The organism is Marinomonas spartinae, assembly GCF_016461715.1.
GTDB classification, from domain to species: Bacteria; Pseudomonadota; Gammaproteobacteria; order Pseudomonadales; family Marinomonadaceae; genus Marinomonas; species Marinomonas spartinae_A.
The window spans coordinates 57,672-114,072 of sequence record NZ_JAEMUI010000013.1 but is presented as its reverse complement, the minus strand read 5'-3'; the positions used below and the strand labels follow the sequence as shown (position 1 = coordinate 114,072).

65 protein-coding genes and 5 tRNA genes (2 of these 70 only partly in view) are annotated in these 56,401 nt (G+C 43.5%); 25 read left to right on the top strand and 45 right to left on the bottom strand.

Going from position 1 to position 56,401, the window contains the following annotated elements:
• From JHD45_RS13225 to JHD45_RS13185, 9 genes are all read left to right on the top strand, one after another.
• Positions 1-266 carry the end of a 50S ribosomal protein L25/general stress protein Ctc gene (locus JHD45_RS13225; RefSeq protein WP_199476982.1) on the top strand. The gene continues 313 nt to the left of window position 1, outside the view, so 266 of the gene's 579 nt are visible here — the last part of the coding sequence; the start codon falls outside the window, past its left edge; its stop codon occupies positions 264-266.
• A gap of 18 nt (positions 267-284) precedes the next feature.
• The gene (gene pth, locus JHD45_RS13220) at positions 285-869 is read left to right on the top strand and encodes an aminoacyl-tRNA hydrolase (protein ID WP_199476981.1); all 585 of its coding nucleotides are present in this window, start codon (positions 285-287) and stop codon (positions 867-869) included.
• 26 nt (positions 870-895) lie between these two features.
• Positions 896-1,987, top strand: a complete 1,092-nt coding sequence (ychF, locus tag JHD45_RS13215; RefSeq protein WP_199476980.1) for a redox-regulated ATPase YchF — start codon at positions 896-898, stop codon at positions 1,985-1,987.
• A 112-nt stretch (positions 1,988-2,099) separates the two neighbouring features.
• Positions 2,100-2,174, top strand: a tRNA-Gln gene (locus tag JHD45_RS13210).
• A gap of 10 nt (positions 2,175-2,184) precedes the next feature.
• Positions 2,185-2,261, top strand: a tRNA-Met gene (locus tag JHD45_RS13205).
• A gap of 13 nt (positions 2,262-2,274) precedes the next feature.
• A tRNA-Gln gene (locus JHD45_RS13200) sits at positions 2,275-2,349 on the top strand.
• A gap of 10 nt (positions 2,350-2,359) precedes the next feature.
• Positions 2,360-2,436: transfer RNA gene (locus tag JHD45_RS13195), tRNA-Met, on the top strand.
• A gap of 11 nt (positions 2,437-2,447) precedes the next feature.
• Positions 2,448-2,522, top strand: a tRNA-Gln gene (locus JHD45_RS13190).
• Between the two features lie 150 nt (positions 2,523-2,672).
• Entirely contained in the window at positions 2,673-3,347 is a 675-nt protein-coding gene (locus JHD45_RS13185; protein WP_199476979.1) for a TIGR04219 family outer membrane beta-barrel protein, read from the top strand.
• A gap of 78 nt (positions 3,348-3,425) precedes the next feature.
• On the opposite strand, the gene clpB is transcribed toward JHD45_RS13185, so the two are convergent.
• From clpB to rluD, 3 genes are all read right to left on the bottom strand, one after another.
• Positions 3,426-6,020: an ATP-dependent chaperone ClpB gene (gene clpB, locus JHD45_RS13180; protein ID WP_199476978.1), complete on the bottom strand. Its 2,595-nt coding sequence runs from the start codon at positions 6,018-6,020 to the stop codon at positions 3,426-3,428.
• A 119-nt stretch (positions 6,021-6,139) separates the two neighbouring features.
• The gene (gene pgeF / locus JHD45_RS13175) at positions 6,140-6,904 is read right to left on the bottom strand and encodes a peptidoglycan editing factor PgeF (RefSeq protein ID WP_325097295.1); all 765 of its coding nucleotides are present in this window, start codon (positions 6,902-6,904) and stop codon (positions 6,140-6,142) included.
• 103 nt (positions 6,905-7,007) lie between these two features.
• Positions 7,008-7,991, bottom strand: a complete 984-nt coding sequence (gene rluD / locus JHD45_RS13170) for a 23S rRNA pseudouridine(1911/1915/1917) synthase RluD (RefSeq protein ID WP_199476976.1) — start codon at positions 7,989-7,991, stop codon at positions 7,008-7,010.
• Between the two features lie 159 nt (positions 7,992-8,150).
• On the opposite strand from rluD, the gene JHD45_RS13165 reads away from it, so the two are divergent.
• Positions 8,151-8,999, top strand: coding sequence for an outer membrane protein assembly factor BamD (locus tag JHD45_RS13165; RefSeq protein WP_199476975.1), 849 nt, complete (start codon positions 8,151-8,153; stop codon positions 8,997-8,999).
• A 74-nt stretch (positions 9,000-9,073) separates the two neighbouring features.
• On the opposite strand, the gene JHD45_RS13160 is transcribed toward JHD45_RS13165, so the two are convergent.
• Both JHD45_RS13160 and JHD45_RS13155 read right to left on the bottom strand, forming a co-directional pair.
• Entirely contained in the window at positions 9,074-9,745 is a 672-nt protein-coding gene (locus JHD45_RS13160) for a glutathione S-transferase (RefSeq protein ID WP_199476974.1), read from the bottom strand.
• Between the two features lie 175 nt (positions 9,746-9,920).
• Complete coding sequence (locus JHD45_RS13155; RefSeq protein WP_067017047.1) at positions 9,921-10,133, bottom strand: cold-shock protein; 213 nt, start codon at positions 10,131-10,133, stop codon at positions 9,921-9,923.
• Between the two features lie 300 nt (positions 10,134-10,433).
• Between JHD45_RS13155 and JHD45_RS13150 the strand changes: the two genes are divergently transcribed.
• Positions 10,434-10,886, top strand: a complete 453-nt coding sequence (locus JHD45_RS13150; RefSeq protein WP_199476973.1) for a DTW domain-containing protein — start codon at positions 10,434-10,436, stop codon at positions 10,884-10,886.
• A gap of 105 nt (positions 10,887-10,991) precedes the next feature.
• Here the strand turns inward: JHD45_RS13150 and JHD45_RS13145 are convergent, their stop codons facing one another.
• Positions 10,992-11,705, bottom strand: a complete 714-nt coding sequence (locus JHD45_RS13145; RefSeq protein WP_199476972.1) for a fumarylacetoacetate hydrolase family protein — start codon at positions 11,703-11,705, stop codon at positions 10,992-10,994.
• 42 nt (positions 11,706-11,747) lie between these two features.
• The gene (locus tag JHD45_RS13140) at positions 11,748-12,386 is read right to left on the bottom strand and encodes a cupin domain-containing protein (RefSeq protein WP_199476971.1); all 639 of its coding nucleotides are present in this window, start codon (positions 12,384-12,386) and stop codon (positions 11,748-11,750) included.
• A gap of 235 nt (positions 12,387-12,621) precedes the next feature.
• Between JHD45_RS13140 and JHD45_RS13135 the strand changes: the two genes are divergently transcribed.
• Positions 12,622-13,053 carry a hypothetical protein gene (locus tag JHD45_RS13135; RefSeq protein ID WP_199476970.1) on the top strand — a complete coding sequence of 144 codons (432 nt, stop codon included), beginning with the start codon at positions 12,622-12,624 and terminating at the stop codon, positions 13,051-13,053.
• A 223-nt stretch (positions 13,054-13,276) separates the two neighbouring features.
• Here the strand turns inward: JHD45_RS13135 and JHD45_RS13130 are convergent, their stop codons facing one another.
• The 3 genes from JHD45_RS13130 to JHD45_RS13120 form a co-directional block, all read right to left on the bottom strand.
• Positions 13,277-14,302 (bottom strand): porin, encoded by a 1,026-nt coding sequence (locus JHD45_RS13130; protein WP_199476969.1) that lies wholly within the window; start codon positions 14,300-14,302, stop codon positions 13,277-13,279.
• Positions 14,303-14,720: 418 nt separating this feature from the next.
• Positions 14,721-15,269: a DUF2058 domain-containing protein gene (locus JHD45_RS13125; protein WP_199476968.1), complete on the bottom strand. Its 549-nt coding sequence runs from the start codon at positions 15,267-15,269 to the stop codon at positions 14,721-14,723.
• 179 nt (positions 15,270-15,448) lie between these two features.
• Positions 15,449-15,658 (bottom strand): cold-shock protein, encoded by a 210-nt coding sequence (locus tag JHD45_RS13120; RefSeq protein ID WP_024024079.1) that lies wholly within the window; start codon positions 15,656-15,658, stop codon positions 15,449-15,451.
• Between the two features lie 402 nt (positions 15,659-16,060).
• Here JHD45_RS13120 and JHD45_RS13115 point away from each other — a divergent pair, with 402 nt between their 5' ends.
• Together JHD45_RS13115 and JHD45_RS13110 are read left to right on the top strand one after the other, a co-directional pair.
• Positions 16,061-17,056: a 2-hydroxyacid dehydrogenase gene (locus tag JHD45_RS13115; protein ID WP_199476967.1), complete on the top strand. Its 996-nt coding sequence runs from the start codon at positions 16,061-16,063 to the stop codon at positions 17,054-17,056.
• A 151-nt stretch (positions 17,057-17,207) separates the two neighbouring features.
• The gene (locus JHD45_RS13110; protein ID WP_199476966.1) at positions 17,208-18,086 is read left to right on the top strand and encodes a LysR substrate-binding domain-containing protein; all 879 of its coding nucleotides are present in this window, start codon (positions 17,208-17,210) and stop codon (positions 18,084-18,086) included.
• Between the two features lie 80 nt (positions 18,087-18,166).
• On the opposite strand, the gene JHD45_RS13105 is transcribed toward JHD45_RS13110, so the two are convergent.
• Positions 18,167-18,559, bottom strand: coding sequence for a GFA family protein (locus JHD45_RS13105; protein WP_199476965.1), 393 nt, complete (start codon positions 18,557-18,559; stop codon positions 18,167-18,169).
• A 215-nt stretch (positions 18,560-18,774) separates the two neighbouring features.
• On the opposite strand from JHD45_RS13105, the gene JHD45_RS13100 reads away from it, so the two are divergent.
• Entirely contained in the window at positions 18,775-19,746 is a 972-nt protein-coding gene (locus JHD45_RS13100; RefSeq protein WP_199476964.1) for a LysR family transcriptional regulator, read from the top strand.
• A gap of 45 nt (positions 19,747-19,791) precedes the next feature.
• On the top strand, positions 19,792-20,181 hold the full coding sequence (locus tag JHD45_RS13095) for a VOC family protein (RefSeq protein WP_199476963.1): 390 nt from the start codon (positions 19,792-19,794) through the stop codon (positions 20,179-20,181).
• A gap of 129 nt (positions 20,182-20,310) precedes the next feature.
• Here JHD45_RS13095 and JHD45_RS13090 read toward each other — a convergent pair whose 3' ends face one another.
• Together JHD45_RS13090 and grxD are read right to left on the bottom strand one after the other, a co-directional pair.
• Positions 20,311-20,934, bottom strand: coding sequence for a peroxiredoxin (locus JHD45_RS13090; RefSeq protein ID WP_199476962.1), 624 nt, complete (start codon positions 20,932-20,934; stop codon positions 20,311-20,313).
• A 75-nt stretch (positions 20,935-21,009) separates the two neighbouring features.
• On the bottom strand, positions 21,010-21,351 hold the full coding sequence (gene grxD, locus JHD45_RS13085; RefSeq protein ID WP_199476961.1) for a Grx4 family monothiol glutaredoxin: 342 nt from the start codon (positions 21,349-21,351) through the stop codon (positions 21,010-21,012).
• Positions 21,352-21,574: 223 nt separating this feature from the next.
• Here grxD and argF point away from each other — a divergent pair, with 223 nt between their 5' ends.
• Complete coding sequence (gene argF / locus JHD45_RS13080) at positions 21,575-22,480, top strand: ornithine carbamoyltransferase (protein ID WP_199476960.1); 906 nt, start codon at positions 21,575-21,577, stop codon at positions 22,478-22,480.
• 93 nt (positions 22,481-22,573) lie between these two features.
• Positions 22,574-23,494: a LysR family transcriptional regulator gene (locus JHD45_RS13075; protein WP_199477019.1), complete on the top strand. Its 921-nt coding sequence runs from the start codon at positions 22,574-22,576 to the stop codon at positions 23,492-23,494.
• Between the two features lie 41 nt (positions 23,495-23,535).
• Here JHD45_RS13075 and JHD45_RS13070 read toward each other — a convergent pair whose 3' ends face one another.
• From JHD45_RS13070 to JHD45_RS13045, 6 genes are all read right to left on the bottom strand, one after another.
• Positions 23,536-25,056, bottom strand: coding sequence for an ATP-binding protein (locus JHD45_RS13070; protein WP_199476959.1), 1,521 nt, complete (start codon positions 25,054-25,056; stop codon positions 23,536-23,538).
• A 7-nt stretch (positions 25,057-25,063) separates the two neighbouring features.
• On the bottom strand, positions 25,064-25,786 hold the full coding sequence (locus tag JHD45_RS13065) for a response regulator (RefSeq protein WP_199476958.1): 723 nt from the start codon (positions 25,784-25,786) through the stop codon (positions 25,064-25,066).
• Positions 25,787-25,830: 44 nt separating this feature from the next.
• Positions 25,831-26,289, bottom strand: a complete 459-nt coding sequence (locus JHD45_RS13060) for a DUF1499 domain-containing protein (RefSeq protein ID WP_199476957.1) — start codon at positions 26,287-26,289, stop codon at positions 25,831-25,833.
• 77 nt (positions 26,290-26,366) lie between these two features.
• Entirely contained in the window at positions 26,367-27,260 is an 894-nt protein-coding gene (gene rluB / locus JHD45_RS13055; protein WP_199476956.1) for a 23S rRNA pseudouridine(2605) synthase RluB, read from the bottom strand.
• A 117-nt stretch (positions 27,261-27,377) separates the two neighbouring features.
• On the bottom strand, positions 27,378-27,998 hold the full coding sequence (locus JHD45_RS13050; RefSeq protein ID WP_199476955.1) for an L-threonylcarbamoyladenylate synthase: 621 nt from the start codon (positions 27,996-27,998) through the stop codon (positions 27,378-27,380).
• A gap of 169 nt (positions 27,999-28,167) precedes the next feature.
• Positions 28,168-29,016 (bottom strand): PHP domain-containing protein, encoded by an 849-nt coding sequence (locus JHD45_RS13045; protein WP_199476954.1) that lies wholly within the window; start codon positions 29,014-29,016, stop codon positions 28,168-28,170.
• Positions 29,017-29,082: 66 nt separating this feature from the next.
• Here JHD45_RS13045 and JHD45_RS13040 point away from each other — a divergent pair, with 66 nt between their 5' ends.
• Both JHD45_RS13040 and JHD45_RS13035 read left to right on the top strand, forming a co-directional pair.
• Complete coding sequence (locus JHD45_RS13040) at positions 29,083-29,619, top strand: septation protein A (protein ID WP_199476953.1); 537 nt, start codon at positions 29,083-29,085, stop codon at positions 29,617-29,619.
• A gap of 2 nt (positions 29,620-29,621) precedes the next feature.
• Positions 29,622-29,924 carry a YciI family protein gene (locus JHD45_RS13035; RefSeq protein ID WP_199476952.1) on the top strand — a complete coding sequence of 101 codons (303 nt, stop codon included), beginning with the start codon at positions 29,622-29,624 and terminating at the stop codon, positions 29,922-29,924.
• Positions 29,925-30,029: 105 nt separating this feature from the next.
• Here the strand turns inward: JHD45_RS13035 and JHD45_RS13030 are convergent, their stop codons facing one another.
• Entirely contained in the window at positions 30,030-30,317 is a 288-nt protein-coding gene (locus JHD45_RS13030; RefSeq protein WP_199476951.1) for a SelT/SelW/SelH family protein, read from the bottom strand.
• A 116-nt stretch (positions 30,318-30,433) separates the two neighbouring features.
• Here JHD45_RS13030 and JHD45_RS13025 point away from each other — a divergent pair, with 116 nt between their 5' ends.
• Positions 30,434-30,988, top strand: coding sequence for a peptidylprolyl isomerase (locus tag JHD45_RS13025; RefSeq protein ID WP_199476950.1), 555 nt, complete (start codon positions 30,434-30,436; stop codon positions 30,986-30,988).
• A complete protein-coding gene (mnmC, locus tag JHD45_RS13020) occupies positions 30,978-32,981 on the top strand; it encodes a bifunctional tRNA (5-methylaminomethyl-2-thiouridine)(34)-methyltransferase MnmD/FAD-dependent 5-carboxymethylaminomethyl-2-thiouridine(34) oxidoreductase MnmC (protein WP_199476949.1) in 2,004 nt (667 codons plus the stop codon). The genes JHD45_RS13025 and mnmC overlap by 11 nt, the downstream gene beginning before the upstream one ends.
• An 85-nt stretch (positions 32,982-33,066) precedes the next feature.
• On the opposite strand, the gene JHD45_RS13015 is transcribed toward mnmC, so the two are convergent.
• Positions 33,067-33,396, bottom strand: coding sequence for a hypothetical protein (locus JHD45_RS13015; RefSeq protein WP_199476948.1), 330 nt, complete (start codon positions 33,394-33,396; stop codon positions 33,067-33,069).
• Positions 33,397-33,512: 116 nt separating this feature from the next.
• Here JHD45_RS13015 and cysE point away from each other — a divergent pair, with 116 nt between their 5' ends.
• Positions 33,513-34,334, top strand: coding sequence for a serine O-acetyltransferase (gene cysE / locus JHD45_RS13010; RefSeq protein ID WP_199477018.1), 822 nt, complete (start codon positions 33,513-33,515; stop codon positions 34,332-34,334).
• Between the two features lie 27 nt (positions 34,335-34,361).
• Here cysE and JHD45_RS13005 read toward each other — a convergent pair whose 3' ends face one another.
• From JHD45_RS13005 to ccmA, 12 genes are all read right to left on the bottom strand, one after another.
• A complete protein-coding gene (locus JHD45_RS13005; protein ID WP_199476947.1) occupies positions 34,362-34,598 on the bottom strand; it encodes a YheU family protein in 237 nt (78 codons plus the stop codon).
• Positions 34,599-36,689 (bottom strand): NAD-dependent DNA ligase LigA, encoded by a 2,091-nt coding sequence (ligA, locus tag JHD45_RS13000; RefSeq protein WP_199476946.1) that lies wholly within the window; start codon positions 36,687-36,689, stop codon positions 34,599-34,601.
• Positions 36,690-36,767: 78 nt separating this feature from the next.
• Positions 36,768-37,829, bottom strand: coding sequence for a cell division protein ZipA (gene zipA / locus JHD45_RS12995; protein WP_199476945.1), 1,062 nt, complete (start codon positions 37,827-37,829; stop codon positions 36,768-36,770).
• 64 nt (positions 37,830-37,893) lie between these two features.
• Positions 37,894-39,075, bottom strand: a complete 1,182-nt coding sequence (locus JHD45_RS12990; protein WP_199476944.1) for a tetratricopeptide repeat protein — start codon at positions 39,073-39,075, stop codon at positions 37,894-37,896.
• On the bottom strand, positions 39,072-39,503 hold the full coding sequence (locus JHD45_RS12985) for a cytochrome c-type biogenesis protein (RefSeq protein WP_233407816.1): 432 nt from the start codon (positions 39,501-39,503) through the stop codon (positions 39,072-39,074). The genes JHD45_RS12990 and JHD45_RS12985 overlap by 4 nt, the downstream gene beginning before the upstream one ends.
• A complete protein-coding gene (locus tag JHD45_RS12980) occupies positions 39,500-40,009 on the bottom strand; it encodes a DsbE family thiol:disulfide interchange protein (protein WP_199476943.1) in 510 nt (169 codons plus the stop codon). The genes JHD45_RS12985 and JHD45_RS12980 overlap by 4 nt, the downstream gene beginning before the upstream one ends.
• Positions 40,002-41,948, bottom strand: coding sequence for a heme lyase CcmF/NrfE family subunit (locus JHD45_RS12975; protein WP_199476942.1), 1,947 nt, complete (start codon positions 41,946-41,948; stop codon positions 40,002-40,004). Before JHD45_RS12975 ends, JHD45_RS12980 begins: the two co-directional genes overlap by 8 nt.
• An 8-nt stretch (positions 41,949-41,956) precedes the next feature.
• Entirely contained in the window at positions 41,957-42,415 is a 459-nt protein-coding gene (gene ccmE, locus JHD45_RS12970; protein WP_199476941.1) for a cytochrome c maturation protein CcmE, read from the bottom strand.
• Positions 42,415-42,591, bottom strand: a complete 177-nt coding sequence (gene ccmD / locus JHD45_RS12965; RefSeq protein WP_199476940.1) for a heme exporter protein CcmD — start codon at positions 42,589-42,591, stop codon at positions 42,415-42,417. Before ccmD ends, ccmE begins: the two co-directional genes overlap by 1 nt.
• On the bottom strand, positions 42,581-43,327 hold the full coding sequence (locus JHD45_RS12960; protein ID WP_199476939.1) for a heme ABC transporter permease: 747 nt from the start codon (positions 43,325-43,327) through the stop codon (positions 42,581-42,583). Before JHD45_RS12960 ends, ccmD begins: the two co-directional genes overlap by 11 nt.
• On the bottom strand, positions 43,327-43,989 hold the full coding sequence (ccmB, locus tag JHD45_RS12955) for a heme exporter protein CcmB (RefSeq protein WP_199476938.1): 663 nt from the start codon (positions 43,987-43,989) through the stop codon (positions 43,327-43,329). The genes JHD45_RS12960 and ccmB overlap by 1 nt, the downstream gene beginning before the upstream one ends.
• Positions 43,986-44,600, bottom strand: coding sequence for a cytochrome c biogenesis heme-transporting ATPase CcmA (gene ccmA, locus JHD45_RS12950; protein ID WP_199476937.1), 615 nt, complete (start codon positions 44,598-44,600; stop codon positions 43,986-43,988). The genes ccmB and ccmA overlap by 4 nt, the downstream gene beginning before the upstream one ends.
• A gap of 126 nt (positions 44,601-44,726) precedes the next feature.
• Between ccmA and JHD45_RS12945 the strand changes: the two genes are divergently transcribed.
• Positions 44,727-46,079 (top strand): flagellar hook-length control protein FliK, encoded by a 1,353-nt coding sequence (locus JHD45_RS12945; RefSeq protein WP_199476936.1) that lies wholly within the window; start codon positions 44,727-44,729, stop codon positions 46,077-46,079.
• Entirely contained in the window at positions 46,079-46,330 is a 252-nt protein-coding gene (locus JHD45_RS12940; protein WP_199476935.1) for an EscU/YscU/HrcU family type III secretion system export apparatus switch protein, read from the top strand. Before JHD45_RS12945 ends, JHD45_RS12940 begins: the two co-directional genes overlap by 1 nt.
• Before the next feature lie 42 nt (positions 46,331-46,372).
• On the opposite strand, the gene JHD45_RS12935 is transcribed toward JHD45_RS12940, so the two are convergent.
• The 12 genes from JHD45_RS12935 to flhF all read right to left on the bottom strand — a co-directional run.
• Entirely contained in the window at positions 46,373-46,675 is a 303-nt protein-coding gene (locus tag JHD45_RS12935; protein ID WP_233407815.1) for a DUF2802 domain-containing protein, read from the bottom strand.
• A gap of 123 nt (positions 46,676-46,798) precedes the next feature.
• Positions 46,799-47,293 carry a chemotaxis protein CheW gene (locus tag JHD45_RS12930; protein WP_233407814.1) on the bottom strand — a complete coding sequence of 165 codons (495 nt, stop codon included), beginning with the start codon at positions 47,291-47,293 and terminating at the stop codon, positions 46,799-46,801.
• Positions 47,294-47,325: 32 nt separating this feature from the next.
• Positions 47,326-48,303 carry a chemotaxis protein CheW gene (locus JHD45_RS12925; protein WP_199476933.1) on the bottom strand — a complete coding sequence of 326 codons (978 nt, stop codon included), beginning with the start codon at positions 48,301-48,303 and terminating at the stop codon, positions 47,326-47,328.
• 6 nt (positions 48,304-48,309) lie between these two features.
• Entirely contained in the window at positions 48,310-49,083 is a 774-nt protein-coding gene (locus JHD45_RS12920) for a ParA family protein (protein WP_199476932.1), read from the bottom strand.
• Positions 49,084-49,151: 68 nt separating this feature from the next.
• Entirely contained in the window at positions 49,152-49,994 is an 843-nt protein-coding gene (locus JHD45_RS12915; protein WP_199476931.1) for a flagellar motor protein MotB, read from the bottom strand.
• A complete protein-coding gene (locus JHD45_RS12910; protein ID WP_199476930.1) occupies positions 49,987-50,724 on the bottom strand; it encodes a motility protein A in 738 nt (245 codons plus the stop codon). Before JHD45_RS12910 ends, JHD45_RS12915 begins: the two co-directional genes overlap by 8 nt.
• A complete protein-coding gene (locus JHD45_RS12905) occupies positions 50,724-51,788 on the bottom strand; it encodes a protein-glutamate methylesterase/protein-glutamine glutaminase (RefSeq protein WP_199476929.1) in 1,065 nt (354 codons plus the stop codon). Before JHD45_RS12905 ends, JHD45_RS12910 begins: the two co-directional genes overlap by 1 nt.
• A 26-nt stretch (positions 51,789-51,814) precedes the next feature.
• Positions 51,815-54,208: a chemotaxis protein CheA gene (locus JHD45_RS12900; protein WP_199476928.1), complete on the bottom strand. Its 2,394-nt coding sequence runs from the start codon at positions 54,206-54,208 to the stop codon at positions 51,815-51,817.
• A 12-nt stretch (positions 54,209-54,220) separates the two neighbouring features.
• Complete coding sequence (locus JHD45_RS12895; protein ID WP_199476927.1) at positions 54,221-55,012, bottom strand: protein phosphatase CheZ; 792 nt, start codon at positions 55,010-55,012, stop codon at positions 54,221-54,223.
• A gap of 9 nt (positions 55,013-55,021) precedes the next feature.
• Positions 55,022-55,414: a chemotaxis response regulator CheY gene (cheY, locus tag JHD45_RS12890; RefSeq protein ID WP_113917340.1), complete on the bottom strand. Its 393-nt coding sequence runs from the start codon at positions 55,412-55,414 to the stop codon at positions 55,022-55,024.
• A gap of 43 nt (positions 55,415-55,457) precedes the next feature.
• Positions 55,458-56,198: an RNA polymerase sigma factor FliA gene (locus JHD45_RS12885; RefSeq protein WP_199476926.1), complete on the bottom strand. Its 741-nt coding sequence runs from the start codon at positions 56,196-56,198 to the stop codon at positions 55,458-55,460.
• Positions 56,199-56,295: 97 nt separating this feature from the next.
• A protein-coding gene (gene flhF, locus JHD45_RS12880; protein WP_199476925.1) for a flagellar biosynthesis protein FlhF crosses the window boundary here: on the bottom strand, positions 56,296-56,401 show its end. It continues 1,190 nt past the right edge of the window; only the last 106 of its 1,296 coding nucleotides appear in the window; its start codon lies beyond the right edge, outside the window; it ends in the stop codon at positions 56,296-56,298.

Genomic DNA, 56,401 nt, shown 5'->3' with positions numbered 1-56,401 from the left:
TTCCTCTTAAATTCATCAACGCTGCCAAAAGCGAAGGTGTTAAGAGCCAAGGTGGTCGCTTGACTGTTGAAGCAAAATTAGCTGAAGTTCGCTGCCTACCAGCCAACCTTCCAGCAGAATTGATTGTTGACACTATCGATGGTCAGCTAGGTCAAATTTTCCACCTATCTGACGCAATCCTTCCTGAAGGCGTTGAATTGGTTGCTTTGCTTAAAGGCGAAGACCACAACCAACCAATCGGTCGTATCGACAAATCAAAACGTTAAGATATTGAAGGCGGCATTGTGACAGGTTTCAAATTATTAGTTGGTCTGGGTAACCCAGGTAGCGAATACGAGAATACTCGTCATAATGCAGGCGCTCAATGGATTGAAGCATTGGCTCGTCAGAGCCAATGCTCTTTGCGTACTGAAAAGAAGTTTTTTGGTCAATTTGGCAAAGTTTCTATAGCTGGTGAAGAATGTTATCTACTGATTCCCACCACCTATATGAATTTAAGCGGCAAAGCGGTTCAAGCAGTTTGCCAGTTCTATAAAATTCCTCCAGAAGAAATACTCGTCATTCACGACGAACTCGACATTCCACCCGGTACAGCCAAACTCAAAAAAGGCGGTGGTCATGGTGGTCATAATGGCTTAAAAGACATCATTGCAAGGCTGGCTAACAATCGAGAATTTGGTCGCCTGCGAATTGGTATCGGCCACCCAGGTCACGCCAGTCAAGTTGCGAATTACGTTCTTAAAAAAGCCTCCCCAGATGAATACCGCAAAATAGAGCAAACGATTGATGAATCTTTGCGTTATATTGATGATATTGTCGGTGGCAACCTAAATGCTGTCATGAATCAGCTGCACAGTTTTAAAGCATAATCACTTAATTATTCAGGAATCTCACTATGGGTTTTAATTGCGGCATCGTTGGGTTACCCAACGTTGGTAAATCGACTCTTTTTAACGCGCTAACCAAAGCGGGGATTGGCGCAGAAAACTTTCCATTTTGCACCATCGAGCCAAACGCAGGTGTGGTCGCAATGCCAGACCCACGACTAGATGCTTTAGCAGAAATTGTAAAGCCAGAACGCGTACTGGCCACCACCATGGAATTCGTAGACATCGCAGGTCTAGTGGAAGGCGCCTCTAAAGGTGAAGGCTTGGGCAATAAATTCCTCGCCAACATCCGTGAAACCGATGCCATTGCCCATGTTGTCCGTTGCTTTGAAGACGAGAACGTTATCCATGTTTCTAACCATGTGAATCCAAAGCTAGACATTGAAGTCATCAATCTTGAGTTAATTTTTGCTGACATCGAATCCATCGACAAGCAACTTTTACGCACTGCGAAAAACGCCAAAAGCGGCAACAAAGAAGCGATTGCTCACAAAGCTTTCCTAGAAAGTATTAAAGAGCACTTAGAGAATGGTCAACCTGTACGCTCTATGCAACTGACCAATGATCAAAAGAAAGAGGTAAAATTGCTTCATCTTTTGACAACGAAACCCACTATGTACATTGCCAACGTCGCTGAGGACGGATTTGAGAATAACCCTTATCTAGATCAAGTGCGTGAAATTGCTGAAGCAGAAGGCGCCATGGTCGTCCCTATCTGCAACCAGCTTGAAGCGGAGATCTCCGAACTCGATGCCGAAGAGATGCAAGAATTTCTAGACGAAATGGGAATGGAAGAGCCAGGACTGGATCGAGTGATCCGCGCAGGTTATGAGCTTCTAGGCCTTCAGACCTACTTTACAGCAGGTGTAAAAGAAGTACGAGCTTGGACTATAAAGCAAGGTGCAACCGCTCCACAAGCCGCTGGTGTGATCCACACAGACTTTGAGAAAGGTTTTATCCGTGCTGAAGTGGTTGGCTACAACGATTTCATTCAATATAAGGGTGAGAACGGCGCTAAGGAAGCGGGTAAGTGGCGCCTAGAAGGAAAGGAATACGTCGTCAAAGACGGTGATGTCATGCACTTCCGCTTTAATGTTTGATTTTTTTAAAAGTTTTCAACAAAAGACTTGACCCATTAACGGGTTATATGAATAATATCGCGCCACAGAGACAGAGTATCTTTTTAGAAAATTTGTTTCTGTGTCAGTCTGTTGGGGTATAGCCAAGCGGTAAGGCAACGGGTTTTGATCCCGTCATGCGTTGGTTCGAATCCAGCTACCCCAGCCAACAGACGAACGGCTATGTAGCTCAGTTGGTTAGAGCACATCACTCATAATGATGGGGTCACTAGTTCGAATCTAGTCATAGCCACCAACAATTAGGCAATTGGGGTATAGCCAAGCGGTAAGGCAACGGGTTTTGATCCCGTCATGCGTTGGTTCGAATCCAGCTACCCCAGCCACTCTCTTTAAGGCTATGTAGCTCAGTTGGTTAGAGCACATCACTCATAATGATGGGGTCACTAGTTCGAATCTAGTCATAGCCACCAATAAAAATTGATGGGGTATAGCCAAGCGGTAAGGCAACGGGTTTTGATCCCGTCATGCGTTGGTTCGAATCCAGCTACCCCAGCCAATATCAACTCTTGTTAACTCTCCTAAAAATCACATAATACGTCTGTAATTTTTACCTCATATCTAATTTGCTCCTCATTCGACTGGATTTTGTATTCTAAAGATCTATAATGACGTCAAACTGTCTTTTATGATCTATGGATGCACAATTATGAAAAAAGCGCTTCTTCTATCTACTCTTTTATTTGCTGGCGCCGCCAACGCTGACTTTCTTGGCGTTACTGCCGAAGCTGGTGCATTCTCACCAGATGTTAGCGATGCTAAATACGCCACACACGGTAATGTAAGCAGCCCAATGGATCTTGACGGCAAGACAGGTGCTTATTTTGGTATCGCCTTGGATCATCCCATTCCATTGATCCCAAACATTCGCTTGCAACACGTATCTCTAAAAGCAGATGGCAGTATGGGCTCAGCCCCTGCTAAGCTGGATTTATCCAATACGGACTACACTCTTTATTATCGCTTCTTAGACGGTCTATTCTGGTTAGACTTTGATGCTGGTGTCTCATTACGAAAAATTGATGGTTCTGCCACTATTAGCGGTAGTAAACATGACTTATCCGACACTCAACCATTAGGTTATGCTTCAGCTTTTGTGACACTCCCAGGTACCAGCCTGTCTTTTGGCGGGGAAGTAAAAGCAGGTGGTTATGGCGGCACAAGCATTACCGACACCACATTAAAAGTGAAATATGAAACACCTTTCTTTGTTGGTCTAGAAGGCGGATACCGTGCTATCTCTATGGATTTGAACGACATCGATAATCGTGATGTGAAAGCGGATTTCAAAGGTGCCTTCATTGGTGCCTTTGTTCACTTCTAAAGATTCATCAAAAAAGCAAAAAAAAGCCCTGTTACCAAAAGATAACAGGGCTTTTTTTATACCCAAGTCTAGCAATTTCTATTGCAAGAGCTGACCTTTTGCAAATACGATCTTCTCATTCTCAACATCAGCAACAATATTATCGCCCGTGACAAAATGTCCAGACAATAACTCATTGGCTAGCGGGTTTTCGATCCACTGTTGAATCGCCCGCTTTAACGGTCTTGCTCCATAAATAGGATCGTAACCCACTTCCGCCAAACGGTCTGAAGCCGCCTCTGAAAGCGTGAGCGTCATGCCCATTTCAGCCAATCGCTCGTTGAGATGCAGCAACTGAATTTTGGCAATACCTTTAATTTGCGATTGCATTAACTGATGGAAGACTACTGTTTCATCGATACGGTTAATAAACTCCGGACGGAAATGCATTCCCACCACTTCCATAACCTTAGATTTAATCTCTTCATACTGATCATCTGAACGATACTCCTGAATGACATCCGACCCTAGATTCGAAGTCATAACAACAACGGTATTTCTAAAATCAACCGTTCTGCCTTGTCCGTCTGTCAAACGACCATCATCCAACACTTGCAATAAGATATTAAAGACATCTGGATGCGCCTTCTCTATTTCATCCAACAGCAACACAGAGTAAGGACGACGACGAACCGCTTCCGTTAAATAGCCTCCTTCTTCATACCCAACATAACCTGGAGGCGCACCAATTAATCGAGCGACGGAGTGCTTCTCCATAAACTCTGACATATCAATGCGCACCATGGCTTGTTCCGTATCAAACAAGAACTTAGCCAATGACTTACAAAGCTCGGTTTTACCGACACCAGTAGGCCCTAGGAAGAGAAAGGAGCCATTGGGGCGGTTAGGGTCTGCCAAACCTGACCGAGAGCGCCTTACCGCATTAGACACAGCATGAACCGCCTCGTCTTGACCGATAACCGATTCATGCAATGCATCTTCCATACGCAGCAACTTATCACGCTCCCCCTCCAGCATTTTATCGACTGGAATACCTGTCCAACGAGAGACCACTGTCGCAATCTCTTCTTCGGTGACTCGATTTCTAAGCAATTTAGTTTCCGACTGTTGCTCTTCTGCCTTACTGGCTTTGTCGATTTCTGCTTCCAGCATAGGAATCACGCCATATTGCAACTCAGACATTTTCGCCAAGTTACCATTGCGACGCGCCTCCTCCATCTCTTGTTTAACAGCTTCCAAGTCTTCTTTGAGTTTCTGCGCTCCTTGAACCGCCGCTTTCTCAGCATTCCAGATTTCTTCTAAGTCTGAATATTGTTTTTGCAGTACATCAATTTCAGACTCAAGCTCTTCTAGACGCTGTTTTGAGGCCTTATCTTTTTCTTTTTTCAAGGCTTCTTGCTCAATCTTCAATTGAATCAAGCGACGCTCTAAGCGATCCATGTTTTCTGGCTTAGAATCCATTTCCATACGAATACGACTTGCCGCTTCATCAATCAAATCAATCGCCTTATCAGGTAACTGACGATCAGTGATGTAACGCTGAGACAACTTAGCCGCCGCAATGATCGCAGCATCAGTAATGTCCACACCGTGGTGCACTTCGTAGCGTTCTTTTAAACCACGCAAGATAGCAATGGAATCCAATACACTTGGCTCTTCCACTAAAACCTTTTGGAAACGACGCTCCAGTGCCGCGTCTTTTTCAATATACTGACGGTATTCATCCAATGTGGTCGCCCCCACACAGTGAAGTTCACCGCGTGCTAGAGCAGGCTTTAACATATTGCCCGCATCCATAGAGCCTTCAGATTTACCCGCACCCACCATGGTATGAATTTCATCAATAAAGAGGATAACTTGGCCCTCTTGTTTCGACAGTTCACTCAATACCGCTTTTAGACGCTCTTCAAACTCACCACGGTATTTGGCACCAGCAATCAAAGCGCCCATATCAAGTGCCAATACACGCTTATTTTTTAAGCCTTCTGGCACCTCAGCATTGATAATTCGCTGGGCCAACCCCTCGACAATAGCGGTCTTACCCACCCCAGGCTCACCAATTAATACAGGGTTATTTTTACGGCGACGCTGTAAAACCTGAATGGTACGACGAATTTCATCGTCCCGCCCAATCACAGGATCCAATTTACCTTCCGCCGCACGGGCCGTTAAATCCACGGTATACTTATCCAGCGCTTGGCGATTCTCCTCTGCATTGGGGTCATTCACAGAATCCCCGCCACGAACATGGTCAATTACAGAAGCAATATCCGCTTTGGTCACACCCGTCGCTTTCAATGCTTTAGCAAGATCATCTTTACCATCAAACATAGCCATCAAAACTAATTCCGACGAAATGTACTGGTCTTTACGCTTTTGCGCTTCTTTATCCGCAAGATTGAGAAGGCGACCCAATTCCGGTGACATTTGTACGTTACCATCATGATCACTGACGATAGGTAGACGAGTCAGTAACTCGTTTAGGCTTTCACGAAATTTGGCGACTTGAACACCAGCTTGCTGGAGAATGGGACGAGTACTGCCGCCCTGTTGATCCAACAACGCCATCATCAAGTGAATAGATTCAATATAGGAGTGGTCTTGGCCAAGCGCGATGGACTGCGCATCAGAAAGGGCCAGTTGTAGCTTGCTTGTTAAACGGTCAATTCGCATAGGAACGTCCTCATTGTAAATAGAAAAAATACGATAGTTACAACCTTAATAGGTACGCTTATTCGCTTTTCAATGAGAGAGTGTCATTTTTTTGACACCCATCAATAAAATCCACCGTCTTAAGTTTCAAACCAAATAACGGATGCCATGCGTCCTGTTTGACCATCACGCCGAAAAGAATAAAAAAGTGAAGACTCACTAAAGGTACAATGATCCCCTCCGTAGATTTGCACAACACCTTTAGCCGCAAGACGCTGTTTAGCAATCAGATACAAATCCCCCAGCCATTTGCCGTTTTCTTTGGCCTTAAACGCCAGCTCAGCTTGCGATTGCACAGCGACAAAAGCCTCCCGAACCTCTCCTCCCACTTCAAAAGCATTAGCTCCTATCCCAGGCCCTAACCACACCATGACTTTTTCAGGAGCATCAAAACACGCCAGAGTCTCTTCTAACACGCCAGCGCACAAACTCCGCCAACCTGCATGAGCCACCGCCACATTCTGCCCCGTCTCATCACAAAAGAAAACGGGCAAACAATCTGCCGTTAATATGGCACATACTTGGTTCTTTTGCTGAGTAAATGCAGCATCCGCACTTTCAATATCACTATCAAACGGTAGATGTGCCACTGTCACGCCATGGACTTGATTTAGCCATTGCACCGAATCAGGCATACTCGTTGCCAGAGCAAATAAGCGACGATTCTCATTGACATGCTCAATATTATCTCCCACATGTGCCCCTAAATTTAGCGCATCAAAAGGCGACTCACTGACACCACCAATACGTGTCGAAACAAAGGCTTTGATTTGTTTCGGGGCAGGCCATGTCGGCGAAAGAAACAATTCACTTGATACCCGTAACGCACGGTCTACATTACTCACACAATACCTCCAACCCATTGACCTTCAGCCGCTTTACTCTTATTAAAGCATCCTTTCAAGACAAGAAAAAAGCAGCCGAAGCTGCTTTGTCCATTTTGTCTTCTTAAAAATAATCCGAGTCTTCACTACCCGACTCGACCATGTCTTTTTTCAGCGCATCCAGCAAGTGCTGCATATCATCGGGAAGATCAACTTCCCAAACCATCCACTCCCCTGTTACCGGGTGGGACAATTCTAGTCTTTTAGCGTGCAACGCTTGTCGACGGAAACCACGCAACGCCTCTTGCAACTCAGGCGAGCAAGCTTTAGGCATTTTCAAACGACCACCATATTGTGGATCCCCCACTAATGGATATTGTATGAATGCCATGTGCACACGAATTTGGTGGGTTCTGCCCGTTTCCAACTTCAAACGAATGTGTGTGTGGTTTTTAAAACGCTGCACCAGCCGATAATGAGTCACCGCGTCTTTACCGTTAACCGGTTCAACCGCTTGCTTTTGTCGATTATGTGGATGGCGCCCAATGGGCTCATCGACAACACCACCGCCAGTCATTTCACCAATGGTAATGGCTTCGTATTCCCGCCCCATACTGCGTTCTTGCAGTTGTGCCACCAGATCTGTTTGCGCTGCCAACGTTTTCGCAACCACCATCAAACCTGTTGTTTCTTTATCCAGACGATGAACAATACCTGCACGAGGAACATGAGCCGTTTCAGGAGCATGATGCAAAATAGCATTCATCAAAGTCCCGTCGCGATTACCAACGGCTGGATGCACAACCAACCCTGCTGGTTTATTAATAACAATAATGTCATCATCTTCATAAACGATATCTAATGGCATCGCTTGTGCTTCATGTTCAGCCTGATCTTCCAGCTCCACATCCAAAACCATTCGCTCACCACCAAACAACTTTTCTTTTGGTTTGGTGACTTTGCCATCCACCAATAGCATCCCATCATTAATCCAGATTTTGATTCTAGATCGAGAATAGTCACTAAACAGCTCCGCTGCTATCTGATCAAATCGATTCCCTCCCAACTCAAACGGGACCTGGGCTTCTCTTACTATGCGCTCTGCCATACAATGTACTTTTATCGGTTGTTTTCAGCCTTATGGTTTAATCATAGTGACTGAAAGTGAAAAAAACGTTAGCATCTTGCCTATTACTGTTTTCGCTATAAAACGCAACAACATGCCGATTGAGGCTAATTTACCACAATATCAAGGTTTTGATTATACATGGGATTTCATCACTCGTTGCTTCGATTCGCAGGAATCGCAAGTTTTTCTTTGCTGATCGCCGCCTGTTCTAGCACTCAGGTTCAAACACCAGACCTTCCAGAGCATGTTTATTATGAAAAAGCTCAAAAAGCACTGGCCGACGATTTACCATCCACAGCCATAAAATACTTACAAGATCTCGATAACCGCTACCCCTTTGGTGAATACAGCACTCGGGCAGAGCTTGATCTTATTTATGCGCAATATAACGCAGGGGATTATGTATCTGCTCATGCCACTGCCGAGCGTTTCATTAAAGATCATCCAGACTATGAAACCCTTGACTATGCCTACTACATGCGTGCTTTATCAACCTTCACCGGCTCTCAAACTCTGTTAGAACGCTATCTAGATAGCGATCCAAGTAAGCGCGATATCAGTGATTTACAAAAAGCTTTTCAAGAGTTTGCCGATTTTCTTGCTCGCTACCCGAAAAGCAAATACGCTCCTGATGCAAAAGCTCGCATGATCTTTTTACGCAACACCATTGCACGCCATGAAATCGATGTTGCTCGCTATTATCTTAAACGCCAAGCCCCTTTATCGGCTCTGCGTCGTGGACAAGTGGTTATTGACCATTATCCGAGCTCAATGTCTGTAGAAGATGCACTAGCCATCACAATTCAATCTTACAATGATCTACATTTACCTCTCTTAGCCAACACCAACCTAGAGGTTCTGAAAAAGAGCTACCCTCATTCCTCCTATGTTGACAAAAATGGTCACTTCATTCCAATACCATTACCAAGCGATGCCGACCCAGGATTCTGGTATTGGATCAGTTTTGGCTTAATCAGCAAAAACTAAGATCAACAAGCGATAAAAAAAGAGCCATGCGCTCTTTTTTTATCCTACCTTTTTATCCTTAACAAGCCGTCACTCTAGCTCCCTATTTTCTCTGGTGGGAAATAAACGGTCTCTTGACCTTCTTTCCAAGCAGGCCATTTCGTCATGACATTCTGAAATAAGACACCCCCAACAAAGCTGGAAAGCCAAGACCTTACATTAGAGTAACGCGATGACTCAAACCACTGTTGATTCACAGCAGCAAATTGGCGCACAAAAGGAAACAGGCAAATATCGGCCAATGACATATCATCTGCCAATAAATACCGAGATTGAACTAGACGCCTTTCTAAGCGCTGCAAGAATCGCTCACCTTGTTGTCGATAATACATCTCCGTCTGCTCTGGGTATCGATCGGCGTATTTATATCGATCCAACCAATGTTTAAAAAAACGATCATTATAATGAATCCATGCCATAATCTTGTTCTGCCCCACCGTCTGACGGCGCCAAAGTGTCTCCTTTAGCTTATCATTTGAGCAATGCTTTAATGCCCAAAAAATGATATCCAAACTTTCAGGATAACGCTGACCATTGCGATCAATTAATTGCGGTACACTAGAGCGACCGCCTAAGCGAAGTAAAGCCTCAGGTTTTGATTTGAGAACAACCTCTCGTAACACCACCTTCACACCGACTAACGCCAACACATAACGAGCGCGAATAGCATAGGGACAACGTCGAAAGGAATATAAAACAGCAGTCAAGCCAAATACCTCATGAAAACAAGCAAAACAAAAAGCAACGAGAATGAACAGAGCAGACACTTATTATTTCAATAATGAAGAGAAAAGTACTTCCACAAGCATGACAATACACAAAACACGGACATAAAAAAACCACGCGGTTATAGCATGGTTTTTTCAGGAACAGGATTCAGACTTAGATAACAGAAACGTTTTCTGCCTGAGGGCCTTTTTGACCTTGTGTTACTTCAAAAGACACTTTTTGACCTTCCAGCAATGTACGACGGCCAGTGCCGTTAATAGCACGGAAATGAACGAAAACGTCTGGACCACCCTCACGCTCGATGAAACCAAAGCCTTTTTCATCGTTAAACCATTTAACAATACCGGAAACTAATTGACCTGACATAACAACCCCATATCTCACTTCTGCTGCTCTAAAAAGCAATTTACTTTTATAATCAAAACCTAAAACGGTTTTAACAATTTTTAGCTACTGAACCCATTAAACAATGGCATATATCACATATCAGTCGTTTGATAATAAGGGGTTCAAGACAAAATGGAAGATATATGCTTGAATAGTTTGTTAAAAAACGTAAACATTAAATTCAAAAAAATGAGAATAATATGTTTTATAATTTTATAATATAACTGACTTGACGGACAAATTACCGATACTATCAAGACTCAAAAAGGACCACCTACAGTGAAAATTTGGCTATTAACCCATAGCGAAGAGAAGAAAAAGAAAACAGGGACAGGCAAACTAGTGAAAGAAATATTAACGGATGAATGTAATATCATTGAATGGTCACGCGTTTTACCAAATAAAGATATCTTACAGCTTGATATAAGCCGTACCATACTGCTTTATCCACAAGAAGATAGCAGCCAACAGGCGACTATCATGCAAGACATTGAAAATATTATTATATTAGATGGAACCTGGCAGCAGGCACGGAAGATGTATAATCAATCTCCTTACCTGAAATTATTTCCCCATTATGAAATACGGGGAAAAGTCTCCGAATACACCAAAAGACGCAACCAAAAGCGAACAGGGCTATGCACTGCTGAAACGGTCATTCATCTACTAGAACAAAAAGGACATATTAAAGCACTTAGTCTAAAAAAGCATTTCGATGATTTTAATAGATAACCATTAAAATCATCGAGTAAATGTCACCTAAAACAATATTTTAGACAATTAAACCCATACAACCAGGAAAGGCTTTTTATAGAGACTTATCCAATACCCTTGCAATCAAGAAGGACTCACCACCTGTACAGAAATCTTACCTAACCCTTCTATACTTGCTTCCATCACATCCCCAGTAACAACCGGCCCTACATTTTCAGGAGTGCCAGTCATAATTAAGTCTCCCGGACGCAATTCAAATGCTTCTGACAACTTACACACAACCTCTTCAATAGACCAGGTAAGATTCGCGATATAGCTTGATTGCTTTACTTCCCCATTTACTTTTAGAACAATCTGACTTCGAGAAACGGCATCATCAGGTAGGTCTTGCTTGAGAAAAATGGGACTAATGGGCGCAGATTGAGAAAAGGATTTACCAATCTCCCAAGGTCGACCTTTCTTTTTTGCTTGAGATTGCAAGTCTCGCCTCGTCATATCCAACCCTATCGCATACCCCAAAACAGCATCGTTTGCTTGCTCCATCGTCAGATTTGCCCCCCCTTTTCCCAAAGCCACCACCAGCTCCACCTCATATTCAAATTGAGAGGTCATCGAGGGATAGGTAATGGTATTTACCTCATCAAAGAAAACCGGGACCACACAGGAGGCATCTTTACAAAAGAAAAATGGCGGATCACGATCTGGATCATCTCCCATCTCTCTAGAATGTTCCGCATAATTTCGTCCAACACAATAAATACGGGCAACTGGAAAATGCTGATCACGCCCTTTAATCGCTAAAGACACTCTCGGTGATTTTTCTATTATATAGTTCATTTGATACTCTTACTCAAAGAATAATTTTCTGCAAAGCAGCCATTAAAAATGCCCTGTTTTAAGCCAAAAAAAACAGGATGTTTGAACAATCCATTTGCTCAAATCAAAATCAGCTAACCTTAGCCACACACCAGGCCTCAAAGACAAGCCATCATATTCGGCCTGCCCCTCTAAAACAAACAGTTCAGCAGATGCAGCAGGAACAAGCGATTTCAAGTGGGTTGAAAGATGATCTTCTCGAACGAGATAAACACGCTCCGTACCATATTCATACAGTGGCACATAAGTAGGCTCCCCCACTCCCCAAATTGCAGAGGCATCAATCGACACACTATTGAGATCAAATGGGGCGAATTGATGGAGCTTGACTAACAGTAAGCAACCTTGCTTGCTGTAGGGTGCATGACTCGAACCCGGGGGATTACGAAAATAACTTCCTTTATGATAATCCCCTGAGTCATCAGAAAAGACGCCATCCAAAACCAATATCTCCTCACCTAAAGGGTGAGGATGGGGACGAAAAATAGAGCCTGCAGAATAGCGAACAAGACTCGTCGCATGGCCTCTTTCTGCCTCTTCTCTCGCCAAAGGCTTTCTATCCACCCCAGGTAGAGGACTATTTGACCACTCAGTCGCGTTTGTATCGACATAGACTAATCTAGAAAAATCCATGTTAAGCATCAGCATCACCAAGTGTCAGTAAACGTTCAGTTTACCGTCTTGTTCAAATAACAATCAAGAAAAAAGCGGCAAGTCTATGCCCATACTATGCCATTTTCATTACTTATCAATAAAGCCTCCCTCCTGGATAAAGAATACCCAAGATAAGACAATAAGTTAGCAAACTAAAGATAATACACAAAGTGGCACAAGCTTTGCTGTACAAAATAATCCAGTGCAAAAAGAGTTAAATAAGATGAATCAAGCTAAAAACAACATAGTTTATAATGCAGACTGTGGTGATAAAAAAAACGCAAAACGTTGCGTGAAAGCATTATTCGAAACAGAACAAAGCCATTACCCCACAAAGCTAGAAGAAGCTCTCCCCTCGGAAAGCGAATTACAGTATTTAATGGCGAGAATCACAGAGAAGACCGATAGAAAAGCTCTACCAGATGACACCAGCTTTTACAATGAATTAAGAGACAGACTTTGCTATAACTTTCGAGAAGCCCTGCTTAATTGGCTGGATAATAGATCTAACACAACGAATTGCACAAGACAGCACTTTATTAATCTAAACGGAGAAAGAATCGCGAAAAGCACACTAGACAGTGTTAGAAATGAATACCAAGCATCAGACTGTGCAAGATCCTATTGGGGAGATAAGGTTGGTTATTTCTCTTAAATCAGGCATAACATCAGAAAAACAACACTTAATGAGAGAGAAACAACTCCAACCAAAAAAAAGCGCTAGACCTTAGAAGGCCCAACGCATAATACTACTCATTATTCATCTATAAGAATAATTCTGTTACACACCTTGTTTAACATAAGGCTCCCTAAAGAAGCCTTAGAGTAAACAAGATCAAAGCCTAAAGAAAGCTCTCTAGGCTAGACAACTTTGCTAATTAGAAGTTGTAAGTCACACCCATCGCAGTGGTTTTAGCCTCGTTAGCACCAACACGACCTAGTTCAGTGTAAACATACATAGAAGAGTTGATACTATAAGTCACACCAAATGCGTATTCATTGTAAGTATCATGGCCATATATGTTATTTTTATTGTTTTTACCCATGTCAACATTCTCGTAAGAAGCGTACATATCACCCATGCCGTAGCCATAGCGAGTTGCTAAACCAAAAGCTTTTTGACCAGCATCAGATGAATCTGCGTCAGTCGTTTTTTCATACTTAGCTGACACAGATAGATTCTCAATCGGCATAACTGTTGCTGTTATACCCATAGTATCGCCAAGAGCTTTAGTAGCGCCTAGGATAGCTTTATTTTGGTTTGTTAGGCTATCATAACCCACAGCAACTGTTACAAGGTCGTTAGAGTATTTAACAACACCAGTGTAGGTAGTATTGCTGTTAGATTTGATAGATTTTACGCCAGTACCATCATCTTCACCTAGACCAGCAGATACCTGAACTTGGAAACCAGAAATAGTTGGCGAGAAGTAAGCAACTGTCTTACCTTTGGCAGACGTTTTGTTGTTCGTCATACCAATCCATTCTAATTGGTCAATTGGATCTTGGATAGCGTCATTATAGATACTGTCGTAAGAACCCACTTTCACGTTACCAAAATCACCCTTCGCACCAACAAAAGCTTTATCCATGGTGATATCAAGACCGTTGTCTGTATCCATGTTACGAGTCGCTGGTATTTTGTATTTCACATAGAAATAAGCAGTGGTCGCATCGCTAACTTTAGACTCGCCTTTAAAGCCAAAAGACGAACCATTATCTTTGAAACCATTAGTTGAGTTGCCAGAAGTAGGCTTTGTAGGATCAGCATATTTAGGATCTGTCGTAACATATGTGTATTGGATGTTACCAAAGAAGCCTACAGTCGTGTCTTCTGCAGCGTGAGCAGAGATAGAAGCAAAAGCAGCGCTAGAAACTGCAAGAGCGACAAGTGATTTTTTCATTCTCATTTTCCCTTATAGATGATGTTATTGCGTTCATTATTATGAGCGCTTGATATGTGCAAGCAACAGTCAAACAATCTAAACATTCCTAGAAAATAGGCAACAATGATTTACCGATTTACACAATTTATCCTTATTTTAATTTTTTTGTTTACATTTTTTATTCACAAAAAAGTCACAATTTTCGTGTATTTGATAAAAGCAATACAAATCAAGCATTTGAATATCATAGTTTTTACCAATAAAGAAAAAATAAAGGAAGGAATTGATTAAAGAGAAAATAAGGCTGACTAATAAGCCTCAAAAAGAAGGATTAAAAAAGAAAATACAAAGAAAGGTTTAGAAATCAATAACGTACAAACTTCATCGAAAAATGCGACGGAGGAGGACCTTTCACTCCGCCACTTTCTTCTAAGCTTTACCACATGAGGTCATCTGGAATCTGAAAGTCTGCGTAGGGATCCTCTTCGTCCTCAACAGTATCTACCCGATTGTTACAAACCAAAATGCACTCAGCATCGCGCTCACTGATCTTTACCGCCACTGGCTCGGGAATAAATTCATAAGCACCATCAAGAGCAACAATAGCCAAACGACCTTTCGTTAGGTCATCATGCATACCTTGGCTGATGTAGAGTTTCTTCACTTTTTTGTGATCCGTAAAGTGATAGGCAATGTCACCATCCTGTTTATTAATACGATTTTGCATAATCATTTGGCGGATTTGCCCTTGAATAGCCTTTTGCTCAAGTTCTCGCTGACGCTCTAAGTTTAGCGCTTTATCTTTCGCCGCCTTTTCCTCACGCTGCCTTTTGAGCTCGGCTTGGCGTTGGGCATCACTTTGATCAACCACCTTACCTTTTTTTACTTTTTGCTTGTGCTGCAACTTCTCAGCTTTTAACTTATTTACTTTCTTTTTATCGACCAGACCAGCTCCTAGTAGCTGTTCCTGTAATGATTTAGCCATACTCACCCTCTTTAACACTCAATGAGACCATACAATAACACATGAATATGCCATCATTTGACACATGCATCGAAGCTATCTTTATGAGCAACACTCATTTCATCAAGCACAAAAACAAAAAAAGCGACACAAGGTCGCTTTTTTGAGTTTTTTTGCTGAGAGACCTCAGCAACGCTTCCTTATAAAGGAGTAACGTTTTGAGCTTCTGGGCCTTTTTTGCCTTGAGCTACTTGGAATTCAACTTTTTGGCCTTCAGCCAAAGTTTTGAAGCCAGAAGTATTGATTGCAGAGAAATGAACAAATACATCTGGACCTGAATCCTGAGTGATGAAACCGAAACCTTTAGTTTCGTTGAAGAACTTTACTGTACCAGTTACTACGTCAGACATGTCTTTTTATCCTGTAGGTAAGTTAATTTATCCGCTAGCGATGATGCTAGCTCTGTTGTGCTAAAAAAACTCGGTATTACTTATGACTTAACAGGATCGAACATACATGACGTAATATTCGCAACTCTGGACATAAATATTGCCAACTCTTTTAAACGAATTTGATTGTAGACCTGTAACAGCGACTAGGTCAATCATGTTTTCAACAATTTTTTTCAAATAAGGAGACTTCATAATTATTTTGAGATAAATCAACAGACTAGCAAATCGAAACTCGCAAAAAATATATTTTATCTCTAGGCTTAGCGGATAAAGTTCCCGACTTAGACAATAAAATACATATACATCTTTCGCTAGACTTAACATTTTGACTTAATCGGATGATTTAATTGGACGGATATAATGAAAATTGCCATTTTTTCCTGTAAACCTTATGACAAACGCACACTTGAACATTTTTCTCAGACCTCAAAAGAACTTGAATTTAGTTTTTTTGAAAGCCGGCTTAGCCAAGAAACGATGACACTGGCAAGTGGTTTTGACGCCATTTGTTGCTTCGTCAATGATGATGTAAACAACACTGTTATTCGCTACTTAGCCAAACAAGGTATCACCGCCATTGCATTGCGCTGCGCAGGATTCAACAATGTCGATTTATCTGCTGCAAAAGCCTCCGGTATTAAGGTTTATCATGTACCAGACTATAGCCCGACTTCCGTTGCTGAACACGCACTGGCTTTAATCATGACTCTAACTCGTAAAACCCACATAGCCTACCAAAGAGTCAAAGCAGGCAATTTTGCCTTAGAAGGACTATTAGGTTTTAACTTACAAAGCAAAACAATAGGCTGTATCGGTACAGGCCGTATTGGGCAAGCGTTTTGCCGCATTATGAAAGGCTTTGGGTGCAATGTGCTGTGTTACGACGTATCTCCGAATGAAGCACTAATTGACTTAGGTTGCCATTATACCGACTTGGAAACACTTTATAAAAAAAGCGACATAATCAGCCTACATTGTCCATTGAACGCCTCAACCCATCATTTAATCAACAGGAAAAGTCTCAGTAAAATGAAAGACGGCGTGATGCTCATTAACACAAGCCGTGGCGCTTTAGTTAACGCCCAAGAAGCCATCGATGCTTTATACTCTGGAAAAATTGGCTACTTAGGCATGGACGTTTACGAACAAGAAAACAAAATATTTTTTGAAGACATGTCAACACACATCATACAGGATAGCGTGTTTCAGTTAATGCTCACTTTCCCAAATGTTGTTGTGACAGGTCATCAAGGCTTTTTCACTCAAGAAGCCCTAGATCATATCGCCATAACCACCATAGATAACTTGAACAAACATAGAAAAGGTGAAGTATGTCAGAGATTATTGAACCCATAATCTTGACCAACCACACAGAACTCTAACCATACGAAAACAACATTGAAAGGACGCCATATACCTATAGCCAGTATACTTTGCTATAAAAATAAACGACGGTAACGACAAAAACTACTACTCAAACAAAAGTCATTGCCGTTACAATAGACCAATGAGAATAACACTTAGACAACTACAAATATTTGAGGCCGTGGTTCACACAGGCTCCGTCACAGCCGCAGCCGAAATGGTCTCTATTAGCCAACCGGCAGCTAGCCAAGCGTTACGAGAATTAGAGGCACTACTAGGACGTCCTCTTTTTCGCCGCCATGGCAAAAGGTTACAAATTACTCCTCAAGCAAGACTCCTTCTACCTCAAGCGCGTTCAGTTCTAAGTCAAATTGAACAAATCGAAAGCATGGGCACTGATGATGAGCTAAGCGGCTCACTTCATCTCGCCTCAAGTGTCAGTGTTGGAAATTATCTGTTGCCAGAGCAGATGGCCTCATTTAGACAAAAGTACCCTAACATTCGCTTCAACTTAGACATAGGCAATACTCAACATGTGATTCAACAATTACTCACAGGCAAGGCCGAAGTCGGCTTTATCGAAGGGTATTGTCAGCATGCAGAGTTAACAACACAAATCTGGCGACGGGATGAACTGGTTGTTTTTGGTTCATCACAGGAGGAACGACCAGAAGACTTATCTTGGGAAGACCTTCAAGAAGCAGACTGGGTGATGCGAGAAGTAGGATCAGGTACACGCAATATTCTTGAGCAGGCCATAGGCAAATCAACGACTCAACTTAATGTTGTCTTATCACTCGCTCATATGGAAGCCGTTAAGCAAGCAGTCATTCATAAAATGGGATTAGGCTGCCTGTCACGCATGGCTATCTCTCAAGAACTCAACTCTGGTCTTATTCGCCTGTATAATACACCTCTTGAGCTGAATCGTAATTTATTGATTGTTATTCCCAAGAATACAACCCTCACCAAAAACGCTCAGGGCTTTGTGGATCAATGCTACGAAATGGTGTCGACTTAGTCCTCTTACCTAAATGAGCATCCCCAACTTTCTCATTTTTAAATGGGGCTTATTATCAGACAACTACAGCTATGGTGATACTACTTTAGCTCATCGTATTGCGGTAAATCATCATGAATGCCATACCATTGAGGCTTACTCTTAACGAATAAATGGTATTCAGGTGCAATATTCGGCTCTTCATCCAACACCCCTAAAGAAATTTCCATGTGGTTTGGAAAGTCTTTATGGTAGTAATAAATAGGGCTGCCGCAGTCTTTACAAAAACCTCGACGTCCGCGCTCGGATGACTCATAACGGCGAATTCTCTTCTTACTGTTTCCCCAGTCAATATCTTCTTTTAAACACGAACCATAAGCGGCTCCGACTCCGCCATGGGTTTTACGGCATTGCGAACAATGACAAATATTAGCACTAATAAAGGGGGAATTAATTGTAAACTCAACAGAACCACATAAGCAGGATGCTTTCATTTTTACCCCATGGTAGACACAGACAATTAAAGGAAAGGATAGACAATTATGAGACGACACTCCGTTCAAGCGCTCCAATTATGCCAGCCATTGACCTAAGCAACAATTCCTCAGCAGATTTATTCATACTATCTCGTCTAATTTGTTGTACTTTATGAACAAGCTAATACAATGGATTCACTAAATAGATGTAAACAGCGATAACTATCATAGCGATGAATATAAATAAAATAGACTTAAATCTGCTCATTTACCTCGATGTATTACTCAGAGAGTGCAACGTAACACGCTCGGCCAGTAAGTTAAACATTACACAACCCGCTATGAGCAATGGCTTAAAGCGTCTTAGAGATTTATTAGGTGATCCATTACTGGTTCGTACCAGCGAAGGCATGAAACCGACTGAAAAAGCGTTACGCTTACAGCCCATTGTTCGCAAAGTACTGCTAGAACTGGAAGAAGCGTTACAACCTGAAGCCGATTTCAACGAATCAACCAGTACTCGTGTGTTTCGAATTATGGCCAGTGACTATGCCGCCTCAACCGTCATTCCTCGTTTGCTGAATCGTCTTAGAGAAAAAGCCCCTGGCATTACATTGGACATTATGACCCCAAGCGATGTGACATTCCATGACGTGGAAGCAGGAAAAATAGATATGGCAATCAACCGTTTTGAAGAGTTGCCACAATCCTTTCACGAAAAAAGCATTTGGATGGACGACTTTGTCTGTATGATGAGTGCCTATAATCCGGTCATTGAAAACTTTAACTTGGAAAGCTACCTTCAATCACAGCATATTTGGGTCAGTAAAACAGGATTTGGCATAGGTGTGGGTATGGACCCAACCGACGTGCAAAAACTGGGATGGGTCGATGAAGCCCTCCAGAAACAGAACAGAAAGCGCAGTATACGTGTTTTCACACGCAGCTACCACACAGCCATGCATCTTGCCCTTGAACAGGATCTGATTGCCACCTTACCAAGAAAAGTGGCTCTTATTCAACTTAACAACCCAGACCTAGCAATTATGGAACCGCCTTTTCCCATTGCACCAATTGAATTGAAGATGATTTGGAGTCCCCTACTGCACCACGATGCCAGCCACATTTGGTTTAGACGACAAGTCATCGAATTAGCAGAAGAACTCAAGAGTCAAGGCAACAAGACACTCTCACAAAAACGCTAAGCGATTTTAGCAATACAGCATCCATTGTAGTACACAGGCATTAGCATGTTTCAGATATCCCATATTCACCATGTTGCCATTATTTGCTCAAATTATATGGTCTCAAAACACTTCTATAATCAAATACTTGGCTTCCCTATCATCAAAGAAACCTATCGAGCTGAACGACAATCTTATAAGTTAGATTTAAAAATCAGTGAACACGAACAAATTGAACTTTTTTCTTTTCCCTATCCACCAAGACGTCCTTCGCAGCCAGAAGCTCAAGGATTAAGACATTTAGCCTTTACTGTCACAGATTTGGAGCAGTGCATTACACATCTACAAGCACATAATATTCCAGTCGAAAACATCCGCATAGACGAACTAACAGGCAAACGTTTCACCTTTTTTGCTGACCCAGACAATCTGCCACTAGAGCTTTATGAGCAATAAACGACGTTTCAAACCAAAAACGCCTGCTCACGGAAATGAGCAGGCGTAATTTGCTTTCTTATATTCAACCAAATCGATTCAATATAAAAGTCTAAAACAGCGATCTAGAAGCCACTTATGGCTTTATAATTAGAGATTTTTGCTGCTTTCAGATAGGTAAGAAGCCACACCTTCTGGTGTATTAACCATACCTTTGTCACCTTTATTCCAGCCAGCTGGGCAAACCTGACCATTCTCCTCAAAGAATTGCAATGCATCGACAATACGAACCAACTCATCCATATTACGGCCAATAGGCTCATCGTTTACGATCTGAGAACGTACGATGCCTTTTTGGTCAATAACAAAAGACGCACGCATCGCCACACCAGCAGGATAGTAAGAATCTCCACCGTCAGACTCAATGCCATAGGCTTGAGCAATCGCATGGTTCATATCCCCTGCAAGTGTGTACTCAACAGGGCCAATTCCGCCTTCCTCTACTGGCGTATTACGCCAAGCATTATGCGTGAAGTGAGAGTCGATAGACACACCAATCACTTCTACACCCATCTCACGGAATTTCCCCATACGATGAGACATAGCAATGATTTCAGATGGACATACGAAAGTGAAATCTAACGGATAGAAAAACACGATAGCGTATTTTCCCTTGATAGCCTCGGCTAGATTGAAAGAATCCACAATTTGGCCATCAGCTAATACCGCTGGTGCAGTAAAGTCAGGTGCCTTTTTACCAACTAGAATAGACATAGTATAGAATCCCCTTATATACCGTCATTTAACATCAATAAAATCAGCCCGCCTAAACAGTAGGCTGATGATCACTTACTCTTGCTCTTGTTCTTTCTCGTCGCCGACCGCTTCTTTGATCAAGGTCTGCAACTCACCTGTGGAAGCCATTTCTACGATAATGTCACATCCACCTACAAGCTCACCTTTTACCCATAACTGCGGAAAAGTCGGCCAATTCGCATATTTAGGCAGCTCCGCACGGATATCAGGGTTTTCCAAAATATTTACAAATGCAAAACGCTCACCACACGACATTAACGCCTGAACAGCCTGAGAAGAAAATCCACACTGTGGCGCACGAGGATTTCCCTTCATGTACAGCAGAACATCGTTATTCTCAATTTGCTCTTTGATGGTGTCGATTGTTGTACTCATAATAGTGCCCTCACTAAATTCTGCTAGCTTACAATAAATACTCTCTATTCATTGTAAGAATCAAATAACTTGCTCCAGTTTATTGGGTCTATGTGTCTGTTTACAACCCCATACCCAACCTTTCCTTTGTTGTTTTCTGTGTCAATTATCCTTTACTCACCTACCTGAGTATATTAAATTGGCCGATTCCCCCTTTTAAAAAATCAGTACTAAGGAGTTTCACGTGTCGCCAAGACATTTTCTTACTCTCAAAGATTTATCTTCTGAGGAGTTAAAACAGTTGCTATCTCGAGCCACAGAGCTTAAGAAAATCCATCGCGAAGGCACACTATACGAACCATTAAAAAATCGTGTGTTAGGCATGATTTTTGAAAAATCCTCAACCCGAACGAGAGTCTCCTTTGAATCTGGCATGGCGCAGTTTGGTGGGCACGCACTCTTTTTATCCTCAAGAGACACTCAACTGGGCCGGGGTGAACCGATTGAAGACAGTGCTCGTGTTATTTCCAGCATGGTCGATGCCGTCATGATTCGAACATTTGAACACAGTATCGTAGAAACCTTTGCCCAATATTCTTCGGTTCCAGTCATCAATGCGTTGACTGATGATTATCACCCCTGCCAATTACTGGCCGACATGCAAACCTATCAAGAGCATCGCGGCTCCATCGAAGGAAAAAAAGTGGTTTGGGTTGGCGATGGCAACAATATGTGTAATTCATACATAAATGCGTCAGCATTATTAAACTTCACGCTAGTCATTGCTTGTCCTAAAGGCTATGAGCCGACCCCATCACTTGTTGAAGAAAACAAAGATCGAGTCACCGTCGTTCACAGTGCAATAGACGCAGCAAAAGATGCCGACTTAATTGTGACAGATGTCTTTGCTTCAATGGGTCAAGAAGATGAACAAGAAAAGCGTTTAAAAGACTTTGAAGGCTTTCAAGTAAATAGAGCTTTAATGGCACAAGCCCATCACGATGCTTTGTTCATGCACTGCTTACCAGCTCACCGAGGAGAAGAAGTAAGTGCAGATATCATGGACGATCCTGACTCCGTCGTCTGGGATGAAGCTGAAAATCGCCTTCACGCACAAAAGGCACTACTTGAATTTTTGCTGTGCCAATAAGACAATGAACCAAACCCGTGATTAGGCTTTTTCACGGGTTTTTTTCTATTATAAATACTGAATAACTCTCACTTACAGTGAATTATTATGAGCATTATTGAAGTTAGGCACTTAAAAACACTGACCGCACTGCGAGAAACTGGCAGTTTAGTCGAGGCAGCGGAGCGCGTCCATTTGACCCAATCTGCTCTCTCTCATCAATTAAAAGACCTAGAAGAAAAACTGGGCTGTGCACTTTTTATTCGTAAAACCAAGCCAGTTCGTTTCACCAGCGCAGGGCTGCGTTTATTGCAACTCGCGGATGATGTTTTATTAGCTTTTCGCTCGGCACAACGGGATATACAACGTTTTGCTGAAGGAGAAAGTGGCCGTTTACATATCGCCATCGAATGCCATAGCTGCTATGAATGGCTCATGCCCACCATTGACCACTTCCGTGAACATTGGCCAGATGTGGAACTTGATTTATCCACCGCCTTTAGCTTTATGCCATTACCTGCATTGGCTCGCGGTGATCTTGACCTTGTTGTCACATCAGACCCTCAAGAGCTGCCAAATATAGATTACATCCCTCTCTTTCAATACGAGTCCCAAGTTGCCTTATCACGGCACCACCCTTTAGCGAAAAAAGAATTTCTAGTACCTGAAGACTTCATCAAAGAAACTTTAATCACCTATCCCGTTGAGTCTGATCGTTTGGATATTTTTAAGCACTTTTTAAATCCTGCTGGCATCTCCCCAGCAAAAATTCGTCACAGTGAATTAACATTAATGATGATGCAACTGGTGGCCAGTGGCAGAGGTGTTTGCTGCTTACCGAACTGGGCACTAACAGAATACACGAATCGTCAATACGTCATCACTAAGTCACTTGGTGAAGAAGGTGTCTGGTGTAAGTTGTATTTGGCCATTAGACGAGATCAACGCCAAAACGCTTACATGGAAGATTTAATCACAACGGCCAGTAAAACCTGCTTCAAAAACCTAAAAGGCATTCTGTCACCAGAGCTTTAAGATATCTAATATAAATCTAGGTATAACGAAGGACTGTAGTATCATGAAAGGGATTTCTGATGCTGACTTTTCGACCAGATCAAACTGAATTTTGCACCACCATATTGGCTTTCATCAACTAATACCGCACCGCCGTGCCAAAAAGCAATACGCTGCACAATAGCCAAACCTAACCCATAGCCCCCTGATGCGCGTGTTCGACTATTATCTAAACGTTGAAATGGAATAAAGACCTTATCTCTATCCTCCAAAGGTATTCCAGGACCATCATCTTCAATGTCTATTTGCCAGCGGTCATTATCTGAAGAGAAAGCAATACAGATTTGGCTTGTGGCGTATTTCGCCGCATTCAGGATTAAGTTCTGTAGCGCCCTATGCAAGTGATGGGCATCGGCAATGACCTCATCATCACTGGCAATACTAACGTTAACCGTCAAATGCTGTAATAAAGGATCATTATGGCGAATAATGCCTTCAACTAGCTCTCGGATACCTGTTGAGGAAAAGTTCAACGCAAGAGAGCCTTCTTCTAATTTTCCATAAGTTAACACTTCATCCACTAAAGTGTTAAGCTCCTCAACATCATCCTCTAATGCCGTAATGGTATCAACAGCTGAGCCATCTACTTCATCTTTCACTACCTCAAGACCAAATCGAAGTCGCGCTATCGGCGTCCTAAGCTCATGGGAGATAGCATTAATCATTTCTCTTTGAACCTTAAGCAGCCGTTGAATATGAGATGACATTGAGTCAAAAGAATAGGCCAATTCTTTTAAGGTACCACTGCTATCCGGAATGCCTTTTGGCAAACCAATTTGACCCCGAGCAATTTGACGAGTGATGTTTTCAAAGGTTTTACGCTTTAAATCCAGCAACACCAGCTCACGCCAGATAAGCCCTATCATGACAGCAATACCAACCGCGACAATCACCACAATCGCCACTGATAAAGACAGCATTTTTTCAGGTAACAATGAAAGGTAATGAAGGTGATCAGAATTAGTCCCGCGCCATAAAAAGCCATATTCATTATGGATACCATGCACCAGTGAAATACCAGTAATACCGGATAAATCAACATATTTAGAGCTAGGGTATGAAGTAATCGAGATGCAAGACATGCTTTTGATTAACGCAATTTTCTCTTCATGGGGAAGAGAGGAATACAAAAGGTCTTTCAGAAGTCTTTCAAATTGATAGACATTACCTTTCTCACTAGTCGCAACACCTGTTATCTCAGGGGAATTTTTAGGGCCAAAAGAAACCTTATAATCCCCATTCGACAACTGCACCCAATGTCTCTGGGGGATAAGCGACACCACCTCCGCCGCAGTTAAGATCTTCTTCGGCTTCTGCCAATCAAATTTAGATTCTGGTAGGGATGTCTTCACACCAGTAGCTAGCAATGCCACACTTAGCTCAGCGTCAAGACACAACAATTGTTCTATACGAGCATTGTCAAAGCGAGACTTAGTAAAGTCTACTGCTACATAGCAGCAGACTAGTATAATCAGACACCCAATAAACAGGTGCAGATATAAGCGCTTAATCTCCTCGCGCATAAAACGCTTAGACCTCTTTTACAAAAAGATAGCCTTTACTGCGAATCGTTTTGATTCTGCGAGGATGAATAGGGTCATCACCGATTTTAGAACGAATACGAGAAATGCGCACATCCACAGAGCGGTCTTGCCCATCGTATTCTATGCCACGTAACTCTCCGAAGATTTCTTCACGACTTAAAATCCGCCCAGCACTGCTTGCTAACAACCACAACAGATCAAATTCAGCACTGGTCAACTCAACCTCTTCGCCCGATAACCAAGCTTCGCGACGAGAGTTGTCCACTACAAGAGGCCCAAAGGTTAGCGTCTGTTCTTTTTTATCGGACGCTTCAGACGTCAGGTCAACATCTTGCGTACTGCGGCGTAACAGGGATTGAATCCGTGCCAACAAAACACGGGGTTTAGCAGGCTTAGACACATAATCGTCCGCACCAATTTCAAGCCCTAAAATTTGGTCAACATCGTCACTGCGAGCCGTCAGCATTAAAATAGGCCCTTTATAGTCATTACGTACACTGCGACATACCGTAAAGCCATCGGCCCCAGGCAGCATCAAATCCAGCACCACCAACGAGGGCTGCTCCTCAACAATGCGTGAAATCGCCGCACGTCCATCTGCTTCAATATCAACAGAAAAACCGTTCTTTTCCAAATACTCTTTGGTTAAAGAGGCCAGTCTTTCGTCATCTTCTACAATTAAAATTGTTTGATTATCATCCACACTCATTTGCCGTCCTCATCCTTATACTTAATACTTCGTTGTTGCTGATATTATTGTTTAGCAAGAAACTCTCTGAGTTGTTCAATGCGCTTACGATTGACTCCCATATCAGAATAACCAACCCGTGAGGCCGAACGTACTTCAATTATTTTTTTAGACTCAGGTAAGTAAAACTCAACATCATCAATATAGCCAATTAGAGCGCTTTTTACCTCAAGATGCACATAGCCAAGGCGACTCGTAACAATGTCCGCATTACCTTTTTTCAAAAAGTATGACTCAATGGCCAATTGCACATCTTTACGATTCCCTGTGTAAGGTATGGAATCAGTGTAGTGGACTTTATCTGTTTTTTCAGCCTGACTGGACACACAATTCGGAGAAGTTGGGCAGGATTTAAACAGTCCGGCCGTCATACCTAAATCATCAGGCATTCGGTTATTTAACTTCACATAGACAAAGAAGCCTATCACCAAAGCAACGATGATTACTGCCATCCAACGAAACATGTTCTACTACTCCTAACTCACTTATTTACGCTAAGCCCGGTTTGCAATCATCAAAGAGTCGTTAATCAAACATCTTTTTAACGAAAAGATCGCTTACCCGGTTTTTTGGGCTTGAATTCTGGCTTATCACTGCTTTGCCAATCAAACCCTTTCGGGCGACGAGCCCCACCCGCTGTCGTCTTACTTTGCTGACGTTTGACTTCTTGTTTCTGCTGCTGTGTTTTTGGCTTACTCGTGACTTGGATATCAACCATGGCACACAAGGCATTGACCTCTGCGTCATCCATTTCCACCCAGCGGCCCATTTTCGCTTTTGATGGCAAGAAAACCGGACCAAAACGAACTCGCTTCAAGCGGTTCACTTTCACCCCTTGAGACTCCCACAAACGACGGACTTCACGATTACGACCTTCCATTAAGCACACATAAAACCAGCGGTTAATGCCTTCACCACCACCATCAACAATGTCGGTAAACTTAGCAATGCCGTCGTCTAACGTCACTCCTTTTTTCAGTGCTGCAATGTTTTCTTCAGAAACATCGCCCATCACTCGCACCAAATACTCTCGATCAATTTCAGTCGATGGATGCATCAAGCGGTTCGCTAACTCACCATCGGTGGTAAACAAAAGAAGACCTGATGTGTTGATATCCAAACGGCCAACAGCAATCCAGCGCTCGCCACGTAACCTAGGAAGTTTATCAAATACCGTGGGGCGGCCTTCTGGATCTTTGCGGGTACAAACTTCACCTTCTGGCTTGTTATAGATTATGACACGGCGCCCTTCCCCGGCTTCCGTCACTTTAACCGGATAGCCATCCAGCTCGATAACATCAGTCAAACTGACGCGATCCCCTAATGTTGCTACCGCACCATTAACTAGAACCCGCCCTTCACGAATACGGTTTTCCATTTCTCGACGCGAACCTTGGCCCGCTCTCGCTAATACTTTTTGTAATTTCTCGTCCATTACGAACCTCTTAGAGGGAATGCTTCTCAGCAACCCATTATATAAAACGGTATAACACAAATATGGGCAGCATTATAATCGTACATGGCATCGCATAACAGCGCCCTACCACACAATTTACTCAAATACGGACGGATCACCCGCGCCAACACGCACTACTTCAATCTGCTCCGAGTCCATCGCTACCACGGTAGTCGGTAATAAGCCACAAAAGCCGCCATCAATCACCAAATCCAACGCATGCTCTAAGCTGTCTCGTATATCATAAGGATCCGTTAGCGGCTCGTTTTCACCCGGCAAAATCAACGACACACTCATGATGGGCTCGCCTAGTTCTGCTAATAAGGCAGACACTATTCGGCTATCTGGTACACGGATACCAATGGTTTTCCGTTTAGGATGAAGCAACCGCCTTGGCACCTCAGAAGTAGCAGGAAAGATAAACGTATAAGGACCTGGGGTATTGTTTTTCAATAACCGATACAAGTGATTATCAAAGCGTGCATAGGTGGAAATCTCTGATAAATCACTGCACACTAAGGTAAAATTATGCTTATCGTCGAGACGTCGAATGGCTCGAATACGATCCAATGCCGACTTATCGCCCAACTGGCATCCAAGCGAATAGCCACAATCTGTTGGGTAAGCAATAACGCCACCACTGCGAATCACCTGAACGGCCTGCTTGATCAAGCGCGCCTGAGGGTTTTCTGGATGTATTTGAAAAAATTGACTCACTGCTTACTCCATCATTCGGCTAATCTTTGACATTTTCAGAGCCATAAATTATTACTGCACCTTAGAGCCCAAACAGTGGCTCCAAAAGATCAATAAAAATGCTCTTACATCAATTACATACTAGACTATAACGCGTCGAAAACCCAATAGATCTGCTCTTATCGATTCATCACCAATATTGATGAACCAAATCTATCCCCGACTCATTCACCTGGGTAAACTTTCCCACTTGTGTCCAAGGGCCAAACGGCCCGTGGAAATCGCTCCCCATCGATGCTTCAAGAGCGTATTCTTGAGACAAACGTTCCAATAGACGAACACTATCTGGCTTTTCATTGCCAGAGGCGACTTCCATGGCTGTCCCTCCCCATTTTTTAAAATCCGCTAACAAGTGTTTCAACTTGGTCACCGTCAACGGGTATCGTCTGGGGTGCGCTAGAATCAACGCCATATTTTGCTCTTTCAACTGCGTTAATACACTTTCCAAATCAAGCCAAACATCACGCAACTGCCCCAACCGTTTATTCCCTAGATATCGATCAAAGGCTTTATTAGCGTCTTTGACCAAACCTTTTTCAACCATCAAGGAGGCAAAGTGGGGGCGACCAAGTTGGCTAATTCCTGCCAACTCAACAGCTTCATCAAATAAATCCGGCAAGCCTTGTTTTACCAATAAATCCGCGATGCGACGCGCCCGCTGCAGGCGTATCGTTTGATTAGACTGAACAATCGCTAATAACGCCGAATTATCTGGTTCAAAATTCAGCGCAACCATATGCAATGGAATCCCCTTCCACTGGGTAGACAGTTCGACACCATTAATAAAACTCAACTGTTGCTGCTCTGCCCGTTGTCTGGCTTCTGGCAATCCATCTAATGTATCATGGTCAGTCAAGGCAAATAAGGATACCCCTTGCTCAACAGCTAGATCCACCAGCTCTGTGGGTGACAAACGCCCATCGGAACAAATAGAGTGTGTATGAAGATCAACTTTACGATAGCTCGCGGCTTCTGTCATAGATAGACTGTTCTTTAATGATAATGATGGTTATTATAAGTCCAGCATACATAAATTGGTTTTTATATGAAATTACTATTCGACTTTCTTCCTATCGTAGTGTTCTTTGTTGTCTACAAAATAACTGGGAATATTATTTTAGCCACCGCCATCTTGATCCCAGCGAGCATACTGCAAGTTGGCTACAACTGGTTCCGCCATAAAACAGTAGAAAAAATGCACTTGGTTTCTTTAGCTCTGGTGATTCTGCTGGGTGGTGCCACTGTACTGTTTAAAAACAGTGAATTTATCAAGTGGAAGCCCACTATTGTGAATTGGTTGTTTGCCCTAGCCTTTTTAGGCAGTCAGTTCATTGGTGATAAAAATATCATCCAACGTATTATGGGCGATAAAATTGACCTTCCTTTCAAAGTCTGGCGCACCTTAAACCTCGCATGGGTTGGCTTTTTCATCCTATCTGGTGCGGTGAATATTTATGTGGCCTTCTCATTCAGTGAGGATATCTGGGTTGATTTTAAATTATTTGGCCTACTCGGTATGACAGTGGTCTTTATTATCTTACAAGGCATCTACCTTTCTTCTCATATGCAAAATAAGGAATAACCATGCTCTACTCCATTATTAGCGACGACGTCGAAAACAGCTTACCGGCACGTCAGCAAGCTCGCCCTGCTCATTTAGAGCGCTTGCAAGTATTACAAAATGCAGGACGTCTCGTTCTAGCTGGTCCCAGTCCAGCCATCGATTCCGATAATCCAGGTGACGCAGGCTTTACAGGAAGTGTGGTGGTAGCAGAATTCCCCAGCCTAGAAGAAGCGCAAAAATGGGCCGATGCAGACCCTTATGTCGCCGCTGGCGTGTATCAGCGTGTCGTGGTAAAACCATTTAAACAGGTTTTTCCTAACTAGGCACTGCTTGCTTTACTTGCCATGCTTAGCAATAAAAAACGCGCTTAGTGTCCACATAAGATATAAGAACACAAGCGCGTTTTTTGGTTGCCGTATTATAGCGCCTTAACTTGAGGTTTTTACATCTGAATGCCCCAAGTTCCGCTCTGGATCAATCACATCTCGCATTCTCTGTTTTAGCACTTTCGCTTCCGGAAACCCGCCTTCCGATTTACGACACCAAATTTCTTCACCATTCACCCGTACTTTGAAAATACCGCCCTGCGAAGGAATCAGTGTGACGCTTTTAATGTCATCGTCAAATGTGGTCAATAGCTCCTGAGATAGCCAGGCTGCCCGCAACATCCAACGGCATAAGGTACAATATTCAATTTCAACAATGGCTGTTCGCATGCCATTTCTCCTGTAAAATACTCATTTTGAAACATACTGACAGTTTGACCAAACCGCTTGGCGTACGTTTATGCTCCCCATATTATGGGATTATTCACCATTTAAGGAAAACCACAATGCGCAAGACTCTCATCACAGGGCTTATTTTGACCAGCCTCTGTTTATTACAAGCCAATGCAACGGAAGTCGACATACAAACAAATAAGGGAACCATTCGGGTCGACCTTAATGATAAAGCCGCCCCTAAAACCGTCAAAAACTTCCTCAATTATGTTGATCAAGGCTTTTACAACGGCACCATTTTTCATCGTGTTATTCCAGGGTTTATGATTCAAGGTGGTGGATTCACAAAAGATCTGAAACAAAAAGCCACTCACGCTCCCATTGACTATGAAGGGGATAATGGCTTGCCGAATAACCGAGGAACCATTGCCATGGCTCGCACACAAGATCCAAACAGTGCCACCTCTCAGTTTTTCATCAACCTAAAAGATAATGACTTTTTGAACGATGGTGCGAGTGGTGGTCCTGGCTACACCGTATTTGGTCACGTTATTTCAGGTATGGCGGTCGTTGACGATATTGCTAACGTCCCCACAAAATCCGTAGGCCCGTACCGTAATGTACCAACCTCACCTGTCATTATTAAGAGCATCAAACGTGTTAACTAGCTACCGATTAGCACCGCCTACACTGACTTGGGGGGAAGATGGCGCCCCTCACTCAAACCAGTTTGATGATGTGTACTTTGATAAAGAAGCAGGATTAGAAGAAACCCGTTATGTCTTTTTGCAACACAATCATTTATCTGAACGTTGGAAAAACTTAACCACTCCTTCTTTTGCCATTGCTGAAACAGGCTTTGGTACCGGATTAAATTTTCTATGTGCGTGGCAGGCTTTTATTGAACAGGCTCCTGTGGATACGACACTGCATTTTATCTCAGTTGAAAAGTTCCCGCTCTCCAGGGAACAACTTATCAATGCCTTAAAAATGTGGCCTTCTCTTGCAAACCAGAGCCAAGAGCTGATCAAACATTACCCGCAATTAAGTCATGGTTTTCACCGTATTGAATTGGCTCAGGGGCGCATTCAGCTAACTCTTTGGTTTGGCGAAGCGCAAGACGGCTTATCGGAACTTAATGCCGACATCGATGCCTGGTTTTTGGATGGCTTCGCGCCGAGTAAAAACCCTGACATGTGGTCTCCCTCTTTATTCAAGCACATTAATCGTTTAAGCCATCAAGGCACTACTTTTGCGACCTTCACGGCGGCGGGCATTGTTCGCCGTGGCCTACAAGACGTTGGCTTTGAGGTACGCAAAGTCAAAGGCTTTGGTCATAAAAGAGAAATGGCAGTGGGAGAACTTAATCAATCAACCGCTTCGTTCCCAGAGCGCATGGTGCAAGGGCAAGCCTGGTTTAATGTTCGGTCAAACCATCCGCATGCTCATAAAGCATCTAAACATGTTTTAGTGGTAGGCTCTGGCTTAGCAGGGGCGACCACCGCCGCGTCACTGGCTCATCAAGGCATCAAAGTCACAGTATGGGAGCAAGGCAGAGAAATTGCTTGTCAAGCATCAGGTAACCCACAAGGCATGCTTTACCCTAAACTCAGTTCGCAAGACACCACTATCAATCGCTTTTATTTAGCCGCTTACCTGTTTGCTGCTCGGCTTTATTCGACCCTTGATGAAAATAAGGTGTTTTGGGATCAATGTGGTTTGATCCAACGACCAAACAATGAAAAAGAGCGTGCCCGATTCGCAACGATGTTAGCCAGCGAGCTTTACCCTGACACGGTTATGCAAGCTAAACAGGATGAAAAAGACAGCCTCTTTCTTCCTTTATCTGGCTGGGTTGTGCCTACTCGTCTGTGTGAAACACTGCTTAGCCATAAAAACATAGAGGTTCAATTAAATACGCAGCTTGTATCTCTCAACAAAGCGGAACATCCTTCGCTACCTTGGCAAGCGAGTCATCAAACGGGGACACACGCTTTTTCCGATATTGTCTTCTGCACCGCCAACGACACAAATCGTATTGATTATTTACCGAATACACCTGCTTACCCTATTCGCGGCCAAGTCTCTTACTTGCCATTAGAAGCGGCTCAAGACGCCTGTGAAGACCAAAACGAGTTACACACGCCCTATGTTATTTGCCAAGAAGGGTATGTTTCTCCCGCTCTTGAAGATACCTTTCATTTTGGGGCAACTTATGACCTAAAAGATCAAGATGAGAACGTCCGAGAAGAAGGCCATGCTAGAAACCTAAGAATGCTGGAAACCCTCCTAAAGCTCAAAGCGAATACTCTAAAGGTGAAAGATTGTGGTGGTCGGGTGTCCTTTCGTTGCGCGATTCCAGACTACACGCCGATGGTTGGGCCTGTCTTTAACCCTGAGATAATCGAATCTCATTACGCAACATTGAGCAAAAATGCCAAATGGAAAAGCGATAAGGTGGCACAGATGAACAATGGATTATTTCTAAACATTGGCCATGGCTCCCGTGGCCTAGTGTCCACACCTCTTAGTGCCTGCTATTTAACCAGTTTAATTACCGGTGAGGCCGCACCAATTGAGCAAAGAATTATCAATCGATTGCACCCTAGTCGATTCATCGTGAGAGATCTGAAACGTCAAGAGGCTGTCCAAAACAAGTAATCTAACGAGAGCACTTTACCCGAGGTAATAGGCAAAGTGCTCTATGTTTTACCTCTTACTGGTTTGCCTTACTCTTTAAACATTATTAACGCTCAAACAAGGTGCAAGCACTTGGAATTAACTCAATAAAACGATTGCGGGTTTGTGGACGTAATACACAACGATTCAAGTCTGGTAACAACCCTTTTAACTGATCACTTAATTGCAACACGCCCAAATTAATGGATTCATAAGGATAAATATGATCTTGCATACTTAATTTATGCAATTCGTCCAGCTCATCTTGTAGGATCATTTTCATCGCAAAAAAGCGATCCTTCTGATTAATATCGTTGGTTTCCCAATAAGCATCTGCAAACGTAGAGTTTAACTCGTAAAAGATATGCAGTGCATCGGCAACGGTTTTTGTAGTCATACTATCTCCATAAATCATTGGCAATCTTCGCCTTGGCCCTTGTTTTGTTTCGTCCTAACCCATAACCTATATTCTAGCCTCGAATCAACATAGGTAAATAGCTCTTGAGTAACACTATGTACAATGCCGTGACATCTGGCAACTTATGGTCGTCTTTACAAGCAGAAGCGGAGAAGCTTTCGCTCGATGAGCCCATCCTTGCCAGCTATTTTAATACCACTATCTTACGACACGATGGTTTAAGCTCAGCATTGAGCTTTTTGTTAGCCAGCAAGCTCGACAGCATTTCTATTCCTGCAATGGTTCTTCGAGAAGTATTTGAAGAAGCCATGGGGGATTCGCAATCTGGCATTGTTCCGTGTATTGAGCAAGATATTATATCAATAAAAGAACGCGATGCCGCCTGTGATTGCCTCACCACGCCTTTACTTTTCTTTAAAGGTTTTCACGCCTTACAAACCTATCGTGTGGCAAACTGGCTGTGGAAGCAAAATAGAAAAAGCTTAGCGCTGTATTTACAAGGCCAAATGTCCATGGTCTTTGGCGTAGATATTCACCCAGCCGCCACCATTGGTTGCGGTATCATGTTAGACCATGCAACGGGGTTGGTAGTCGGTGAAACCTGTGTCATTGAAGATAACGTCTCCATCCTGCAATCCGTTACATTGGGAGGAACAGGGAAAGAGCACGGCGACCGCCACCCGAAAATTCGCTCTGGCGTGTTAATTGGCGCAGGTGCCAAAATTTTAGGCAACATTGAGGTAGGTGAAGGCGCCAAAATCGGCGCAGGTAGCGTGGTGCTAGAACCCGTCGAGCCTTATACAACCGTCGCAGGCGTTCCTGCTAAAGTCGTTGGCCACAATACCGGAACGCAGCCTGCTAGGGACATGGACCACAACATCAACCATTGTGTTCGTGATCCTCAAGAATGCAATTAGCACAAAAACGTTCCTAACATTACGACTTCACGAGAAGTCGTAATGGCTTAGTGTGTCTTTCGGCACCATTTTAATGGTTTCGCTTTCTGTATCAAACAGCAACACGGCTTTACCGGATGTTAGCGCCCTGAGCGCTTGCTGACGTTTCTGATCGGCCGATAAATCATAGTCACCATAGTCCGTCCCTTCACGCGAAACAATATCGTCTAATATTGTTTCTAACGTGTCTTTTGCTAATGAGTCGTATGGAATCAAAGTATCCAATTAAAGTGCTCCATGTTCTTGCAATAATGCGATGACACCTGCTTCATCAATCACAGGCACATTGAGAGATTGGGCTTTGGTTAACTTTGAGCCAGCCTTCTCCCCCGCTACCAGACAATCTGTTTTCGAAGAGACTGAGCCACTCACTTTAGCCCCTAGGGATTGCAACTTGTCTTTCACTTGATCACGGGAAAACTGACTTAATGAGCCCGTTACCACATAGGTTTTGCCCTCCAATGGACGTTCTGAGGAGGCTTCTATCACCTTAGTCTCCCATTCAATACCCACTGCTAACAAGCCTTTAATCGTTGTGACATTCTGCTCTTGTTCGAAAAAGAGTTGTACATGCTGCGCCACAATGGGCCCAACATCATTGACTTTTACCAGGGCCTCTTGATCTGCCGACATCAAAGCCTCCAATTCAACAAAATGCGTCGTTAAGGCACGCGCAGTGGCCTCTCCCACTTCACGAATACCAAGCGCGTAGATAAAGCGATTAAATTGCGTTTTCTTAGACTTCTCAATAGCGGCCAATAAGTTCTCTACTGACTTTTGCCCCATTCTTTCCATAGACAGTAACGTGTCTTTTTTCTCATGAAGGGTAAAAATATCGACTGGCGTTTTCAATAAGTTTTGTTCAACTAACTGTTCGATTAATTTATCGCCTAGGCCATCAATATCCATGGCTTTACGAGACACAAAATGTTTGAGAGACTCTTTTAATTGCGCACCACAGACCAATCCGCCCGTACAACGCACCACCGCTTCCCCTTCGACTTGCTCAACATCCGAGCCACAGACCGGACAATTGTCTGGAAACACAACGGCCTTGCTTTGTGATTCATCACGACGCTCAAATAGCACCTGTACCACTTGAGGAATGACATCTCCGGCACGGCGAATTACCACATAATCGTTCACCTGAACACCAAGGCGTGCAATCTCATCCTTGTTATGGAGTGTCGCATTTGACACTGTCACCCCACCGACAAAGACAGGTTCAAGACGTGCCACTGGCGTAATGGCACCGGTACGACCCACCTGAAAATCCACGCCTAAAATTCGTGTAACTTCTTCTTGTGCTGGAAATTTTCTAGCAATCGCCCAACGCGGTGCTCGGGCAATAAACCCAAGCGTCTCTTGAAGAGAGATATCATCTACCTTATAGACAATGCCGTCGATGTCATAGGGTAAGGCAGGACGTTTGTCATTGAGCATTTGGTAATACTCAATGCAGCCTTGTGCCCCTTTGACAGTTTGCATCAGATCATTCACTCGAAACCCCCACTCCCCCAATTGCAGCAGGCCTTCGTAATGGCTAGCAGGTTGATCCCAACCTTCCACATAACCGATAGAATAAGCACACATTACCAAGGGTCTAGAGGCCGTGATTTTCGGGTCTAACTGACGCAGACTGCCCGCCGCCGCATTGCGCGGGTTCACAAAGGTTTTCTCTCCCCGTTCGGCGGCTTGCTGATTCAGCTTTTCAAATCCCTCTTTGGTCATATAAATCTCACCTCGTACCTCAATAACAGGGGGAGGCGTCTCAGTACGCAGCCGCAATGGGACGGAATAAATGGTTTTGATGTTTGATGTAATATCTTCGCCTGACAAGCCATCACCACGGGTGACACCGCGAACGAGTTGACCATTTTCATAACGCAAACTAATCGCCAAACCATCTAACTTTGGTTCACAACAATAGGTAACACTGGACTCATCAAACGCTAGTTGCTCATCGTCCTCTAAGGATTCGCGAATCAATTTACGAATGCGCTGGTCAAAATCACTTAATGATTCATCATCAAACGCATTGTCAAGAGACAACATGGGAACAGTATGGGCAATGTTGGCAAAACCACTGTCTGGCTTTTCTCCAACACGCTGAGTCGGTGAGTTGGATTGAATCCACTCTGGATGCTCTGCTTCAATGGCCTGTAACTGACGATAACAGCGGTCGTACTCGGCATCTGGTACTAATGGGTTATCTTTTACATGATAGGCATAACTGTAGTCATTCAACGTATTAATCAGATCAAGCATTTGCTCTTGGCTAATTTGATTAGATGGAGGAGTAGACTCTTTGCTCATAGAAAACACTCGATATAAAAACAGGAAAGAGATTAGAAACAATCAAGGCCCCTTAGGGCCTTGTAAAAACTTATGGGTTTATGATTTACGTCGTGTCAATCGACGCCTTTCAAAATCACGAATACGTTGTCGACAATGGGCAATCGTTTGTTCGCTCATCGGACTACGTCGTTCATCACGTAACTCACCACCAAGATTACGCACCAAGGCCTGCGCTGTTTCCAACATAAAATCAAAGGCCTTCATACTGTTCTTAGGTCCAGGTAAGCCCATAAAGAAACTCACACCTGGGCAATCGCTTTCTCCCATGGTATCAAGATCAAACGTACCAGGCTCAATGGCGTTGGCCATACTAAACTGTACACGACCACGATCAAAGCCTTCTTCATGTCGATGAAAAATATCCATTTCACCATAACGCATACCGCAATTAAGAACCAATTGAAGTAATTCAATGCCCGAAAAGGTTTCGCCTTCTGGGGCAAATACGTTAATTACGATGACTTCTTCAATCTCCGCCACATCATCACGGTGACCAGACGTATCATCGTCATCGAGACTCCGGCCCTGCAACGACGGCTGATCCATATCAATACTGGAATAGTTCCGCTCATAGTCGTTATCATCCAGCTCATCAACGGCTTCTTCACGGTCTAGCAAACCATCGTCCTTTACCGTTACATCCAGATCATCATAGTACTCATCGTATTCCTCTTGCTGAGTATCGGTATCTGAGTAATCATGATGAGATCCCCCCGTCTGCCTATTATCCCGTTCAGGAACCAAACTGGCTAACTCATCTAAATGCATTTCATCGTCTCGGTCTAAAGCAGGGCCCGAATAGACTTTATGGGGTACATCTGCCAATGGTGAATTAACCGTTTTGCGGGCATTTTCAAACGCATTGGCAATTGGATCAGTCTGTGCTTTCTTACTTTTTGACGATGCCGGACGAGCTCCACCATTTGGCAGTTCACTTTTAATCACCGCCTCTTTAGCAAGATCATCAGGGTCGAGAAACTCCTCATCTTCTTGGCTAAAGGTTTGCCCTTTTTTATACCGACGAAAACCATCTATCAAAATGACGATGATGATTAAGACGCCTATTAAGATTAGCCACTCACGCAAGCTAAATTCCATTACATTTTCCGAATAAGATCAATAAAGTTGACTGTATTATCAAACGAAGCTCGATAGGATTCAATTACAAGCTGACTTTGATTGAATAAATCGACTCACTGTTTGAAGGCAAAGCCCTTCTTATACCAATTACGCGCCCTTTTGTCAGGTCAGATGAATGAATACTAGACAATTTTACGAAAACATCGACCTTTTTTGTACTTGCCAGCGTCTGCGTTGACATTAAATTATCCAGATTTGTTAGTACGATGGGGCTATTAAGCGCTTGTGGTGATATTTTACGGATAGCAATGGGGATTTTCTGACCTGGAATACAAGCGTACACCAATAAAATATCATCAGCATGCCACGTTACCTTACTCGGATCCCATTCCACTTTCATCGCAATGGCATTCGTGATCACAGGAGGGACGTCTTGGTAAGAAATATTGCCCTCCTCTCTCGCTTTCATAATCGCCGATAATAAGGTATTTCGCTCCGTAATATTATGATTATGACGTGCGGCATTTTGCCAGGCTATTACCGCCTTTTTGTAGTCTTTACTAGAAAAATAGGCGACACCTTGAAGTCCAAGTGCTGTCGCTTGGTTGGGGTCAAGCGCTAACGCCTCGAGCACCACTTTTTCCATTTTGGGCGAACTTTTATTGCCATTAGCGTAAAATATGGATTGAGCATAAGCCACTAAGACATTCACGCGATCAGGCGACTCTTCAGGCAAAAGCGCTAGCGTTTTCAAATAAGATGCCTCTGCTTTGGCGTACTCACCTTGTTTCATATAATTATTCGCTTCGTAGTACCAATCCGCAGGTCGATTATAGCGATGACTACGGTAAGACAAAAAGGCTTCTACTTGCTTAGGTGTAACGGTTTTCGCTTGCAACTGTTCGGTAAACACTACCTCTTTGGCATAACCTAAGTATTGATAAAGACATACACTGCCCAGTATCACAAACGACGCCACAGCAGTTAACACAAAACGAGAAAAACGCGGTTCCATGATATTAAAGGATCTATGCTGCTCCTGTGCACGTCTCGTTTCTGAGGCAAGATCTTCCAATAATTGAGTCGACTCCTCATGAGACAAGCGCCCCACCTCTTCTTCCACCTGTATCTCGTGACGTCGCACATTATCAAATGTGTTAGCACTTACTTCCGATCGCCGCGTTTGCTCTTTTTGAACACTCGTAAATAAATACGCAATACTGACGACCAACATAAACGCCATTACCAACCAGGCGGTCATCATATAGTCTCTCCTTTGCGACGAAGTCGGTTCCTAATAATGACAACCGCAAAAATAACCAACCCGACTCCTAACAAAATAAAGGGACCATACCAGAGTGCAAAAGTCGCTGCATTGTGTTTGGGACGATACAGCACAAAATCGCCATATCGGGCGACCATGTAATCCACAATTTCCTTATCCGACTGACCGTTTTCAATCATGTCGTGAATTTTATGTCGAAGATCTTTTGCAATCCCCGATCCCGAATCGGCTATGTCTTGATTTTGGCATTTAGGACAACGTAACTCTTTCACTAACGCGTCATAACGCGTCTGATTAACAGGTGAGCTAAATGTCATCAACTCCTCTGCTTGCCCATAAGCAGTATAGGATAGGACCAGCCATACAATAAGTTTCATCAAACGACGAAAAATGACGGCGTCAATCATTGCATATACCCCTGAATGGTTTTCCAAGCCACATCATCTACCGCACCTTGATGTCGATATACAATGATCCCCTTACTATTGATAACAAAGGTTTCTGGTGCGCCCGTTACGCCCATATTGACGCCGAAATTCCCCAGTTCATCCAGCAACACCATTTTGTAGGGGTTGCCCTTATTACGTAACCATTGCTCCGCACTGGCCTTGTCATCTTTGTAATCAATACCGATAATGGGTACTCCCTGTTTTTCCAGTCTCATCAAATAGGGATGCTCTATTGCACAAGTTGGACACCAAGTTCCCCAAAAATTGATTAAATAGGGCCCTTTTGGTAACTCCACATTAGTGACAACTTGATCGGTGTCGAGCGAGACCAAGTGGATCTTTGGCACAGGCTTACCAACCAAAGCAGAGGGCATGTATTCAGGATTTTTGCCAAGCTGAAGATAAAACACGATCCCTAGCGCGATAAACACGACGAGAGGAATAAAAAAAATAACCTTACGCATGACGTCCCTCTACTCGAGTTCGATAACGCTTATCTAAAGCCGACAACACACCACCACACACCATTAAAATGCCACCAAACCAAATCCAACGAACAAAGGCTTTAACATAAATACGCATGCTCCAAGCCTGATCATCAAGCTTTTCTCCCAAAGACACGTAGAGATCCCGAGTTATCCCTGCGTTGAGAGAGGCTTCCGTCATCACTTGACGACGCGCTTCGTAAAAACGCTTTTCCGGTTTAAGTTGTGCCACCAACTTACCGTCCTGATAAACCGCAATATCAGCTTGATCCGCCACATAATTGGGCCCTTTTAGAGACTCAAATTGATTCAAAGTAAATTGATAACCTGCAAAGGATACCGTCTGTCCCGCCGCGATTTTTACCGTAGTTTCTTCACTGCAGGTACTGACCATTAAAATACCAATCAAACTCACTACCAGCCCTAAATGGGCTAACATCATGCCATAGTAATTACGCGGTAGTTGTCGAGCTCTGGGAATGATACCTTTCGACCCTGAGGAAACCTTTAAAAACCAATCTTTACACGTTAATAACACCACCAAAAACGCCACCGACAAACTCAGCCAAGCCATGCCACCTAAGTGATAAGCATAGCTAATAACACCAGCAAGCAAGATAGAGACAACGCCAGGCCACACACATAAACGCACTAATAAAGAGGGCTTGGTGTTATGCCATTTAGACAGAGGACCAATGGCCATAAACACCATTAGTAATAAGGCAAGGGGCGAGAAGACAGTATTAAAATAAGGCGCCCCAACCGAGATACGCCCAAGATCAAGAGCTTCAAACAACAAGGGATAAAGTGTGCCTAACAATACCGTCAGAGTGAGTACCGTTAGAATAATATTATTCAACAACAACCAAGCTTCGCGACCAGTTAGCCCAAAAGCCACTCCCGCTTTTACTTGGGACGCTCGTAAAGAGTACAATAACAAGCTGCTGCCGATTAACACAATCAACAGGGCAAGAATAAAAACGCCACGTGTTGGATCCGCCGCAAACGCATGCACAGAGGTTAATACACCAGAACGAACCAAAAAGGTGCCTAGCAAAGACAGGCTAAAAGTGAAAATGGCTAATAAAACCGTCCAACTTTTAAACACCCCGCGCTTTTCCGTCACTGCTAGAGAGTGAATCAACGCCGTGCCTGCCAACCAAGGCATAAGGGACGCATTTTCGACTGGATCCCAAAACCACCAGCCGCCCCAACCCAGTTCGTAATATGCCCACCAACTGCCTAGCGTAATCCCTAAGGTTAGAAATGCCCACGAGACAGCCGTCCAAGGACGTGCCCAGCGCGCCCATGACGAATTTAGGTTACCTGTAATTAACGCTGCAATCGCAAAGGCAAACGCCACTGAGAAGCCGACATAGCCCATGTACAACATCGGCGGATGAATCACCAGCCCAACGTCTTGCAAAAGCGGATTTAAGTCCTCACCATTGGCTGGCACATTAGGCAAGTCACGAACAAAAGGCGATGATGTGAATAACATAAAAAGTAGAAAACCCGTTGCCACCATTCCCAACACACTCAGCACAATGGGCCCTACCTCTTTGGGTAAGGTATGACTTTTCAAGGCAACAGCGGTACTCCAACCACATAGAATCAGCACCCACAGCAACAAGGAGCCTTCATGACTACCCCAAATGGCACTGAATTTATACCAAATAGGCAGGTTACTATTGGAATTTAAACTCACATACAAAACAGAAAAATCATTGGTCAAGAATGCAATGGCCAAAACAATAAAGCTTACCAAGACAAAACAAGACATTAATAAGGTCAAAGGACGTGCCGTGGATAACAAAATAGGGTTATGACGCCAATAGCCAGTAATGGGCACAATTGCTAAACTGCCAGCGAAGAACAGAGAGAGTATAAGAGAAAAATTACCCACTTCAGGAAGCATAAAAAAGCCTAATTATCATTATAGGGTTTGGATGGAGTGTTATCTTTGGCTTGTTTAAGCGCGTTAGCGACATCGGGCGGCATGTATTTTTCATCATGCTTTGCCAGCACTTGAGACGCGAGGAACGTACCATTTGACAACAACTTCCCTTGGGCAACAATACCCTGACCTTCACGGAACAAATCTGGCAAAATACCATGGTATTCAATGTGAACAGTATGCTTAAAATCGGTGACATTAAAGGAGACGAATAAGGTATTAATATCACGTTTAACACTCCCTTTCACCACCATCCCACCCGCACGAATATTGACACCTGTCGGAGCGTCACCCAAAGCAATTTGGGTCGGCGTATAAAATAAATTGATATTTTGCTGCAAAGCATACAGGACTAAGCCTATGGCACCGCTTAGCACCAATACAATAATAGCAATCGTAATAAGGCGTTTTCGTCTGACAGGGTGCACTAGGATTTAGACTCTCTTATATAGCGCTTTTTAAGCTTGTTAATTTCTTTGCGACGACTTATCAAGGTTTCCAACCCCAAGCCAACCAATGCCAACGCCCCTAATCCATAGGCAGACCATACATATACCCCATAGTTCCCCATTTGGAAAAAAGCGGTCCAACTATCAAATGCCATCGCCAACCACCTCTGTTTTCAGCCAGCTAGCACGATGTTCACGACGCAATATCTCCGTTTGCATGCGCCATATAACCAAACCCGCAACAAACAAATAAAAACTCACCACACAGATCAACAAAGGCATCCACATAACTTCAGGCATATCCGGCTTTTTCATAAAACTAAAGGTGGCAGGCTGATGAAGCGTATTCCACCAAACGACTGAATATTTAATAATGGGCAAATTAATAACCCCAACCACACAAATGACCGCAGCCGCTTTATCCGCTAACACCCTATCATCTAAGGCATTCTGGATCGCAATGATCCCCATATAAAGCATAAACAAAACCAATACTGACGTAAGTCGAGCATCCCAGACCCACCAAGTTCCCCAGGTGGGTTTCCCCCAAATAGAGCCAGAAAATAACGCAATGGCAGCCATTACTGCACCTATAGGGGCCATGGCTTTAATAAAAATGGGGGCCATTTTCATTTGCCAAACCAGAAAAACAAAACCTGCTATACCAAGTGATAAATAACAAGACTCAGCCAAAATAGCACTTGGCACATGCAAATAAATAATGCGAAAGACATTACCCTGTAGATAATCTTTAGGGGCGAACGCTAGCCCCCACGCCGTTCCTACTACTATGCCAAGCACTCCTAAGCAAAAAACGGGGGGCGCCCACTTTTTTGACCATTGGAAAAACCACTTTGGAGAGCCTAATTTATGAAACCAGCTCCAACTCATTAACGTACGCTCGCTTTTAAACAAATAGGTGTCATTAATGGCGACATAACCAGTGCTAATAACGATATGGCACCAATAATTGCTAATAATCCGCTATATGGCAGACCTGAGGCCACCGCCTGTATAGCCGAAGTAGAAAAGATAATAATCGGAAAATAAAAAGGCAGAATAAGCAACAACATCAATAACGCACCTTGCCTTAAGGATACCGTTAAAGAGGCGCCAATTGAACCAATCAAAAATAACCCAGGGGTACCAAGCAACAATGTCGTCATGAGCACACCTAACACGCCATCGGGGAGAAATAACATTTCAGAAAATATCGGTGTTAACAGCAGCAAAGGGATTATCATACCTAGCCAATGAACCAACACCTTGAGTAACACTAACCAAGAAATGGATAAGCCACTGACTAAAAGCTGTTCTAAAGAGCCATCGGCGTAGTCTTCTTTGAACATACTTTCTAAAGAAATCACCGTTGCCAGTGCCGCTGCGCACCAAATAATCCCCCCTGCTGCAGGGGCTAAGAATGCCTTAGATGGATCCACCCCAAGAGGGAACAGCACAATCACTAACGCAAAAAACAATAAAGCATTCACAAGATTTTGCTTGCGACGGAACAATACTAGGCACTCGGCTTTAAAGTAAGAAAAGTACGTCATGCCGTTAGCTCTACCCGCCTTGGCGATAATAGCGTTACGGGTTGATGAGAGGTAAAAAAAACTATCCCCCCCTGTTCAGCATGTTCTCTTATCCGTCCCTCCAATAATTGAATACTTACCATATCAAGAGCAGAAAAAGGCTCATCTAGAAACCAAACCGGTAAATCTGACAACCACAGCCTCGCCAAAGCAACCCGTCGAGTTTGTCCTGCCGATAGAGCTTTAATCGGAACGTCAAGGTAGCCCTCTATTTTCAATAAGGACAAGACACGCGCAATATCCGCTTCTGACACTTTAGGGAAGTACCAACGGATGTTCTCAAGCACAGTGAAGACACTCTTTAACCCCAAGGCATGACTAATATACAGAGACTGCTTCAATAATGGATCCCGGTAGCTCAATACATCCTCACCATTCAGTTGTACCTCGCCTTCTACAGGCGATACAAGCCCAAATAATGTTTTAAACAAAGAGCTCTTACCTGCGCCGTTGTCTCCAAGAATATGAATGATATCGCCCGATGTCGCCGTTAAAGAAAAACCTTTACAAAGATCTCTGTCGCCGCGCTCGATCCATAAATCTGATATGGTTAACGATATATTAGATTGCAAAAGAAATGTCCATTTGATCCGTTAAGGTCATAATAACGCCATTGTGTGTTTTGAAAACCCCAAGAATAGGTAAAAACGCCTATTATAAGAGAAAGTTCGTCAAATACCGAATGAGTATGTCTGCCTATGCTACCCACTATTAAAGGATCCAACACCCAGACAGCAAATCAGTCCAATGCCCAACCAGTGGTACAAAAACAAATTGGCCTTATCAGCAAACTCAACAGTGAGATAAAGCTGATCGAAAGCATGAGCATGATTCGCCTCACGGGCAGCGAAAAGCTCACTTTTCAGGGGAAACCCGCGCAACTTTTGCAGGCTACCACCCAACAGAACACCACCTTCAGCCTGATCAACACTGGCAAACCAATATCTATTTCAGGTAATGAAAACACGCAGATTCGATTAAATGGCGCCCACCAAGCCAGCCTCACTCTGCCACAATCAACAGCCAACAACCTTGTTTTAGCGTCTCGTGTGGTCAACTTAACCGTCCTCTCTGCCACGTTCCAAACCAACACCAATGGTCAAACACAGTACAGTGCTCAAGTATCAGATGGCCAAAATCACTTTACAATCACCTCGCAGACGGCGGTCAAAAAAGGCGATGTCCTCAGAGTGTTTGTTGATAATAAAAATCAGCTACAGGTCTTACCCTCAAATAGATCACAAGCAAGCAACCTGACTATTGAAGCCCTTAAACAAAGCCTCCCCAAACAACTATCGGCCAGCGAAATGGACCAATTATTAAAACAGTTGCAGTCTATTCAACACTCTACTACAGCGCCACTCCCCCCCAAAGTACAGCAGGCGCTGACGCAACTTATTCAGAACCTGCCCAATATCGATACACTAACCCAGTCACCAAACGCCATGAAGCAGGCGCTACAAACAAGTGGACAGTTTGCAGAGTCGCTGCTTAAAAACAACCATCCATTAGCCGCAGCAGATTTAAAACTTAATCTCTCAAGATTAAATACAACACACCAAGAAACAAGTTCGATAAAACCGTTCCCGACTGACCAAATTGCCAATGCCATTGAGCGTATCAGCACAAACCAATTAAGGCACTTTGCCGACAGCAATCAGTCCTATGCACAAATGTTCCCTATGCATATTGATTTACCCATCAAAGAGGGACAACAAAACCATCTTGTACAATTGGATATTGATCAAGATGCGTCAAGTAAAGAGCTTCCAAAAGAAGAGCGTCGCTGGCTAGTAAAGCTGAAGTTCGATTTCGAAGAAACGGGACGCTTTGATACTCGTCTCAGTATTCAAGGTAATAAAGTGGGTATTGTCTTTGCTGCCGAGCAAAAAGCCACTCAAACAGCGATTCGACAGCACATGGAAGAACTGAAACAAAAGCTTAGAGAAAAGGATATAGATGTGGAACGTTTGGACGTTTTCCAAAGTAAACTAAAAGATGATCCGCCCGTCAAACCCAAAAATACTACTTTGATCGATGAGAGGACTTAATGAAAAAAGCCGTTGCCCTTAAATACGATTACGCTGGCGCGCCTAAAGTCACAGCGAAAGGGGAGGGTTTAATTGCCAAGCGCATTTTAGAAATCGCGGAAGAGCATGATGTTATGCTTCATCAAAGCCCTGAACTCGTTGAAATGCTCAGCACCATTGAATTAGGCGAGGAAATTCCCGAATCACTCTATTTAGCGGTTGCAGAAATCATCGCCTTTGCTCACAACTTAAAGGAGCATCGCTGGTCGTGACAAGACTGAGACAAGCGTTAACTGCAAAAGTAGAAAAGCACGTTAGTGATAGTCTGAATTACGGCGCGATTCTTTCTTCAACAGACTAATTAACTCCGCTTCCGCTCTAATCAAGCCACACTTAGACACTAAATCATCGACAGTTGCCCCCATATCCAACAAATCCATCGCTCGATTATAGGAAATATTTCCTTCTTTAGAGAGAAGCTCTGACTGTCGCTCAACGGCGATATTCAATTTCTTCTCAATGGCAACCAAACGTCTTCCCATACCGATTGATCCAGACGCTAATACTTGAACTTGCTTTTTTTGATTCAAATCGGCTTCATGATGCATTTGTTGCATGCGCTTTACACGCCTAGATAAACGAAGTCCCCAAACAGCTAACGCAACTAACATTATAAATTGAAGCACGAGAAGAAGGTTAAACAACCATTGAGATTCCATCGAGTACAACTACCTTCGAATTTACATTGAACCTATGTCAGACCACTCATCTTCCGATAGAAGCTTATCGAGATCCACGAGAATCAACAGAATATCATTTTTATGGCATACACCTTGAATAAATTTTGAAGATTCGTCATTACCGACACTTGGAGAGACTTCAATTTCAGACTGGCGCAGATAAACAACCTCAGAAACCGCATCCACCAAAATACCAATGACATGCCCTTCCACTTCCATAATCATAATACGAGACGAATCCGTGATATCTCCTGAAGGCAGATCAAAACGCTGACGCGTATCGATAACCGTCACAACCGTACCACGTAAATGGATAATACCCAATACAAAACTGGGCGCCCCTGGAACAGGAGCAATCTCAGTGTATCGCAGGACCTCCTTGACTTGCATAACATTCACACCGTAGATCTCATTTTCTAAACGAAATGTCACCCATTGAAGAATTGGATCTTCCGATTGCTTAGACTCATTTAACGCTATGCTCTTTGTTGTCATCGTCTCTCTCCATGATCACTCAGCATGATCAATCAACTTTGTTTGAGGTGTTTTTTAAACCCATTGTCGGGGTCTTCCAAAAGCTCGATAAACCCCTGCACATCTAGTATGGCACACATATGATCAATTACCGTACCTGCCAGCCATGGACGTTTACTTCTATCGCTGCGCCACTTTACTTGTGATGGCTCTAACGAAATGGCTTCAGCCACTTTTTCACAAGCAATGGACCAATCAGATCGGTCCAGTTGAATCACAAATTTAAAATGTTCTTTTAAATCACCTTGATAGTGGTTCGGCATAACCCAGCGTGCTGTATCAACGGTACGCAAGTTGAAATCACCGACATTCGCGACCCCCATAAACCAATCAGGCTGTCCAAAAATGGTAGTAAGTTTTTCATGATTACTTTGGTGTATGCCTCCAAGCTCAACCAAAGGAACCGCCATTTTTAGCCCACCCACATAAAACAAGAGACATTCAAAACGACTCTTGGCCCAAGGTAAAGGTTCGGTTTTCGCCACCCATCGACTTTTTATTGGCTCTGGCTCTGGCTCTGGCTCTGGCTCTGGCTCTGGCTCAATAGCCTCTGCTTCAGTTGTACTTTCTTGCAAGGCCTCCCCTTGCATACCAGAAATGGCGTTCTCAAAATCGGCAAAGGAAGCATCTAACGCCTCAAGAGACGCTTCACTGTATTCTTTTTCAACACCATCCGCCGTTAACCCCCAGTCCTCAAGAGAAGGAGCTTCAGAGAAACTATCTTCTGAATCGGTGACCTGCTCCTCTTTTGTCTCTCGTTCTTCAGCGTCTTCTGTAACCTCACCAAATGAATCGTCTATATCTTCTTCATTGACTTTCTTTTCATCCGATGCTTCTTCTAATGCATCCGGTTCAGAAGATTCAGGCTCATCGGAATCAACGATCGTCGCCTCTTGCAGCAAATCATCAAGATACCGCTGCACCGCAAGTTGGGGACCAACCAATTGATCTTTTGTTTTCGTTTCTTTCATAACCATTTAACCCACTGGGTTCAATAAGGAGTCCATCAGACTCGCATACGCTTTTACACCTCGCGCACTCGCATCAAGCGCAGAAGGAGCAACACCTGCGGTACTGGCATCTCGTAACTTAGTGTCGACAGGGATGACAGAATGCCACACCAGTTCCTCATAAGAATCTTTCAGGCTTCTCAAGCTTTTATTGGACGCTTGCGTACGTCGGTCAAATAGAGTTGGCACAATCAAGTAAGGAACAGGGCGTTTCCTTGCACGGTTAATCATAGTCAAGGTGCGCACCATTCTCTCCAAACCTTTGATGGCCAAAAATTCGGTTTGTACCGGAATCACTAACTGTTGGCAAGCCGCCAATGCATTAATCATAAGTACCCCAAGAACAGGCGGACTATCAATCAATACATAGTCATAATCATCCCATAGAATCGCAAGTGTTTTGGAAATCACCAACCCCATACCACCCTGTGCTTGGGCATGACGTTCCAAGGTCGCTAATGCCGTTGAAGCAGGCAATAAAGAAAGATTAGGATGCCCCGTTTCTAGAATAAGTTGCCGTGGCAGAGTGTCTGGTATTTTCCCGCTGACTTGAAAAAGGTCATAAGCACTATGTTCAATCGAGTCTGGGTCAAAACGAAAATAACTCGTTAATGATCCATGTGGATCAAGATCTACCATCAGAACTCTGTTGCCAGCGTCTGCCAATAATCCTGCCAATGAAACCACCGTGGTTGTTTTTCCTACTCCACCTTTCTGATTTGCCACTGCCCAAATGTGCACTCTATGTCCCCTGAGTTCTATGCTATTATTTTGCTTACACTTTCATTGCAATCATATACAGTATTGCGCTATTTAAACAAGTAATCATAAAGATTATCGGAGTTACTTTTACTAATTCGCAAGGTAACACGGCGATTTTTTTGTCTATTCTCCTCGCTGGTATTACTGACTTTTGGATCTTCGCTGGCAAACCCAATCGGCGCAATTAGTTTTGGATTTACCCCTTGATACACCAATTCATCAACTACCGAAGCCGCCCTTAAACTAGACAAATGCCAATTCGACATTAATCGACTCGACTTCACAGGTAAATCATCGGTATTACCTACCACTAATACAGGGGATGGGTAAGCTTTTAATACCCTAGAAATAGCCATTAACACAGCAACGGCCTCATTTGTCAGCTGATATTCCCCTTCTCCAAACAATAAACTAGACTGGAATTCCAAATTAACCCAATGTTTTGATTGGCTCACAGCGATTTTTCCAGACTCACTTAATCCTTGAAATTGATTGCTAATAGTAGTGTTAAGCACGTCATAAATCGTCATCGGTAACGGGGAGGTATTGCTATCTTTTTTCTCGGTATTAGAGGGGGTTGTTGGAATCATTTTTGCGTCCACCGCCGCCTGCTCAGTTGACTGACCTATAATAGGCTTTCCAACACTAATCGGCTTAATCGATTTTTGCACCGCCTCAAACACACCATTTAGCGTTTCAGCTATTTTTTTATCATCCCCTTTGTGCTGAATAGAAATGGAATATAGAGCAACAAAGAAGGCGAATAATAAGGTAATAAAATCCGCATAGGATAGTATCCAACGATCTCGACTTTGGGCACTCGACGGTCGTTTCTTTTTTAGAACTCGCCGACGACGCGAGGGCTCAGGTGAAGAAACCTCATCACTCATAACTTGTTAGCTCTCGTTCTATGCGTTGCGGATGTTTACCTGTGGCGATACCGTAAACACCATCAATCAACAACTGATTATACAGCAGTTCTTGATCTGCGTAGCCAGACAGCTTTCTAACGATCGGGAACACAACCAGATTCGCGAACCCCTGACCGTAGAGCGTAGAAACAAATGCCACAGCGATACCATGCCCTAGTGCCTCAGGGCTATCAAGATTCGCCATTGCTTGGATCAACCCCAATACAGACCCCATAATCCCAAGCGTCGGCGCGTAACCACCAATGGATTCAATAAAGGTCACGCTGGACATCCGGCGGTCATGGATGCGATTAGCTTCATCATGCAAGCGATCTGCCAATGACTCGGGATCATCACCATCGATAGCCATTTGAAAAGCCCGCGTGGCAAACTCATTAGAGAGCTGGGTTATGTCGCTTTCTAATGCGATTAAAGAGAGTCGCCTTGCCTTATAGGCCAAGGTAATCATGGAAGATCTAGCAAACGAGAAATCAAAAGTGGGGGGGAACAAACTCCATTTAGCTAGAGAAATGGCTCTTGAAGCATCTTGAATATTACTTTGCATCAAGGTTGCGCCAAAGCTCCCCAAAATAACAATAATTGCAGAAGGTAAATTAAGGAGGAGAATGACTTCTCCTCCACCAAGCCAATTAGATAAAAGGACAGAGCCAAACGCGAGAAGAAGTCCAGCCAGCGTCACCAAATCCACTAGCTAACCTCACGCGCTAGGCGCTCACCAATATGATTGAGGTCGATAATATCATCAGCCAAATTGGCTTTTTCCACCGCCATTGGCATACCGTAAATGACACAGGATTCTTCACTCTGAATCCATACTCGAGAACCAGAGCTTTTCAACATACGTGCGCCTTCTCGACCATCCACCCCCATGCCGGTCATAACAACTGACAGCACTTTACCAGGATAACATTTAGAAGCGGATCCAAAGGTCACATCAACTGAAGGCTTATAATTGAGCCGCTCATCACCATCCAAAATACGGACACAACCCCCATTTCTAGAGTCCACCATCATTTGCTTACCACCCGGCGCCAATAAAGCAACGCCCGGCTGCAAACGATCGCCATCTTTGGCCTCTTTCACAGTAATCTTACAAATGTTATTCAATCTTTCAGCAAATGCGCCAGTAAACGCAGCTGGCATATGCTGAACCAACACCAAAGGGGCCGGAAAATTAGCGGGGAGTTTTGTTAGTACCGCTTGAAGGGCCATAGGCCCACCCGTTGACGTACCTATTGCCACTAAACTCACTTTCTTTCTAGAACGCGGGATAATCACCCCACGATCAGTAACGATAGGTTTTGGTGCCTCACGCGGCGCTAGACTCTGAACGGGCGCTCTTGACCCTCCTAGACGCGTTCGAGAAACCGTTAGCACCCGTTCCACTAACGTATGTTTCACCACCGCAGAATCTCGAGAAATATCCTCGAAATTCTTCGGCATAAAATCAACTGCCCCCGCTTCAAGCGCATCAAGGGTGACTTTGGCTCCTTCATGCGTCAAAGATGAAAACATTAATACAGGTGTTGGTTTGAGCTTCATAATATTAGCAACAGCGGAAATGCCATCTAAAACAGGCATTTCGTAATCCATTGTTACTACATCCGGCGACAAAGACTGTACTTTATCAACCGCTTCCTTGCCATTATTAGCTGTTCCAACAACGACTAATCTTGGATCTGCTTCGAAAATTTCTACTAAACGACGTCGGAAAAAACCGGAGTCATCTACAACCAGTACCTTTACCGGCATACCGCCACTCCCAAATCGAAATCTACCTACCTAGAGGCGTAACTCTTTAACATGCTAGGTACATCAAGAATTAATGCGATACGGCCATCACCAGTAATCGTCGCACCAGCCATGCCAGCGGTTCCTTGTAACATTCGGCCCAAAGGCTTAATCACCACCTCTTCTTGGCCAACCAACTGATCCACTACAAAGCCAACTTCATTAATACCCACTTGGACGACAACCACATGCGCTTCTTTTGGTGTTGTTTCACGCATTCCGCCTTTTATCAACCAACTTTTAAGATGGAAGATGGGAAGTGTTTTGCCGCGAATAACGACCACTTGTTGACCATCTACAATGTTGGTTTTTTGTAGATTCAAGTGGAATATTTCATTCACGCTAACCAGCGGGAAAGCAAACGATTGATCTGCCAAAGTCACCATCAAGGTCGGCATAATCGCCAAAGTTAATGGTACCTTGATAATAAAACGCGATCCTTGCCCTAAAACGGATTTAATCTGTAGCGTGCCGTTTAGCTGGGAGATTTTCGTTTTTACAACGTCCATTCCCACACCACGACCCGATACATCTGTAATCTCAACCTTGGTTGAAAAGCCTGGGGCAAATATTAAATTGAATGCTTCTTCGTCTGATAATCTTTCAGCAGCATCCGCATCCATCAAGCCTTTTTCTACGGCTTTTTTACGTAGCACATCAGGATCCATACCCGCACCATCGTCATCGATGGATAGTAGAATATGGTCGCCTTCCTGCTCAGCCGACAAAATAACATGGCCAACTCGTGGCTTACCTTTAGCTTCTCGTACATCAGGTGCTTCAACACCATGGTCAACAGAGTTTCTCACTAAGTGAACAAGTGGATCTGCGAGCGCTTCTACTAAGTTTTTATCTAGATCCGTTTCTTCACCACGAAGTTCAAGATTCACTTCTTTCTTCAGGTTTCGAGCCAAATCACGCACCACACGAGGAAACTTACCGAATACCTTTTTAATAGGCTGCATTCGGGTCTTCATCACGGCGTTTTGCAAATCCCCCGTGACTACGTCTAGGTTAGAAACCGCCTTACCCATGGACTCGTCTTCACTTTGCAAACCAAGACGAACCAGACGATTTCGTACTAAAACAAGCTCACCCACCATATTCATGATGTCATCAAGCCGTTTAGTATCCACTCGTACCGTTGCTTCTTGTGTTACTGGTACACCTGCAACTTTGTCTTTTGCCTGATGTGATGGCTGACTGTCTTCTGACTTAGGTACTCTTGGAGCTGGCTTAGGTTCCACTTTTGGCTCCACCTTTTTAGGTGCAGCTTTCGGTTTCGCTGTCTCTTCTTTCTTTGTACTAGCCGTATCAGTATTACCTTTAGGCGCGCCCTTCTTACCATGAAGACTGTCTAGTAAGGATTCAAATTCATCTTCTGTGATCAAATCGGAATCAGCTGCGGAGGCACTTGACTCACTGGCAGCCTTCTTATCTTCTGAAGACTTAGTACTGTCCTTTGCCTTAGCTTCTGTTGCCTTAGTCGTCTCCTGAACTTGATCAGAACCATCTAGGCCAGGTGCACTGCCTCCGTGCAATTGATCGAGTAGTTTTTCAAACTCGTCTTCTGTAATTTCATCTGATTCAGCAGACGATTCTTCTGATACATTTTCAGAAGCGTCACTGCTTTTGGCTTCCTTAGAACTATCAAGGCCAGGTGCTCCATTACCATGTAGCTTATCAAGCAGCTGATCAAACTCATCCTCGGTGATTTCATCAGAAGCATTATCTGAATTCACCTCAGCTTTAGTGGCTCCGCTGTCTGCTTTTTCTCCAGAAGTGTCCTCACCACCTAGAGCATTAAGCAAAGATTCAAATTCATCGTCGGTAATATCAACAGGCTCTTCTGACTCATTCGCATCGGATGAGTCATCGATTAGCTCTTCTTCAACAACTTCGTCTTCCTCAACCGCCATACTTTCATCAGACGAATCATCTTCTGGTTCCTCATCAGCATCAACACTACCTCCGGCTAACTCTTCAGCAGTGGGCGGTTTTGCATAGACACTAAGAGCCTGAATCAAATCAGGATCAGCACGCTCGGGCTCATTACCGGAGCGAACGGCTTCAAACATCTCATTGATTGCATCAAGAGCCTGTAGTACCACGTCCATTAAATCAGAGTTAATAGTACGCTGGCCATTACGCAAGATATCGAACACGTTTTCCGCATAATGACAACAATCGACCAATGCTGTTAACTGTAAAAACCCCGCCCCGCCTTTAACGGTATGGAAGCCCCTAAAGATAGCATTCAACAATTGCTTATCGTCCGGGTTTTGCTCTAGATCTACTAATTGTTCGGAAAGCTGTTCCAGGATCTCTCCAGCTTCTACCAAAAAATCCTGTAAAATTTCTTCATCGACCTCGAAACTCATCCTCAGCTCCCTTTAGAAACCAAGACTTGATAGCAAGTCGTCTACTTCGTCTTGACTATTCAGTACTTCTGGGTTGTTTTGTTTATTAATAGCTGGACCATGACCACGCGTGTCATCATGCTCGGCTTCGCTCTTGTCATGCTCCATTCCGGAGATACTATCAACTCGTCCTGCAACAGCAACGAGATGTACAAGACGTTCTTCTACATCTCGAATTAGATCATTCACTCTCGTAATTACTTGGCCAGTTAAGTCTTGATAACCTTGCTCTAAAAGAATTGTATTAAGATTGGAATGCAAGGTCGTCGCACTGTCATCCGCATACTTTAAAAACACATCAATACGTTTGTATAATTCACGGAACTCTTGAGGCGATAAATCACGTTGAATTAAACGATTCCAGTCTTTTCGTAACTCTCTCGCTTGATTTTGCAGCTCACTCGCCACAGGAACACTTCCATCCACCATATCCATGGTCTTATTGGCCGCCGAACTTGTTAATTCAATAACATACTTCAAACGATCAGAGGCATCTGTAATTTTGGTATTACCTGATCCAGCATGCTCTTCACCAACTACCAAGTCCATTGAATCAACTTGAAAATCGCGAATTGCGTCATGGAGACTTCTTGTTAGCGTCCCGACTTCTTTATAGAAACTATTATGTCGAGCCTCGCTAAGCTCTTGAATAACCTTTATCGCACTACTAAAGTCACCGACTTCAATGTGATTCAAAAGATCAACAGCACCATCCTTCACTAGGGATTCAAAATCCCCCAAGCCTGATCCAAGTTTCTTTGACATCAAAAGCCCCTATTTAGCAGCATCTATTCGTTCGAATATTTTCTCAATCTTTTCCTTGAGTGCGACGGCAGTAAAAGGCTTAACAACATAACCGTTCACCCCGGCTTGAGCCGCAGCAATAATCTGATCACGTTTGGCTTCCGCTGTTACCATCAATACAGGAATACTTTTGAGCTTATCATCAGCCCTAACCGCTCGAAGCAATTCAATTCCAGTCATACCTGGCATGTTCCAGTCGGTTACTAGGAAGTCAATTGTCCCTGCTTGAAGAATCGGTAATGCCGTCGTTCCATCATCCGCTTCAACTGTATTGGTAAATCCCAAATCCCGTAACAAGTTTTTGATGATACGTCTCATTGTCGAGAAATCATCAACAATCAGGATCTTCATGTTTTTATCCAATGCAACCTCCACAACCCAAAGGTAGTATTTCACAATTCATAATTTAATCTCGCCAATCACTTAATCGAGCTCTTAATCTAAGAGCAGCCTGACTATGAATTTGACTGACTCTCGATTCACTAACACCTAGAACAGCGCCAATTTCTTTTAAATTCAATTCGTCATTATAATATAAAGATAAGACAAGTTTTTCTCTTTCTGGTAATTGATCAATTTCATTTGCTAATTGATCTTGAAACCCACTTTCCTCAGCCAATAAGTAAGGAGTGCCACTTGCTTCATCACTGAATGTATCCAGTACACCACCATCATCTGACTCCAACATTTCTTCATAGCTAAAAAGCTGTGTTGTCATCGATGAATGAATGATATCGTGATATTCCTCAATACTGATATTCATATGGGCTGCTACTTCCATATCGGAAACATCACGCCCAGCTTTAGCCTCAAGTTCTTTAATCGCGGCACTTACGGCTCGTCCATTGCGCCTTACCGAACGTGGAGCCCAGTCAGTTTTACGAATTTCATCCATGATAGAGCCACGAATCCGAATACCGGCATAGGTTTCAAAACTGGCACCCTTATCAGACTCAAAACGTTTATAGGCCTCTATTAGCCCCATCATTCCGGCTTGTGTCAGATCATTTACATCCACAGTATTGGGTAAACGCGCTAACAAGTGATAAGCGATTTTTTTTACTAAATAGCCGTATTGCTCGACAATGGCATCAATCGATAATGTCGCTTTTCTAGTATAGGTGTCGTATCCGTTTTTGGTCTGCATAAAGATAAATCAGCAACCTTTTACTATTTGAGTCTGATGCACAGAATAACTGTACTACATAGTTCCATATCGCGCTCATCCAAATAACATAATTTTACTAACTACCATATCTTAGTGACCCATAGATCTGGCTGTAGTGCTCGGCGGTATAAACAGCTCGGCTGATTAAGTTATGCGCACGAGCAGGTTCTATGTCATCAGGA

Coding starts and splice junctions, on each gene's coding strand:
- JHD45_RS13095 (WP_199476963.1), top strand. CDS start 19,792: ATGTTTCAGATATCCCATATTCACCATGTTGCCATTATTTGCTCAAAT.
- JHD45_RS13130 (WP_199476969.1), bottom strand. CDS start 14,302: ATGAAAAAATCACTTGTCGCTCTTGCAGTTTCTAGCGCTGCTTTTGCT.
- JHD45_RS13125 (WP_199476968.1), bottom strand. CDS start 15,269: ATGGCTAAATCATTACAGGAACAGCTACTAGGAGCTGGTCTGGTCGAT.
- ligA (WP_199476946.1), bottom strand. CDS start 36,689: ATGAGCAAAGAGTCTACTCCTCCATCTAATCAAATTAGCCAAGAGCAA.
- JHD45_RS12915 (WP_199476931.1), bottom strand. CDS start 49,994: ATGAGTGATGAGGTTTCTTCACCTGAGCCCTCGCGTCGTCGGCGAGTT.
- JHD45_RS13015 (WP_199476948.1), bottom strand. CDS start 33,396: ATGACTACAAAAACCGTTGCCGATGCACTGCATATCTTTTACGAGTTA.
- ccmB (WP_199476938.1), bottom strand. CDS start 43,989: ATGACGTACTTTTCTTACTTTAAAGCCGAGTGCCTAGTATTGTTCCGT.
- JHD45_RS13025 (WP_199476950.1), top strand. CDS start 30,434: ATGCGCAAGACTCTCATCACAGGGCTTATTTTGACCAGCCTCTGTTTA.
- JHD45_RS12945 (WP_199476936.1), top strand. CDS start 44,727: ATGCTACCCACTATTAAAGGATCCAACACCCAGACAGCAAATCAGTCC.
- JHD45_RS13030 (WP_199476951.1), bottom strand. CDS start 30,317: ATGCGAACAGCCATTGTTGAAATTGAATATTGTACCTTATGCCGTTGG.
- JHD45_RS13045 (WP_199476954.1), bottom strand. CDS start 29,016: ATGACAGAAGCCGCGAGCTATCGTAAAGTTGATCTTCATACACACTCT.
- JHD45_RS13100 (WP_199476964.1), top strand. CDS start 18,775: ATGAATATAAATAAAATAGACTTAAATCTGCTCATTTACCTCGATGTA.
- clpB (WP_199476978.1), bottom strand. CDS start 6,020: ATGCGAATTGACCGTTTAACAAGCAAGCTACAACTGGCCCTTTCTGAT.
- JHD45_RS13105 (WP_199476965.1), bottom strand. CDS start 18,559: ATGAAAGCATCCTGCTTATGTGGTTCTGTTGAGTTTACAATTAATTCC.
- JHD45_RS13165 (WP_199476975.1), top strand. CDS start 8,151: ATGGGATTTCATCACTCGTTGCTTCGATTCGCAGGAATCGCAAGTTTT.
- JHD45_RS13040 (WP_199476953.1), top strand. CDS start 29,083: ATGAAATTACTATTCGACTTTCTTCCTATCGTAGTGTTCTTTGTTGTC.
- JHD45_RS13185 (WP_199476979.1), top strand. CDS start 2,673: ATGAAAAAAGCGCTTCTTCTATCTACTCTTTTATTTGCTGGCGCCGCC.
- JHD45_RS12940 (WP_199476935.1), top strand. CDS start 46,079: ATGAAAAAAGCCGTTGCCCTTAAATACGATTACGCTGGCGCGCCTAAA.
- JHD45_RS13155 (WP_067017047.1), bottom strand. CDS start 10,133: ATGTCAGGTCAATTAGTTTCCGGTATTGTTAAATGGTTTAACGATGAA.
- JHD45_RS12895 (WP_199476927.1), bottom strand. CDS start 55,012: ATGTCAAAGAAACTTGGATCAGGCTTGGGGGATTTTGAATCCCTAGTG.
- JHD45_RS12960 (WP_199476939.1), bottom strand. CDS start 43,327: ATGAGTTGGAGCTGGTTTCATAAATTAGGCTCTCCAAAGTGGTTTTTC.
- JHD45_RS13110 (WP_199476966.1), top strand. CDS start 17,208: ATGAGAATAACACTTAGACAACTACAAATATTTGAGGCCGTGGTTCAC.
- JHD45_RS13065 (WP_199476958.1), bottom strand. CDS start 25,786: ATGAGTGTGGATGATAATCAAACAATTTTAATTGTAGAAGATGACGAA.
- JHD45_RS13140 (WP_199476971.1), bottom strand. CDS start 12,386: ATGCTTAACATGGATTTTTCTAGATTAGTCTATGTCGATACAAACGCG.
- JHD45_RS13090 (WP_199476962.1), bottom strand. CDS start 20,934: ATGTCTATTCTAGTTGGTAAAAAGGCACCTGACTTTACTGCACCAGCG.
- JHD45_RS12985 (WP_233407816.1), bottom strand. CDS start 39,503: ATGATTGACGCCGTCATTTTTCGTCGTTTGATGAAACTTATTGTATGG.
- ccmD (WP_199476940.1), bottom strand. CDS start 42,591: ATGGCATTTGATAGTTGGACCGCTTTTTTCCAAATGGGGAACTATGGG.
- zipA (WP_199476945.1), bottom strand. CDS start 37,829: ATGGAATTTAGCTTGCGTGAGTGGCTAATCTTAATAGGCGTCTTAATC.
- JHD45_RS12935 (WP_233407815.1), bottom strand. CDS start 46,675: ATGCAACAAATGCATCATGAAGCCGATTTGAATCAAAAAAAGCAAGTT.
- grxD (WP_199476961.1), bottom strand. CDS start 21,351: ATGAGTACAACAATCGACACCATCAAAGAGCAAATTGAGAATAACGAT.
- JHD45_RS13145 (WP_199476972.1), bottom strand. CDS start 11,705: ATGAACTATATAATAGAAAAATCACCGAGAGTGTCTTTAGCGATTAAA.
- JHD45_RS12930 (WP_233407814.1), bottom strand. CDS start 47,293: ATGACAACAAAGAGCATAGCGTTAAATGAGTCTAAGCAATCGGAAGAT.
- rluD (WP_199476976.1), bottom strand. CDS start 7,991: ATGGCAGAGCGCATAGTAAGAGAAGCCCAGGTCCCGTTTGAGTTGGGA.
- JHD45_RS13035 (WP_199476952.1), top strand. CDS start 29,622: ATGCTCTACTCCATTATTAGCGACGACGTCGAAAACAGCTTACCGGCA.
- JHD45_RS12905 (WP_199476929.1), bottom strand. CDS start 51,788: ATGCCGGTAAAGGTACTGGTTGTAGATGACTCCGGTTTTTTCCGACGT.
- JHD45_RS13060 (WP_199476957.1), bottom strand. CDS start 26,289: ATGTTTCGTTGGATGGCAGTAATCATCGTTGCTTTGGTGATAGGCTTC.
- JHD45_RS12885 (WP_199476926.1), bottom strand. CDS start 56,198: ATGCAGACCAAAAACGGATACGACACCTATACTAGAAAAGCGACATTA.
- rluB (WP_199476956.1), bottom strand. CDS start 27,260: ATGGACGAGAAATTACAAAAAGTATTAGCGAGAGCGGGCCAAGGTTCG.
- JHD45_RS13120 (WP_024024079.1), bottom strand. CDS start 15,658: ATGTCTGACGTAGTAACTGGTACAGTAAAGTTCTTCAACGAAACTAAA.
- JHD45_RS13115 (WP_199476967.1), top strand. CDS start 16,061: ATGAAAATTGCCATTTTTTCCTGTAAACCTTATGACAAACGCACACTT.
- JHD45_RS13135 (WP_199476970.1), top strand. CDS start 12,622: ATGAATCAAGCTAAAAACAACATAGTTTATAATGCAGACTGTGGTGAT.
- JHD45_RS12980 (WP_199476943.1), bottom strand. CDS start 40,009: ATGCGTAAGGTTATTTTTTTTATTCCTCTCGTCGTGTTTATCGCGCTA.
- JHD45_RS13070 (WP_199476959.1), bottom strand. CDS start 25,056: ATGCGCGAGGAGATTAAGCGCTTATATCTGCACCTGTTTATTGGGTGT.
- JHD45_RS12975 (WP_199476942.1), bottom strand. CDS start 41,948: ATGCTTCCTGAAGTGGGTAATTTTTCTCTTATACTCTCTCTGTTCTTC.
- JHD45_RS12925 (WP_199476933.1), bottom strand. CDS start 48,303: ATGAAAGAAACGAAAACAAAAGATCAATTGGTTGGTCCCCAACTTGCG.
- JHD45_RS12900 (WP_199476928.1), bottom strand. CDS start 54,208: ATGAGTTTCGAGGTCGATGAAGAAATTTTACAGGATTTTTTGGTAGAA.
- ychF (WP_199476980.1), top strand. CDS start 896: ATGGGTTTTAATTGCGGCATCGTTGGGTTACCCAACGTTGGTAAATCG.
- JHD45_RS12990 (WP_199476944.1), bottom strand. CDS start 39,075: ATGATGACCGCCTGGTTGGTAATGGCGTTTATGTTGGTCGTCAGTATT.
- cysE (WP_199477018.1), top strand. CDS start 33,513: ATGTACAATGCCGTGACATCTGGCAACTTATGGTCGTCTTTACAAGCA.